At 57.0% G+C, this 57,288-nt stretch carries 50 protein-coding genes, 2 rRNA genes, 1 pseudogene and 1 riboswitch (2 of these 54 running past the window's edge); of the genes and pseudogenes, 27 read left to right on the top strand and 26 right to left on the bottom strand.

Annotated elements, in window-relative coordinates; all coding sequences use genetic code 11:
- A 23S ribosomal RNA gene (locus ACR809_RS24170) occupies window positions 1-2,197 on the top strand; it begins 706 nt to the left of the window's first position.
- Window positions 2,198-2,294: 97 nt separating this feature from the next.
- Window positions 2,295-2,410: ribosomal RNA gene (gene rrf, locus ACR809_RS24165) — 5S ribosomal RNA — on the top strand.
- Window positions 2,411-2,604: 194 nt separating this feature from the next.
- Here the strand turns inward: rrf and ACR809_RS24160 are convergent.
- Window positions 2,605-3,066, bottom strand: a complete 462-nt coding sequence (locus tag ACR809_RS24160; protein ID WP_004178258.1) for an acetyltransferase — start codon at window positions 3,064-3,066, stop codon at window positions 2,605-2,607.
- A gap of 156 nt (window positions 3,067-3,222) precedes the next feature.
- Here ACR809_RS24160 and metA point away from each other — a divergent pair, with 156 nt between their 5' ends.
- From metA to aceK, 4 genes are all read left to right on the top strand, one after another.
- Window positions 3,223-4,152: a homoserine O-acetyltransferase MetA gene (gene metA / locus ACR809_RS24155; protein ID WP_004146576.1), complete on the top strand. Its 930-nt coding sequence runs from the start codon at window positions 3,223-3,225 to the stop codon at window positions 4,150-4,152.
- A 260-nt stretch (window positions 4,153-4,412) separates the two neighbouring features.
- Window positions 4,413-6,014, top strand: a complete 1,602-nt coding sequence (gene aceB, locus ACR809_RS24150; RefSeq protein WP_002884559.1) for a malate synthase A — start codon at window positions 4,413-4,415, stop codon at window positions 6,012-6,014.
- A 79-nt stretch (window positions 6,015-6,093) separates the two neighbouring features.
- Window positions 6,094-7,398 (top strand): isocitrate lyase, encoded by a 1,305-nt coding sequence (aceA, locus tag ACR809_RS24145; protein WP_002884570.1) that lies wholly within the window; start codon window positions 6,094-6,096, stop codon window positions 7,396-7,398.
- 102 nt (window positions 7,399-7,500) lie between these two features.
- Window positions 7,501-9,285 (top strand): bifunctional isocitrate dehydrogenase kinase/phosphatase, encoded by a 1,785-nt coding sequence (aceK, locus tag ACR809_RS24140; RefSeq protein WP_122051616.1) that lies wholly within the window; start codon window positions 7,501-7,503, stop codon window positions 9,283-9,285.
- 50 nt (window positions 9,286-9,335) lie between these two features.
- On the opposite strand, the gene iclR is transcribed toward aceK, so the two are convergent.
- The gene (iclR, locus tag ACR809_RS24135) at window positions 9,336-10,166 is read right to left on the bottom strand and encodes a glyoxylate bypass operon transcriptional repressor IclR (RefSeq protein ID WP_002884578.1); all 831 of its coding nucleotides are present in this window, start codon (window positions 10,164-10,166) and stop codon (window positions 9,336-9,338) included.
- Window positions 10,167-10,360: 194 nt separating this feature from the next.
- On the opposite strand from iclR, the gene metH reads away from it, so the two are divergent.
- Complete coding sequence (gene metH, locus ACR809_RS24130) at window positions 10,361-14,044, top strand: methionine synthase (RefSeq protein WP_004151753.1); 3,684 nt, start codon at window positions 10,361-10,363, stop codon at window positions 14,042-14,044.
- Between the two features lie 129 nt (window positions 14,045-14,173).
- Window positions 14,174-15,805 (top strand): Na/Pi cotransporter family protein, encoded by a 1,632-nt coding sequence (locus ACR809_RS24125; RefSeq protein WP_004177864.1) that lies wholly within the window; start codon window positions 14,174-14,176, stop codon window positions 15,803-15,805.
- A gap of 89 nt (window positions 15,806-15,894) precedes the next feature.
- Here ACR809_RS24125 and ACR809_RS24120 read toward each other — a convergent pair whose 3' ends face one another.
- The 8 genes from ACR809_RS24120 to ACR809_RS24085 all read right to left on the bottom strand — a co-directional run bounded on the left by ACR809_RS24120 (window position 15,895) and on the right by ACR809_RS24085 (window position 22,436).
- A complete protein-coding gene (locus ACR809_RS24120) occupies window positions 15,895-16,704 on the bottom strand; it encodes a shikimate 5-dehydrogenase (RefSeq protein ID WP_122051615.1) in 810 nt (269 codons plus the stop codon).
- Window positions 16,697-17,929 carry an L-sorbose 1-phosphate reductase gene (gene sorE / locus ACR809_RS24115; RefSeq protein ID WP_008807323.1) on the bottom strand — a complete coding sequence of 411 codons (1,233 nt, stop codon included), beginning with the start codon at window positions 17,927-17,929 and terminating at the stop codon, window positions 16,697-16,699. The genes ACR809_RS24120 and sorE overlap by 8 nt, the downstream gene beginning before the upstream one ends.
- Before the next feature lie 72 nt (window positions 17,930-18,001).
- Window positions 18,002-18,826, bottom strand: a complete 825-nt coding sequence (locus ACR809_RS24110; protein WP_048994158.1) for a PTS system mannose/fructose/sorbose family transporter subunit IID — start codon at window positions 18,824-18,826, stop codon at window positions 18,002-18,004.
- A gap of 11 nt (window positions 18,827-18,837) precedes the next feature.
- Window positions 18,838-19,638, bottom strand: coding sequence for a PTS mannose/fructose/sorbose transporter subunit IIC (locus ACR809_RS24105; protein WP_002884608.1), 801 nt, complete (start codon window positions 19,636-19,638; stop codon window positions 18,838-18,840).
- 65 nt (window positions 19,639-19,703) lie between these two features.
- Complete coding sequence (locus tag ACR809_RS24100) at window positions 19,704-20,198, bottom strand: mannose/fructose/sorbose PTS transporter subunit IIB (protein WP_023287008.1); 495 nt, start codon at window positions 20,196-20,198, stop codon at window positions 19,704-19,706.
- Entirely contained in the window at window positions 20,198-20,605 is a 408-nt protein-coding gene (locus ACR809_RS24095) for a mannose/fructose/sorbose PTS transporter subunit IIA (RefSeq protein ID WP_122051614.1), read from the bottom strand. Before ACR809_RS24095 ends, ACR809_RS24100 begins: the two co-directional genes overlap by 1 nt.
- Window positions 20,606-20,614: 9 nt before the next feature.
- Window positions 20,615-21,418, bottom strand: coding sequence for an SDR family oxidoreductase (locus ACR809_RS24090; protein WP_080851926.1), 804 nt, complete (start codon window positions 21,416-21,418; stop codon window positions 20,615-20,617).
- Window positions 21,419-21,488: 70 nt separating this feature from the next.
- Window positions 21,489-22,436: a sugar-binding transcriptional regulator gene (locus ACR809_RS24085; protein ID WP_087674006.1), complete on the bottom strand. Its 948-nt coding sequence runs from the start codon at window positions 22,434-22,436 to the stop codon at window positions 21,489-21,491.
- Between the two features lie 349 nt (window positions 22,437-22,785).
- Between ACR809_RS24085 and rluF the strand changes: the two genes are divergently transcribed.
- A complete protein-coding gene (rluF, locus tag ACR809_RS24080) occupies window positions 22,786-23,661 on the top strand; it encodes a 23S rRNA pseudouridine(2604) synthase RluF (RefSeq protein ID WP_002884619.1) in 876 nt (291 codons plus the stop codon).
- On the opposite strand, the gene ACR809_RS24075 is transcribed toward rluF, so the two are convergent.
- The 3 genes from ACR809_RS24075 to lysC all read right to left on the bottom strand — a co-directional run bounded on the left by ACR809_RS24075 (window position 23,658) and on the right by lysC (window position 26,464).
- Window positions 23,658-23,930, bottom strand: a complete 273-nt coding sequence (locus ACR809_RS24075) for a DUF3811 domain-containing protein (protein WP_002884625.1) — start codon at window positions 23,928-23,930, stop codon at window positions 23,658-23,660. The two genes, rluF and ACR809_RS24075, sit on opposite strands and share 4 nt — an antisense overlap.
- Before the next feature lie 116 nt (window positions 23,931-24,046).
- Window positions 24,047-24,976, bottom strand: a complete 930-nt coding sequence (gene panS / locus ACR809_RS24070; protein ID WP_002884627.1) for a ketopantoate/pantoate/pantothenate transporter PanS — start codon at window positions 24,974-24,976, stop codon at window positions 24,047-24,049.
- 138 nt (window positions 24,977-25,114) lie between these two features.
- Window positions 25,115-26,464 carry a lysine-sensitive aspartokinase 3 gene (gene lysC, locus ACR809_RS24065; protein WP_004146591.1) on the bottom strand — a complete coding sequence of 450 codons (1,350 nt, stop codon included), beginning with the start codon at window positions 26,462-26,464 and terminating at the stop codon, window positions 25,115-25,117.
- 179 nt (window positions 26,465-26,643) lie between these two features.
- Window positions 26,644-26,879, bottom strand: a riboswitch (Lysine riboswitch).
- A 349-nt stretch (window positions 26,880-27,228) separates the two neighbouring features.
- Here lysC and pgi point away from each other — a divergent pair.
- The gene (pgi, locus tag ACR809_RS24060; protein ID WP_002884631.1) at window positions 27,229-28,878 is read left to right on the top strand and encodes a glucose-6-phosphate isomerase; all 1,650 of its coding nucleotides are present in this window, start codon (window positions 27,229-27,231) and stop codon (window positions 28,876-28,878) included.
- A 49-nt stretch (window positions 28,879-28,927) separates the two neighbouring features.
- On the opposite strand, the gene ACR809_RS24055 is transcribed toward pgi, so the two are convergent.
- From ACR809_RS24055 to ACR809_RS24030, 6 genes and pseudogenes are all read right to left on the bottom strand, one after another.
- Window positions 28,928-29,383, bottom strand: a complete 456-nt coding sequence (locus tag ACR809_RS24055) for an acyltransferase (RefSeq protein WP_004177857.1) — start codon at window positions 29,381-29,383, stop codon at window positions 28,928-28,930.
- 8 nt (window positions 29,384-29,391) lie between these two features.
- On the bottom strand, window positions 29,392-29,901 hold the full coding sequence (locus ACR809_RS24050; RefSeq protein WP_004177856.1) for a GNAT family N-acetyltransferase: 510 nt from the start codon (window positions 29,899-29,901) through the stop codon (window positions 29,392-29,394).
- Between the two features lie 107 nt (window positions 29,902-30,008).
- Entirely contained in the window at window positions 30,009-30,389 is a 381-nt protein-coding gene (locus ACR809_RS24045; RefSeq protein WP_002884637.1) for a Rid family detoxifying hydrolase, read from the bottom strand.
- Between the two features lie 20 nt (window positions 30,390-30,409).
- On the bottom strand, window positions 30,410-30,730 hold the full coding sequence (locus ACR809_RS24040; RefSeq protein WP_004177855.1) for an AzlD domain-containing protein: 321 nt from the start codon (window positions 30,728-30,730) through the stop codon (window positions 30,410-30,412).
- The gene (locus tag ACR809_RS24035; protein ID WP_004177854.1) at window positions 30,723-31,463 is read right to left on the bottom strand and encodes an AzlC family ABC transporter permease; all 741 of its coding nucleotides are present in this window, start codon (window positions 31,461-31,463) and stop codon (window positions 30,723-30,725) included. Before ACR809_RS24035 ends, ACR809_RS24040 begins: the two co-directional genes overlap by 8 nt.
- Before the next feature lie 83 nt (window positions 31,464-31,546).
- Window positions 31,547-32,823, bottom strand: a pseudogene (locus tag ACR809_RS24030) (L-cysteine desulfidase family protein).
- Between the two features lie 373 nt (window positions 32,824-33,196).
- Between ACR809_RS24030 and psiE the strand changes: the two are divergent.
- Window positions 33,197-33,607 carry a phosphate-starvation-inducible protein PsiE gene (psiE, locus tag ACR809_RS24025; protein ID WP_002884721.1) on the top strand — a complete coding sequence of 137 codons (411 nt, stop codon included), beginning with the start codon at window positions 33,197-33,199 and terminating at the stop codon, window positions 33,605-33,607.
- Window positions 33,608-33,798: 191 nt separating this feature from the next.
- On the opposite strand, the gene malG is transcribed toward psiE, so the two are convergent.
- From malG to malE, 3 genes are all read right to left on the bottom strand, one after another.
- Window positions 33,799-34,689: a maltose ABC transporter permease MalG gene (gene malG / locus ACR809_RS24020; RefSeq protein WP_002884725.1), complete on the bottom strand. Its 891-nt coding sequence runs from the start codon at window positions 34,687-34,689 to the stop codon at window positions 33,799-33,801.
- A gap of 14 nt (window positions 34,690-34,703) precedes the next feature.
- Window positions 34,704-36,248 carry a maltose ABC transporter permease MalF gene (malF, locus tag ACR809_RS24015; RefSeq protein WP_002884726.1) on the bottom strand — a complete coding sequence of 515 codons (1,545 nt, stop codon included), beginning with the start codon at window positions 36,246-36,248 and terminating at the stop codon, window positions 34,704-34,706.
- A 117-nt stretch (window positions 36,249-36,365) separates the two neighbouring features.
- Window positions 36,366-37,556, bottom strand: a complete 1,191-nt coding sequence (malE, locus tag ACR809_RS24010; protein WP_002884740.1) for a maltose/maltodextrin ABC transporter substrate-binding protein MalE — start codon at window positions 37,554-37,556, stop codon at window positions 36,366-36,368.
- Window positions 37,557-37,926: 370 nt separating this feature from the next.
- On the opposite strand from malE, the gene malK reads away from it, so the two are divergent.
- The 5 genes from malK to ubiA all read left to right on the top strand — a co-directional run bounded on the left by malK (window position 37,927) and on the right by ubiA (window position 43,011).
- Window positions 37,927-39,036, top strand: a complete 1,110-nt coding sequence (gene malK, locus ACR809_RS24005; protein ID WP_002884743.1) for a maltose/maltodextrin ABC transporter ATP-binding protein MalK — start codon at window positions 37,927-37,929, stop codon at window positions 39,034-39,036.
- A gap of 83 nt (window positions 39,037-39,119) precedes the next feature.
- The gene (locus ACR809_RS24000; protein WP_002884747.1) at window positions 39,120-40,409 is read left to right on the top strand and encodes a maltoporin; all 1,290 of its coding nucleotides are present in this window, start codon (window positions 39,120-39,122) and stop codon (window positions 40,407-40,409) included.
- A gap of 114 nt (window positions 40,410-40,523) precedes the next feature.
- Window positions 40,524-41,447: a maltose operon protein MalM gene (gene malM / locus ACR809_RS23995; RefSeq protein ID WP_004151749.1), complete on the top strand. Its 924-nt coding sequence runs from the start codon at window positions 40,524-40,526 to the stop codon at window positions 41,445-41,447.
- Between the two features lie 187 nt (window positions 41,448-41,634).
- On the top strand, window positions 41,635-42,132 hold the full coding sequence (gene ubiC, locus ACR809_RS23990) for a chorismate lyase (RefSeq protein ID WP_002884807.1): 498 nt from the start codon (window positions 41,635-41,637) through the stop codon (window positions 42,130-42,132).
- Window positions 42,133-42,144: 12 nt separating this feature from the next.
- The gene (gene ubiA / locus ACR809_RS23985; RefSeq protein WP_032415843.1) at window positions 42,145-43,011 is read left to right on the top strand and encodes a 4-hydroxybenzoate octaprenyltransferase; all 867 of its coding nucleotides are present in this window, start codon (window positions 42,145-42,147) and stop codon (window positions 43,009-43,011) included.
- Between the two features lie 48 nt (window positions 43,012-43,059).
- Here the strand turns inward: ubiA and plsB are convergent, their stop codons facing one another.
- A complete protein-coding gene (gene plsB, locus ACR809_RS23980; RefSeq protein ID WP_004178269.1) occupies window positions 43,060-45,483 on the bottom strand; it encodes a glycerol-3-phosphate 1-O-acyltransferase PlsB in 2,424 nt (807 codons plus the stop codon).
- Window positions 45,484-45,611: 128 nt separating this feature from the next.
- Between plsB and ACR809_RS23975 the strand changes: the two genes are divergently transcribed.
- From ACR809_RS23975 to dinF, 3 genes are all read left to right on the top strand, one after another.
- Window positions 45,612-45,980, top strand: coding sequence for a diacylglycerol kinase (locus tag ACR809_RS23975; RefSeq protein WP_002884819.1), 369 nt, complete (start codon window positions 45,612-45,614; stop codon window positions 45,978-45,980).
- Window positions 45,981-46,102: 122 nt separating this feature from the next.
- Window positions 46,103-46,711, top strand: coding sequence for a transcriptional repressor LexA (lexA, locus tag ACR809_RS23970; protein WP_002884822.1), 609 nt, complete (start codon window positions 46,103-46,105; stop codon window positions 46,709-46,711).
- A gap of 69 nt (window positions 46,712-46,780) precedes the next feature.
- A complete protein-coding gene (dinF, locus tag ACR809_RS23965; protein WP_004151748.1) occupies window positions 46,781-48,097 on the top strand; it encodes an MATE family efflux transporter DinF in 1,317 nt (438 codons plus the stop codon).
- Between the two features lie 19 nt (window positions 48,098-48,116).
- On the opposite strand, the gene ACR809_RS23960 is transcribed toward dinF, so the two are convergent.
- Window positions 48,117-48,266 carry a hypothetical protein gene (locus ACR809_RS23960; protein WP_004219133.1) on the bottom strand — a complete coding sequence of 50 codons (150 nt, stop codon included), beginning with the start codon at window positions 48,264-48,266 and terminating at the stop codon, window positions 48,117-48,119.
- 65 nt (window positions 48,267-48,331) lie between these two features.
- Between ACR809_RS23960 and ACR809_RS23955 the strand changes: the two genes are divergently transcribed.
- Window positions 48,332-48,541 carry a CsbD family protein gene (locus tag ACR809_RS23955; RefSeq protein WP_004151747.1) on the top strand — a complete coding sequence of 70 codons (210 nt, stop codon included), beginning with the start codon at window positions 48,332-48,334 and terminating at the stop codon, window positions 48,539-48,541.
- A gap of 95 nt (window positions 48,542-48,636) precedes the next feature.
- On the opposite strand, the gene zur is transcribed toward ACR809_RS23955, so the two are convergent.
- Window positions 48,637-49,152: a zinc uptake transcriptional repressor Zur gene (zur, locus tag ACR809_RS23950; RefSeq protein WP_002884931.1), complete on the bottom strand. Its 516-nt coding sequence runs from the start codon at window positions 49,150-49,152 to the stop codon at window positions 48,637-48,639.
- Window positions 49,153-49,401: 249 nt separating this feature from the next.
- On the opposite strand from zur, the gene ACR809_RS23945 reads away from it, so the two are divergent.
- The 3 genes from ACR809_RS23945 to pspG all read left to right on the top strand — a co-directional run bounded on the left by ACR809_RS23945 (window position 49,402) and on the right by pspG (window position 51,371).
- On the top strand, window positions 49,402-49,890 hold the full coding sequence (locus ACR809_RS23945) for a cupin domain-containing protein (protein ID WP_002884935.1): 489 nt from the start codon (window positions 49,402-49,404) through the stop codon (window positions 49,888-49,890).
- A gap of 100 nt (window positions 49,891-49,990) precedes the next feature.
- Window positions 49,991-50,989: a tRNA dihydrouridine(20/20a) synthase DusA gene (gene dusA, locus ACR809_RS23940; RefSeq protein ID WP_004214118.1), complete on the top strand. Its 999-nt coding sequence runs from the start codon at window positions 49,991-49,993 to the stop codon at window positions 50,987-50,989.
- A 139-nt stretch (window positions 50,990-51,128) separates the two neighbouring features.
- Window positions 51,129-51,371, top strand: a complete 243-nt coding sequence (gene pspG / locus ACR809_RS23935; RefSeq protein ID WP_002884940.1) for an envelope stress response protein PspG — start codon at window positions 51,129-51,131, stop codon at window positions 51,369-51,371.
- Between the two features lie 181 nt (window positions 51,372-51,552).
- Here the strand turns inward: pspG and ACR809_RS23930 are convergent, their stop codons facing one another.
- Complete coding sequence (locus tag ACR809_RS23930; RefSeq protein ID WP_004186480.1) at window positions 51,553-52,536, bottom strand: quinone oxidoreductase; 984 nt, start codon at window positions 52,534-52,536, stop codon at window positions 51,553-51,555.
- Between the two features lie 169 nt (window positions 52,537-52,705).
- On the opposite strand from ACR809_RS23930, the gene dnaB reads away from it, so the two are divergent.
- From dnaB to aphA, 4 genes are all read left to right on the top strand, one after another.
- Entirely contained in the window at window positions 52,706-54,121 is a 1,416-nt protein-coding gene (gene dnaB, locus ACR809_RS23925; protein ID WP_002884942.1) for a replicative DNA helicase, read from the top strand.
- 31 nt (window positions 54,122-54,152) lie between these two features.
- Entirely contained in the window at window positions 54,153-55,232 is a 1,080-nt protein-coding gene (alr, locus tag ACR809_RS23920) for an alanine racemase (protein ID WP_002884943.1), read from the top strand.
- Between the two features lie 176 nt (window positions 55,233-55,408).
- Complete coding sequence (gene tyrB / locus ACR809_RS23915) at window positions 55,409-56,602, top strand: aromatic amino acid transaminase (RefSeq protein ID WP_002884946.1); 1,194 nt, start codon at window positions 55,409-55,411, stop codon at window positions 56,600-56,602.
- Window positions 56,603-56,791: 189 nt separating this feature from the next.
- A protein-coding gene (aphA, locus tag ACR809_RS23910; RefSeq protein WP_004177847.1) for an acid phosphatase AphA crosses the window boundary here: on the top strand, window positions 56,792-57,288 show its 5' portion. 217 nt of this gene lie beyond the right edge of the window; only the first 497 of its 714 coding nucleotides appear in the window; its start codon is at window positions 56,792-56,794; its stop codon lies beyond the right edge, outside the window.

Genomic DNA, 57,288 nt, shown 5'->3' with positions numbered 1-57,288 from the left:
GTTGGGTAACACTAACTGGAGGACCGAACCGACTAATGTTGAAAAATTAGCGGATGACTTGTGGCTGGGGGTGAAAGGCCAATCAAACCGGGAGATAGCTGGTTCTCCCCGAAAGCTATTTAGGTAGCGCCTCGTGAACTCATCTTCGGGGGTAGAGCACTGTTTCGGCTAGGGGGTCATCCCGACTTACCAACCCGATGCAAACTACGAATACCGAAGAATGTTATCACGGGAGACACACGGCGGGTGCTAACGTCCGTCGTGAAGAGGGAAACAACCCAGACCGCCAGCTAAGGTCCCAAAGTCATGGTTAAGTGGGAAACGATGTGGGAAGGCACAGACAGCCAGGATGTTGGCTTAGAAGCAGCCATCATTTAAAGAAAGCGTAATAGCTCACTGGTCGAGTCGGCCTGCGCGGAAGATGTAACGGGGCTAAACCATGCACCGAAGCTGCGGCAGCGACACTATGTGTTGTTGGGTAGGGGAGCGTTCTGTAAGCCTGCGAAGGTGTGCTGTGAGGCATGCTGGAGGTATCAGAAGTGCGAATGCTGACATAAGTAACGATAAAGCGGGTGAAAAGCCCGCTCGCCGGAAGACCAAGGGTTCCTGTCCAACGTTAATCGGGGCAGGGTGAGTCGACCCCTAAGGCGAGGCCGAAAGGCGTAGTCGATGGGAAACAGGTTAATATTCCTGTACTTGGTGTTACTGCGAAGGGGGGACGGAGAAGGCTATGTTAGCCGGGCGACGGTTGTCCCGGTTTAAGCATGTAGGCTGATTGTCCAGGCAAATCCGGATAATCAAGGCTGAGGTGTGATGACGAGGCACTACGGTGCTGAAGTAACAAATGCCCTGCTTCCAGGAAAAGCCTCTAAGCATCAGGTAACATTAAATCGTACCCCAAACCGACACAGGTGGTCAGGTAGAGAATACCAAGGCGCTTGAGAGAACTCGGGTGAAGGAACTAGGCAAAATGGTGCCGTAACTTCGGGAGAAGGCACGCTGGTGTGTAGGTGAAGTCCCTGCGGATGGAGCTGAGACCAGTCGAAGATACCAGCTGGCTGCAACTGTTTATTAAAAACACAGCACTGTGCAAACACGAAAGTGGACGTATACGGTGTGACGCCTGCCCGGTGCCGGAAGGTTAATTGATGGGGTTATCCGTAAGGAGAAGCTCTTGATCGAAGCCCCGGTAAACGGCGGCCGTAACTATAACGGTCCTAAGGTAGCGAAATTCCTTGTCGGGTAAGTTCCGACCTGCACGAATGGCGTAATGATGGCCAGGCTGTCTCCACCCGAGACTCAGTGAAATTGAACTCGCTGTGAAGATGCAGTGTACCCGCGGCAAGACGGAAAGACCCCGTGAACCTTTACTATAGCTTGACACTGAACATTGAGCCTTGATGTGTAGGATAGGTGGGAGGCTTTGAAGCGTGGACGCCAGTCTGCGTGGAGCCAACCTTGAAATACCACCCTTTAATGTTTGATGTTCTAACGTTGGCCCCTTACCGGGGTTGCGGACAGTGTCTGGTGGGTAGTTTGACTGGGGCGGTCTCCTCCCAAAGCGTAACGGAGGAGCACGAAGGTTAGCTAATCCTGGTCGGACATCAGGAGGTTAGTGCAATGGCATAAGCTAGCTTGACTGCGAGCGTGACGGCGCGAGCAGGTGCGAAAGCAGGTCATAGTGATCCGGTGGTTCTGAATGGAAGGGCCATCGCTCAACGGATAAAAGGTACTCCGGGGATAACAGGCTGATACCGCCCAAGAGTTCATATCGACGGCGGTGTTTGGCACCTCGATGTCGGCTCATCACATCCTGGGGCTGAAGTAGGTCCCAAGGGTATGGCTGTTCGCCATTTAAAGTGGTACGCGAGCTGGGTTTAGAACGTCGTGAGACAGTTCGGTCCCTATCTGCCGTGGGCGCTGGAGAATTGAGGGGGGCTGCTCCTAGTACGAGAGGACCGGAGTGGACGCATCACTGGTGTTCGGGTTGTCATGCCAATGGCACTGCCCGGTAGCTAAATGCGGAAGAGATAAGTGCTGAAAGCATCTAAGCACGAAACTTGCCCCGAGATGAGTTCTCCCTGAGACTTTAAGTCTCCTGAAGGAACGTTAAAGACGATGACGTTGATAGGCCGGGTGTGTAAGCGCAGCGATGCGTTGAGCTAACCGGTACTAATGAACCGTGAGGCTTAACCTTACAACGCCGAAGATGTTTTGGCGGATTTGAGAGAATTTTCAGCTCTGATACAGATTAATCGATACGTTGGTGAGACGTGTTGATAAAACAGAATTTGCCTGGCGGCACTAGCGCGGTGGTCCCACCTGACCCCATGCCGAACTCAGAAGTGAAACGCCGTAGCGCCGATGGTAGTGTGGGGTCTCCCCATGTGAGAGTAGGGAACTGCCAGGCATCAAATAAAGCAGAAAGCCCGGTCGAAAGACCGGGCTTTTTGTTTTTGCGTTTAAAAAGAACCCCGTCCCGAAAGGTGCGGGTTTTTTTGCTGTGTGGGGTATATCTCCCCCGGTGGCGCTGCGCTTACCGGGGCTACAGATCCTCGGCCACCTGCTGGCCGAGGGGACATCAATGCCGCAAAGTTACCGACGTCAATCGTAGTCTGCTTCAGCCTGCTGCTCATACATCAAATTCAATAACGGATACGGTTGCCCCAGATCGTCCGTTTCAGAGCGCCCTGTCACCCTAAAACCCATCTTCTGATAAAACCCGACCGCTTGTTCATTCTGCTCATTTACATTGGTCGTCAGCTTCGGCGTTAACGACAGCGCATGCTCAATCAGCAACTTCCCCACGCCACAGCCGCGGACATCCGGATCGACGAACAGCGCATCCATATGATCTCCGGTCAGCAGCATAAAGGCGATCGGCTGGTCTTCCGTATTAACCGCCACCCACAGCGGAGCCTCCGGTAAAAATGCGCGTACCATCTCCTCCAGCTCCTTTCGATACGCTTTTGTCAGAAAATCATGCGTGGCGTCGACCGACCGACACCAGATCGCAGTCAGTTTATCCCCTTCATCAGGCCGGGAACGGCGGATGTTAATAACCATACTTTCTCCTTTTCTACATTCTTATATTCTAACTCAACAAGCGCCGTGAAATTTTCTCACCGTGAACATGCAGACTCGACATTCACCCGATTCCTGGTTATCTTCAGCTATCTGGATGTCTAAACGTTTATACGTATGCTATGAGGTAATACAGTTATGCCAATTCGGGTGCAGGACGAGCTGCCAGCCGTCAATTTCTTGCGCAATGAAAACGTCTTCGTAATGACGACAACACGTGCAACGACTCAGGAAATCCGCCCCCTGAAGGTGTTAATCCTCAACCTGATGCCGAAGAAAATCGAGACGGAAAATCAGTTCCTGCGTCTGCTATCAAACTCTCCGCTGCAGGTGGATATCCAGTTATTACGTATCGATGCGCGCGAGTCGCGTAATACCCCTGCGGAGCATCTGAATAACTTTTACTGTAATTTCGATGAGATCTGCGATCAGAACTTTGACGGCCTGATTGTTACCGGCGCTCCTTTAGGCCTGGTTGAGTTTAACGATGTTGCTTACTGGCCGCAGATCAAACAGGTGCTGGAGTGGGCCAAGGATCACGTCACTTCGACGCTGTTCGTCTGTTGGGCGGTTCAGGCCGCGCTGAACATTCTGTACGGCATTCCCAAGCAGACCCGCGCCGAAAAGATTTCCGGCGTCTATGAACACCATATTCTTCATCCGCACGCCTTACTGACCCGCGGTTTCGACGACTCTTTCCTGGCCCCGCACTCACGCTATGCTGATTTTCCGGCCGGACTTATTCGCGACTATACCGATCTCGAGATCCTCGCGGAGACGGAAGAGGGCGATGCGTATTTGTTCGCCAGCAAAGATAAGCGCATCGCCTTTGTCACCGGCCACCCGGAGTACGATGCCAATACCCTGGCAAGCGAATATTTCCGCGATGTGGAAGCCGGTTTGAACCCTGAGATACCTCATAACTATTTCCCACAAAACGACCCGCAGAACAAACCGCGCGCCACCTGGCGCAGCCACGGCAATCTGCTGTTCGCTAACTGGCTTAACTATTACGTCTACCAGATTACGCCATACGATCTGCGTCATATGAATCCGACGCTGGAATAATACTCTACGTGAGACGATCCTAAAGCGTTTCAGCATTTTGCCTCTGGCACCTTCGGGTGCCTTTTTTATTTCCGAAATTCACTTCATACGCGAGGATAACTTTAATTTCATTGTTATCAATGTGTTAATGATAAATTAAAATTAAAATGGAAATTGTTTTTGATTTTGGAAATTAATTGAGTAGTCTTAATTGTGCTGAGCGAAAACTGCACAACGATCTTTCGCTCGCTTCCAGCGGATCAACCAAGAGGAGCAGCACAATGACGCAGCAGGCGACAATCACCGATGAACTGGCCTTTAGTCAGCCCTATGGCGAGCAGGAGAAGCAGATCTTAACGCCTGAGGCGGTAGAATTTCTGACGGAACTGGTGAGCCGCTTTACGCCGGCGCGCAATAAGCTGCTGGCCGCTCGTTTGCAGCAACAGCAGGCTATTGACGACGGGCAGCTTCCGGATTTTATTTCGGAAACTGCTTCCATTAGAAATGGCGACTGGACTATTCGCGGTATCCCGGCTGATTTGCAGGATCGCCGCGTGGAAATCACCGGCCCCGTCGAGCGCAAGATGGTCATTAACGCGCTGAATGCCAACGTCAAAGTCTTTATGGCGGACTTTGAGGATTCGCTGGCGCCTGACTGGCGCAAAGTCATTGATGGTCAAATCAACCTGCGCGATGCCGTGAACGGAACCATCAGCTACACCAACGAGGCCGGCAAAATCTATCAGTTGCAGCCCAATCCCGCTGTGCTGGTATGCCGTGTGCGCGGCCTGCATCTGCCGGAAAAGCATGTGACCTGGCGTAATGAGGCCATCCCCGGCAGCCTGTTCGATTTTGCGCTCTATTTCTTTCATAACTACCAGGCGCTGCTGGCGAAAGGAAGTGGTCCCTACTTCTATCTGCCAAAAACACAGGCCTGGCAGGAGGCGGCATGGTGGAACGATGTCTTCAGTTTTACGGAAGATCGCTTTGACCTGCCGCGCGGCACCATCAAGGCCACGCTGCTGATTGAGACGCTGCCAGCGGTGTTCCAGATGGATGAGATCCTGCATGCGCTGCGCGACCATATTGTTGGCCTGAACTGCGGCCGCTGGGATTACATCTTCAGCTATATCAAGACGCTGAAAAACCATCCGGATCGCGTACTGCCGGACCGGCAGGTGGTGACGATGGATAAACCCTTCCTCAGCGCCTACTCACGCTTGTTGATTAAGACCTGCCACAAACGCGGCGCGTTTGCGATGGGCGGTATGGCGGCGTTTATCCCGAGCAAAGATACCGAACGTAACCGCCAGGTGCTGAGTAAAGTCACCGCCGATAAAGAGCTGGAGGCCAACAACGGTCACGATGGGACCTGGATCGCCCACCCGGGCCTGGCGGATACCGCCATGGCGGTGTTTGACCGCGTGTTGGGCGATAAGCCGAATCAGCTCTCGGTCACCCGGAGCGAGGATGCGCCAATTACCGCTGAACAACTGCTGGCTCCCTGCGAGGGCGAACGCACGGAAGCCGGAATGCGCGCCAACATTCGCGTGGCGGTGCAGTACATCGAAGCGTGGATCTCCGGCAACGGCTGCGTACCGATTTATGGCCTGATGGAAGACGCCGCAACGGCCGAGATCTCGCGCACCTCTATCTGGCAGTGGATCCATCATCAGAAAACCCTGAACGACGGTACCCCGGTCACTAAGGCGCTGTTCCGCCAGTGGCTGGCGGAAGAGCTGATGGTGATTCAGGAGGAGCTGGGAGAGCACCGCTTCAGCCACGGCCGCTTTGACGATGCGGCGCGACTGATGGAGCAGATCACCACCTCCGACGAGCTAATTGATTTTCTGACATTGCCGGGCTACCGCCTGCTGGCCTAATCGCCAGATGGTGTGGTTCGCCATTTAGTCCTTCACCTATGAGCCTGGGGAGCCAGGAAATTATATGGAGCATCTGCACATGAAAACCCGTACCCAACAAATCGAAGAATTAAACAAAGAATGGACGAACCCGCGCTGGGAAGGCATTACCCGTCCCTACAGCGCGGAAGAGGTGGTGAAGTTACGCGGCTCGGTGAATCCGGAATGCACGCTGGCGCAGCTTGGCGCTGCGAAACTGTGGCGTCTGCTGCACGGGGAGGCGAAAAAAGGGTACGTCAACAGTCTCGGCGCGCTGACCGGCGGCCAGGCCTTGCAGCAGGCGAAGGCGGGTATCGAAGCCATTTATCTCTCCGGCTGGCAGGTGGCGGCGGATGCTAACCTGGCGTCCAGCATGTATCCGGATCAATCGCTGTATCCGGCCAACTCGGTACCGGCGGTGGTGGATCGGATCAACAACACCTTCCGCCGCGCCGATCAGATCCAGTGGTCAGCGGGAATTGAACCGAACGATCCGCGCTTTATCGACTACTTCCTGCCGATCGTGGCGGATGCGGAGGCCGGTTTTGGCGGCGTCCTGAACGCCTTTGAGCTGATGAAATCGATGATTGAAGCCGGTGCAGCGGCTGTTCACTTCGAAGATCAGCTGGCATCGGTGAAGAAGTGCGGCCATATGGGCGGTAAAGTGCTGGTTCCGACTCAGGAAGCGATTCAGAAGCTGGTGGCGGCGCGTCTGGCGGCCGACGTGATGGGGGTCCCGACGCTGGTCATCGCCCGTACCGATGCCGACGCCGCGGATTTAATTACCTCAGACTGCGATCCGTACGATCGTGAGTTTATTACCGGGGATCGCACCAGCGAAGGGTTCTTCCGCACCCACGCCGGGATCGAGCAGGCGATCAGCCGCGGGCTGGCCTACGCGCCGTATGCGGATCTGGTGTGGTGTGAAACGTCGAAACCGGATCTCGAGCAGGCGCGCCGCTTTGCCGAGGCTATCCATGCGCGTTTCCCGGGCAAACTGCTGGCCTATAACTGCTCGCCGTCGTTTAACTGGAAGAAAAATCTTGATGATAAAACCATCGCCAGCTTCCAGCAGCAGCTGTCGGACATGGGATACAAATACCAGTTTATTACCCTCGCGGGGATCCACAGCATGTGGTTCAACATGTTCGACCTCGCCCATGCCTACGCTCAGGGTGAGGGGATGCGCCACTATGTTGAGAAAGTGCAGCAGCCGGAATTCGCCGCCGGGCCGGAAGGCTACACCTTCGTCTCGCATCAGCAGGAGGTGGGCACCGGCTACTTCGACAAGGTCACCACCATTATCCAGGGTGGCACCTCGTCGGTAACGGCGCTGACCGGCTCGACCGAAGAAGAGCAGTTTTAAGCCATGCCCGGTGGCGCGACGCTGACCGGGCCTGCAAGAGGACGCAGGCCGGATAAGCGAGCGCGCCTTCCGGCATGACGTGGCGCCGGATGGGGGAAAGCGATGACGCGTGGTCTTGAATTACTGATTGCCCAAACGATATTGCAGGGATTTGACGCGCAGTATGGGCGTTTTCTTGAAGTCACTTCCGGCGCGCAGCAGCGCTTTGAACAGGCTGACTGGCACGCCGTGCAGCAGGCGATGAAGCAGCGGATCCATCTCTACGATCACCACGTGGGTCTGGTAGTAGAGCAGCTGCGCTGCATCACCGAAGGGAAAAGCACCGACGTCGATTTTCTTCTGCGGGTGAAACAGCAGTACACCCAACTTTTACCGGATTACCCTCGCTTTGAAATTGCTGAGAGCTTTTTCAATTCGGTCTACTGCCGCCTGTTTGACCACCGCTCGCTGACCCCCGAGCGGCTCTTTATTTTCAGCTCGCAGCCCGAGCGACCCTTTCGTACCCTCCCGCGACCGCTGGCGAAAGATTTCTTTCCGGAACGCGGTTGGTCGCACCTGCTGGGTAAAGCACTGTCCGATCTGCCGCTGCGGCTACCGTGGCAAAACAAAGCGCGGGATATCGGCTATATCATTGCCAGTCTGCAGGAGGCGCTGGGGGAGGAACTGCTCGCCACCTGTCATCTGCAGGTCGCCAATGAGCTGTTCTACCGCAATAAAGCCGCCTGGCTGGTGGGCAAACTGGTCATGCCGATGGCGACGCTGCCTTTTTTGCTGCCGATCCATCGCAGCGAAGAGGGTGAGCTGTTTGTTGACACCTGCCTCACAACCCATGCCGAAGCGAGTATCGTTTTTGGCTTCGCGCGTTCCTATTTTATGATTTATGCGCCGTTGCCCGGCGCCCTGGTGGAATGGCTGCGCGAGATCTTGCCGGGTAAAACGACGGCCGAGCTGTACATGGCGATTGGCTGTCAGAAGCACGCCAAAACCGAAAGCTATCGCGAATATCTACACTACATTACTCGCTGCGATGAGCAGTTTATTGAAGCGCCGGGTATTCGCGGGATGGTGATGCTGGTGTTTACCCTGCCGGGCTTTGACCGGGTGTTTAAGGTGATCAAGGACCGCTTCGCGCCGCAGAAAGAGATGACCGCCGCCCATGTGCGGGCTTGCTATCAGCTGGTAAAGGAGCATGACCGCGTCGGGCGGATGGCGGACACCCAGGAGTTTGAAAATTTCGTGCTGGATAAACGGCAAATCGCGCCGGCGCTGCTGGCGCTGCTGCAGGCGGAAGCGGGGAACAAACTCACCGATCTCGGCGACCGCATCGTCATCAGCCATCTCTATATTGAACGGCGAATGGTGCCGCTCAACCTGTGGCTGGAGCAGGTTAACGGCCAGGCATTGCGTGATGCGGTAGAAGAGTATGGCAATGCTATCCGCCAGCTGGCCGCCGCCAACATCTTTCCCGGCGATATGTTATTTAAAAACTTCGGCGTCACCCGCCATGGCCGGGTGGTGTTCTACGACTATGATGAAATCTGCTATATGACGGAAGTGAATTTTCGCGAGATCCCGCCGCCGCGCTATCCGGAGGATGAGCTGGCCAGCGAGCCGTGGTACAGCGTTTCGCCTGGCGATGTGTTTCCGGAGGAGTTCCGCCACTGGCTGTGCGCCGACCCGCGCATTGGGCCACTGTTTGAAGAGATGCATGCCGACCTGCTGCGCGCCGACTACTGGCGCGCACTGCAGATGCGGATTAAAAACGGCCATGTGGAAGATGTCTACGCCTACCGGCGCAAGCAGCGTTTTAGCGTGCGCTATGGCGCCGACAGTAGACCGGATAAGGCGTTTACGCCGCCATCCGGCAAGGTGCGCCGATCTGCCTGATGGCGCTACGCTTATCAGGCCTACTTAAAATGCCCCTCTGGGGCATTTTTTTATTTAACCCCGCCATACGCCAGCGTCACTTCCTTCGCCGCCTTGATCACCAGCGCGCCCAGCTCAGTCACCCGATCATCGGTCATACGCGAGATGGGGCCTGAGATGGAGATTGCCGCGAACGGTTCGCGATGTTCATCGTAAATGCAGGCGGCGACGCAGCGCAGGCCGAGCGCGTGCTCCTCATCATCGAAAGAGTAGCCCCGCTTGCGGGTCTGGGCTAAATCTTCCTTCAGATGCAGCGGGGAGACCAGCGTGGCATGCGTATAGGCATGCAGCCCTTTACGGTGCAGCAGACTGGTGACCTGCTCTTCGCTCAGCTGCGCGAGAAACGCCTTCCCGGCGCCGGAAGCGTGCATCGGCAGTTTACCGCCGATTGGCGCCGACATCCGCATCAGCTGGGTGCACTGCACCTGATCGATAATGATCGCCTGGTGGTCGCTCTGGTCGAGCACCGCCAGATTCACCGTTTCACCGGAATCTTCCATCAGCTGGCGCAGGATCGGGTGGACAATGGCCAGCAGATTGCGGCTTTGTAGAAAGCTGCTGCCGACCACGAAAGCATGCGCCCCGACGGCCCAGTGACCCAGCTCGCCAACCTGGCGGACGAAGCCCAGCTGTTGCATGGTGGTTAGCAGACGGTGAGTCGTGGAGTTGGGCAGACCCGCCTGCTGCGCCAGTTCGGTCAGCGCGACGCTGCTGTGGGACTCGGCAATCCATTCGAGTAATTTCAGGCCGCGGGTCAGCGACTGAACCTGACCGCCAGCCTGCTGGGCAGTGGCAGCCGCGGGTTTTCTGCCGCGTTTCGCGGGAATGGGGGTAGTGGCCATCGCGAACTCCTTTTTCTGTATCGTGGAAATAATTTTCGTTTTATTTGGCAATAATGCAATCACAACCGGACTCATCGGAGGAGTGAAGCTGAACATGTCTCATATTGCCCGTTGTTGTCTTTTCCGCTCCGGTGGTTTATGCCAGTATGGTTTGTTGGCTATTTGGCCTGAGTCGAGCGTTGTCGGGAGCAAGTGTGAGCAGCAAAGTTGAGCAACTGCATCAGCAGTTAAAAGAACGTATTCTGGTTCTGGATGGGGGCATGGGCACCATGATCCAGGGCTATCGTCTGAGTGAGCAGGACTTTCGCGGTGAGCGCTTTGCTGACTGGCCGTGCGACCTGAAAGGCAACAACGACCTGCTGGTGCTCAGCAAACCCGAAGTGATCCGCGAGATCCACGACGCCTATTTCGAGGCCGGCGCGGATATCATTGAGACCAACACCTTTAACTCGACGACCATCGCGATGGCGGATTACCAGATGGAATCCCTGTCGGCCGAGATCAACTTTGCCGCGGCGAAGCTGGCCCGCGCCAGCGCCGACGCCTGGACGGCCCGCACGCCGGAAAAACCGCGCTATGTCGCGGGCGTGCTTGGCCCGACCAACCGCACCGCCTCTATCTCGCCTGATGTGAACGATCCGGCGTTCCGTAATATTACCTTTGACCAGCTGGTGGCCGCCTATCGCGAATCCACCCGTGCGCTGGTGGAAGGCGGCGTGGATCTGATCCTGATTGAAACGGTGTTTGATACTCTGAACGCTAAAGCGGCCATCTATGCGGTGAAAGAGGAGCTGGAGGCGTTAGGCGTTGACCTGCCGCTGATGATCTCCGGGACCATTACCGATGCCTCTGGCCGCACGCTTTCCGGACAGACCACCGAAGCCTTTTATAACTCGCTGCGTCACGCCGAAGCCTTATCGTTTGGTCTGAACTGCGCCCTCGGGCCGGACGAGCTGCGGCAGTACGTCCAGGAGCTGTCGCGCATTGCCGAATGCTACGTCACCGCGCACCCGAACGCCGGCCTGCCCAACGCCTTCGGCGAATACGATCTGGACGCCGACACCATGGCGACGCAAATTCGCGAATGGGCGGAAGCCGGTTTCCTCAATATCGTTGGCGGCTGCTGCGGTACCACCCCGGAGCATATCGCCGCCATGAGCCGGGCGGTAGCGGGCCTGCCGCCGCGTCAGTTGCCGGAAATTGCGGTGGCCTGCCGCCTCGCCGGCCTGGAGCCGTTGAATATCGGCGACGATAGCCTGTTCGTTAACGTCGGTGAACGAACTAACGTCACCGGCTCGGCGAAATTTAAGCGGCTGATTAAAGAAGAGAAGTACAGCGAAGCGCTGGACGTTGCGCGTCAGCAGGTGGAAAGCGGCGCGCAGATTATCGATATCAACATGGACGAGGGGATGCTCGACGCGGAAGCGGCGATGGTGCGTTTCCTTAACCTGATTGCCGGCGAGCCGGACATTGCCCGCGTGCCGATCATGATTGACTCCTCCAAGTGGGAAGTCATTGAAAAGGGCCTGAAATGTATTCAGGGCAAAGGCATCGTTAACTCGATTTCGATGAAAGAGGGCGTCGAATCCTTTATCCACCATGCGAAACTGGTTCGCCGCTACGGCGCCGCGGTGGTGGTGATGGCTTTCGACGAGGTTGGTCAGGCCGACACTCGCGAACGTAAAATAGAGATTTGCCGTCGCGCCTACAAAATCCTCACCGAAGAGGTCGGCTTCCCGCCGGAAGATATTATCTTCGACCCCAATATCTTTGCCGTCGCCACCGGTATCGAAGAGCATAACAACTACGCACAGGACTTTATCGGCGCCTGCGAAGACATCAAACGCGAGCTGCCGCATGCGTTAATCTCCGGCGGGGTCTCCAACGTCTCCTTCTCCTTCCGCGGTAATGACCCGGTACGTGAGGCGATCCACGCCGTATTCCTCTACTACGCGATCCGCAACGGCATGGACATGGGGATCGTCAACGCCGGTCAGCTGGCCATCTATGATGACCTCCCGGGCGAGCTGCGCGACGCGGTCGAAGACGTGATCCTCAACCGCCGCGATGACAGTACCGAACGGTTACTTGAGCTGGCGGAAAAATATCGCGGCAGCAAAGCGGACGACGGCGCGAATGCCCAGCAGGCGGAGTGGCGCACCTGGGAAGTGAAAAAACGCCTCGAATATTCGCTGGTTAAGGGCATTACCGAATTTATCGAACAGGACACCGAAGAAGCGCGTCAGCAGGCCGCCCGCCCGATTGAGGTCATTGAAGGGCCGCTGATGGACGGCATGAACGTGGTCGGCGATCTGTTCGGCGAAGGCAAAATGTTCCTGCCGCAGGTGGTGAAATCCGCCCGTGTAATGAAACAGGCGGTGGCCTACCTTGAGCCGTTTATTGAAGCCAGTAAAGAGCAGGGCTCCAGTAACGGCAAAATGGTGATTGCCACGGTAAAAGGCGACGTTCATGACATTGGCAAAAACATCGTCGGCGTGGTGCTGCAGTGCAATAACTACGAAATCATCGATCTTGGCGTGATGGTCCCGGCGGATAAAATTCTCAAAACGGCCAAAGAGGTAAACGCGGATCTAATTGGTCTTTCCGGGCTGATTACCCCATCGCTGGACGAGATGGTTAATGTGGCGAAAGAGATGGAGCGCCAGGGCTTTACCATCCCGCTGCTGATAGGCGGCGCGACCACCTCGAAAGCGCATACGGCGGTGAAAATCGAGCAGAACTACAGCGGCCCGACCGTTTACGTACAGAACGCCTCGCGCACCGTCGGCGTGGTGTCTGCGCTGCTCTCGGACACGCAGCGCGACGAGTTTGTCGCCCGCACGCGCAAAGAGTATGAAACGGTGCGTATCCAGCATGGGCGTAAAAAACCGCGTACGCCGCCGGTGACCCTTGCCGCCGCGCGGGAAAACGATCTGGCCTTTGACTGGGAGAGCTACACGCCGCCGGTGGCTCATCGTCTGGGAGTACAGACGGTGGAAGCCAGTATCGAGACTCTGCGCAACTACATCGACTGGACGCCGTTCTTCATGACCTGGTCGCTGGCGGGTAAATATCCGCGCATTCTGGAAGATGAAGTGGTAGGGGAAGAGGCGCAGCGCCTGTTCAAAGATGCTAACGAGCTGCTGGATAAGCTGAGCGCAGAGAAAACCCTGAACCCGCGCGGCGTGGTGGGTCTGTTCCCGGCCAACCGCGTGGGCGACGATATTGAAATCTATCGCGATGAAACCCGCACCCACGTGCTGACGGTGAGCCATCATCTGCGCCAGCAGACGGAGAAGGTCGGCTTCGCCAACTACTGCCTCGCCGATTTTGTCGCGCCGAAGCTGAGCGGCAAGGCGGACTACATCGGCGCCTTCGCCGTGACCGGCGGCCTGGAAGAGGACGCGCTGGCGGACGCCTATGAAGCGCAGCATGATGACTATAACAAGATCATGATCAAGGCCATCGCCGATCGCCTGGCGGAGGCCTTTGCCGAGTATCTGCATGAGAAAGTGCGCAAGGTTTACTGGGGATATGCGGCTAATGAGAACCTCAGCAATGAGGAGCTTATTCGCGAGAACTACCAGGGGATCCGACCGGCGCCGGGATATCCGGCCTGTCCGGAGCACACCGAAAAGGGGACCATCTGGCAGCTACTGGACGTCGAAGCCCATACCGGCATGAAGCTCACCGAATCGTTCGCCATGTGGCCGGGCGCATCGGTTTCCGGCTGGTACTTCAGCCATCCGGATAGCAAGTACTTCGCCGTGGCGCAGATCCAGCGCGATCAGGTCGAAGATTACGCGCTGCGCAAAGGAATGACGCCGGCGGAGGTCGAGCGCTGGTTAGCGCCTAATCTGGGCTATGATGCGGACTAGTCGTCATCTTTCCTTACAACAAACAAGGCGCTCTGTGAGCGCCTTGTCTCTTTATTGAGGTTAACCCCTTATACTGAGATAGGTTCCTGAACTTCGGAAAACCTATAACGATAAGGAGAAGCTGATTCCGTGTTAACTCTGCTACACCTGTTGTCCGCGGTTGCTCTGCTGGTGTGGGGCACGCATATCGTGCGTACCGGGGTGATGCGCGTCTATGGCGCTCGCCTGCGTACCGTTCTCAGTAGCAGCGTAGAGAAAAAGCCGCTCGCCTTCTGCGCGGGTCTTGGCGTGACTGCGCTGGTGCAAAGCAGTAACGCCACCACCATGCTGGTGACCTCATTTGTCGCCCAGGATTTAGTGGGTCTGATGCCAGCGCTGGTGATGGTGCTGGGGGCCGACGTCGGGACGGCGCTGATGGCGAGGGTGTTGACCTTCGACCTGTCGTGGCTGTCGCCGTTGTTGATATTTATCGGGGTGATTTTCTTCCTCGGCCGCAAGCAGACCCGCGCTGGGCAGCTTGGACGGGTGGGGATTGGTCTGGGGCTGATCCTGTTGGCCCTCGAGCTGATTGTCCAGGCCGTACACCCCATAACCCAGGCGAACGGCGTGCAGGTGATTTTCGCCTCGCTGACCGGGGATATCATGCTGGATGCTTTGATTGGCGCCGTATTTGCAATCATTAGCTACTCCAGCCTGGCGGCGGTGCTGTTAACGGCGACGCTGACCGCGGCGGGAGCGATCTCTTTCCCGGTGGCGCTGTGTCTGGTGATTGGCGCCAACCTGGGATCGGGGCTGCTGGCGATGCTTAACAACAGCGCGGCGAACGCGGCGGCGCGCCGGGTGGCGCTGGGCAGCCTGCTGTTTAAGCTGGTGGGGAGCCTGATTATTCTGCCGTTCGTCCATCCGCTGGCCGCGGCGATGCACAAGCTGCCGTTGGCCGAGTCCGAGCTGGTTATCTACTTCCACGTCTTTTACAACCTGCTGCGCTGCATCGCGATGGTGCCCTTTGCCGGACCGATGGCGAAGCTGTGCCAGCGTCTGATCCGCGATGAGCCCGAGCTGGATAACCATCTAAAACCCAAGCATCTCGACCCGTCGGCGCTGGACACCCCGGCGCTGGCGCTGGCCAATGCCGCGCGTGAGACGCTGCGCATTGGTGACGCGATGGAGCAGATGCTGGAGAGCCTGCACAAGGTGATGCATGGCGAACCGCGTCAGGAGAAAGAGCTGCGCCGTATGGCGGATGATATCAACGTACTTTACACCGCTATTAAGCTCTATCTGGCGCGAATGCCAAAGGATGAGCTGGCGGAAGAGGAATCCCGGCGCTGGGCGGAAATTATTGAGATGTCGTTAAACCTCGAACAGGCGTCCGATATCGTCGAGCGAATGGGCAGCGAGATCGCCGATAAATCGCTGGCTGCGCGGCGCGCCTTCTCGGTAGAAGGGTTAAAGGAGCTGGACGCCCTGTACGATCTGCTGCTCAGCAACCTGCAGCTGGCGATGTCGGTCTTCTTCTCCAGCGATGTGCCCAGCGCCCGCCGCCTGCGGCGCAGCAAACACCGGTTCCGCATTCTTAACCGCCGCTACTCGCATGCGCACGTTGACCGTCTGCATCAGCAGAACGTGCAGAGCATCGAAACCAGTACGTTGCACCTGGCGCTGCTGGGGGATATGAAGCGTCTGAACAGCCTGTTCTGCTCGGTGGCTTACAGCGTGATGGAGCAGCCGGATGAAGACGACGAACGGGATGACTACTAAGACGGGTTATTTTCCCCGTTTATGTCGCTTCTTTTGTGGCGCGATAGCCCTCCCGGGAGGTGGCTGACGCCTTTCCCGGGAGGGAGACACTAGCTTCTGGCAAACGCCGAGGCTTCTGCCACCAGCGCATTATCCGGCCGTACGCCGGTATAAAGGGCGAACTGCTCGACGGCTTGCAGGGCAATAACTTCCGCACCGCTGATGGTTTGCTTACCCCGTTGTTGCGCCAGGCGGATCAGCGGAGTTTCCGCCGGCAACGCGACCACGTCAAACACGACGCTGGCCTGGGCCACCATGGCCTCGCTGAACGCCAGCGTGTTGCTTTCCGCTCCCCCCGCCATGCCCAGCGGTGTGACATTGACCAGAATCTCGGCTGCGATCCCTTCGGGCAGGGGCTGCCACTGAAAGCCATACTGTTTTGCCAGCGCCAGGCCGCGCTGGCGATTGCGGGCCGCAATGATCACGTCGCGGAAACCGGCATCACGGAAGGCGGCAATGACGGCTTTCCCCATGCCGCCGCTACCCTGAATCATCACTCTGGCGTTGGTATCGAGCCGATGGCTGGCGATCAGACTTTTAACCGCGATGTAATCGGTGTTTAGCCCGGTTAACTTCCCGTCGTCATTGACGATGGTGTTGACGGAGTCGATGGCTTTTGCCGACGGGTCGATCGCGTCAAGAAACGGTATGCAGCTCTCTTTAAACGGCATGGAGACCGCACAGCCGCGGATACCCAATGCGCGGACCCCTTTTACCGCCGCCTCAATATCCGTTGTCGTAAAGGCTTTATAGAGATAGTTCAACCCCAGCTTGTCATACAGATAGTTATGAAAGCGGGTGCCGAAGTTGCCGGGGCGACCCGCCAGAGAGATACACAGCAGCGTATCGCGGTTAATCATGCGTAATATCCTCCGCGTGGGCCAGCAGATACGCTTCAGCCTCCTGGGACCAGATCCCATGGTGACGCGCCACAATCGCTGCCAGTTCGGGATCGGCGATCTCGCCAAGCGGCGTGAGCGGGAAGGCTTTTCCGGTATACACCAGCTTTTTCCCCCCGCCGACGGCAGGCAGATCGAGGGTGGTTTCGCCCGCGGCGTTCAGGCCGAGAATATGGGTGACCACTTTCGCCGTCTGGACCTTTTTCGCCTGCATCAGCGCCACCGCGGCGCGCATATCGTCAGTATTGCCGCCGGAGGTGCCGACGTAGTGGGTAAAGGCGTAGTGCACGTCGTAGAAGTTGATCGGGGCGCTGAATTGCTTATCCTGGGGGCCAGCAAAGAAATTCAGGCAGCCGTCCGGGGCCAGCAACGAGGAGGCCAGAGTGATCAGCTGTTCGTTTGGCACAAACACGAAGATATCGTCGAAGCCATGGCCACCGCTGAGCGCCAGCAGCGTATCGCGACTGGCCTCATGGCCGTCGAGGTAGTGGATCAGCGTCTGCGGCTCAGAGGGGTAATGACGGCGGGCGTAGCTGAGCTTCGGCTTATTGGTATCGGTCACTACCAGTAGTGAAGGGTTGATGGGGCCGTGTAGCGCATAGTCGATGGCCAGCAGCCCCATTGGCCCCGTCCCGCCCAGGATCAGGGTGCGCCCCTGAGGACGGATCCCCATCACGTGGTTGTAACTCCCCTCCTGCAGATGATAGTTGGCGTTGAAGGCGCCAATGACGCAGGAGAGCGGCTCGACCAGCGATCCTTCAAACCAGGTATCCCCCTCCCAGGTGAGCAGGCAATCCTGCGCCATCACCTCATTGGGGATCACCACATGGGTGGCTTCGCCACCGATCCATGGGAACGAGTAGCCGGGGCAGTCGGGTCGGTCGGGCAACTGCAGGTTGGCCTGGATCACGTAGCGCTGCCCTGGCTGAAACTTATGCTGCCACTTTTTACCGACGGCGAGGATTTCGCCGCAGAATTCATGGCCGATAATAATGGGCCTGGTGGCCACATCATCTGGCACCTTTTTATGATCGGCCCCCTGATTGGCCTCTTTCCATGAAGAAAGGCACAGGCTGTCAGTGACCACCCGGGCGAGGATCTCATCGTCCTGCATCGCCGGGAGGGTAAAGGTTTCCAGGCGCAGGTCTCGTTTGCCATACAGGCGCAGGGCCGTTGTTGTTTGCATAAACCACCTCATCCCCTTAATCTTTCGGGGCTATGTTGTTGACGTCACCCCGGCATCGCCGGGGCGGAATAATCAGGACAGAAAGCCGAGGGCGTTGCCGATAATGCCTAAGCCGAAAAGGGCGAAAATCAGCCAGACCGGATTCACTTTCTTGTTCAGCAGACGCACCATCAGTAGCGTCAGGCCCAGCGCCAGCAGGCCGGGGCAGAGCTGATCGAGGATGTTCTGGACGGTCATCGTGACGGTGGCGCCGTCTGCACCGGGCGTTTGGGAAACCACCAGCGGCACATTGATGGTGGTCCATTTGGTCACCAGCACCCCCATGACAAACAGGCCGAGAATGGAGGCGCCTTCGGTCAGCTTCTGCAGCAGGTTACCGCCCATATCGCTGACGATATTGACCCCTTTACGGAAGCCCAGTTGCAGGCCGTACCACTTCATTGCCAGCCGCACTGCATTGAAAATAAAGAAAAATAACAAAGGTCCCAGAATGTTGCCGGTGAAGGCCAGCGAGGCGCCAAGGGCCGCAGTAATCGGCCGCAGCGTGCCCCAGACCAGCGGGTCGCCGACGCCGGCCAGCGGGCCCATCAGACCCACTTTGATGCCGTTGATAGCGCCATCGTCAATGGCCGCGCCGTTAGCCCGGGCCTCCTCCATGGCGGCGGTGACGCCGATCACCGGGCCACACACCGCCGGCGTGGTATTAAAGAACACCAGATGACGCTTCAGCGCCGCGACCTGATCGGCTTTGAGCGGATACAGGCGTTTGATCGCCGGGATCATGTCGTAGCAAAACCCCAGGCCATGAATACGTTCGAAGTTAAAGGAGGCCTGCTGGAGGTTGGAGCGGAGAAACATGCTCACCAGGTCGCCTTGCGTGATTTTTTTCTGTTCCATTTTCGGCTCCATTAGTCGTCAAGCTGGTCAAGGGCGGGGGCAGAGGGGGCAGTGGAGGCGGCGGGTTCAGCCTTACGCCACTGTGGATTGAGCTGGATGTAGATCAGCGCGATGATGACGCCCACGCCGCCGAAGGCCAGCAGGCTGAAGTCGAGATAACCCCCGGCGAGAAAACCGAGGAAAAAGAAGGGCATCAGGTATTTCACGCCCATCATTCGCAGCACCATCGCGTAGCCCACGACGACAATGAAACCACCGGCAATCTGCAGGCCGCGGGTGACGAATTCCGGGATCGCGCTGAGCATACTGCTGACCATATCCGCGCTAACGAACAGCGAGACCACCAGCGCCGGGATTGCCACGCGCAGTGCCTGCACCCCCAGTGCGGAGACATGCAGCAGGTCGATGGTGCGAAAGCGCGCCTCCTCGGCCGCTTTGTCCGCGGCGTGCTGGAACACCACGGTAATGGTACGGGCGAAAACGGTCAGCACCTGCCCGGCGGCGGCCACCGGCAGAGCAATGGCGATACCGGTGGCAATGCTCTGGTGGCCCACAATCACCAGAATGGCGGAGATAATGCTGGCCAGCGCCGAATCTGGCGACTGCGCTGCCCCCACGTTCATCCAGCCGAGGGCGATCAGCTCCAGCGTACCGCCGAGCATAACCCCGGTTTTTAAATCGCCCAGGATGAGGCCAATCACGGTACAGGCGATAAGGGGCCGATGGGTCTGAAATTCATCCAGCACGCTGCCCATTCCGGCAATACAGGAAAAAATAAATATGGCTATTATCTGTAGGGTACTAATTTCCATAATTTATGACCTTTAAGGTGTGAGTCATCCTGCCTGCTACGGCATATCACAACAGGCGCTATTTTTTATTCGCAGAAAGCTGTTTCGTTAATTTTGTCGAGAATATTGACTAACGGATCTGATGCGACCACGCGTAAATCGAGTTTTACGCCCAGTTTATCGAGTTCACGGAATGCCTGAATATCCTGCGGATCCAAAGAAACGGCTTTGGTTAGCTGTTTTTTACCGGGTCGCCAGGCCATGCCACCAATATTTAACGTGGCGATCTGCACGCCCTGGCGCACCATCGTTAAAACATCGTGTGGATTGGTAAATAAATAAAAGACGGTCTCGTCCTGATATTGCGGGTTATGATAGACCGCAACCGCTTTTTCCAGACTGACAACGTTTACCTTCATGCCTGGCGGAGCCGCCTGGCGCAACAGGGTCCGGCGAACCTCATCGTTAAATACATCGTCATTGCAGATAATTATCCGCTGGGCGTTGGCGACTTTTGACCACACGGTGGTGACCTGGCCATGAATCAGTCGGTCATCAATACGGGCGAGGGTAATTTGCATCAGAACTCCTCCTCAACGGTTTCTGGCTGCTGCCAGACCACACAGCACTGACTGGCGATGGCCTGCAGATGCTGGCATAAGTCATCGGCGCTCAGGGTATGCTGGTTATCCACCAGCTCGAGCGCCAGCGGCAGCGACAGGCCGCTAATCACCCGGATCTGCGGGTGACGCATTGCCAGCCCGGCTGCGGCATTCCATGGGCTTCCGCACTGCAAATCTACCGCGATTACCCACTCCTCATCGGTGTGGGCGCTTACTAACTTTTCCGGGTTAATGGCGATATCCGCCGCGTTTTCGCCGGGGACAAACGCGACGGCGCTGACGTTAACCTCGCCGTAGACCATGCATACCGAATCAAGCATGGCCCCGGCCAGCTGGCCGTGGGCGCAGAAGATAGCGTGAACCATACTGCCTCCTTAACCGCGCGTTTTTCCGCCGGCAATGTTAGTGGTGACTCCGGTGATGTAGCTGGCGCGCGCTGACAAGAGATAGCAAACAAAATCAGCCACTTCCGAGAGCTTTCCTGCCCGCCCGATGGGAATGGCGTTTTTGGTATATCCCTCGCGAAGTTGCTCGACGGTGATATTGCGCGTCCAGGCCAGCGCCTCTTCATATTCCGGTGTCCGCAGACCGGTTTTTTCGAGGATCCCCGGTGCAACGCCGACCACGCGGATCCCATATTTACCCAATTCTTTGGACCAGGAGCGGGTAAAGCTGTTGAGCGCGGCCTTGGTCGCGGCGTAGCAGCTTTGACCTTCAGAGCCTTCCAGGCCGCTCTCCGAAGAGACATTGACAATCACACCGGCGCGCTGTTTGACCATTTGACGCGCCACCGCCTGCGACATGAAAAACACCCCTTTCTGGTTGATATTGACCATTTTTTCAAAAGCGGCTTCGTTTAATTCATAGCGGCCGGCCGGTGCTTTTTCGTCGACTAATAAACGCGGGAAATTCACGCCAGCGTTATTGACCAAACCATCAATACGCGACCAGCGCTGAATAATGTCATCGATAGTCTGTTGCACCTCTGTCGCGCTGGAAATATCCGTCGGCCAGAAGTGATAAGTATCGCCATTGTGATGGCGATCGCCGCCATGAATATCAATCATCTGGACATGAGCGCCTTGGGATAATAATTCATCGACAATGGCCAGCCCAATTCCCGAGGCGCCGCCGGTCACGATAATGACGTTATCTTTTAAATTTAACCAGGTATTCATTATTCACTCCCATTTCTTTAGATAAAGGGATCCCCCGCAGCGGGTGCTGCGTGAAATCATATCCTGTGTGTTATTTCAGTAATAACTCAGCCGTTTCTCTGTTTGTCACCAGACAATTAATATAGCGTCCGTGCAATGCGCCAAGAATGCCAGAGTATTTCTCTTCCCCCATGGCGATGCCGATGGAATAGCGAGCCTGGCGCAGCTTCGCCATTTCGATCGACAGGGTTTTTTCGCTCATATTGGTATCGACTAACCCGCCGTTAATATCGTAGAAACGCGAACAGATATCCCCGGCGACGTGGCGGGCGTTGAGATCGTCGCTCTCTTCGCTGCCGTAGAAGGCGTGCCAGTTTGCGCCGTCGCGAATGGCCGGTGAACCAATACCCACCAGCGCGACATCCAGGCTGTCCCAGTAGGATGAGATGGTTTTAAAGTGCTGGGACTGCATGATGCCGTTGCGGATCAGCGGGTTATCCAGCAGGGCTGGAAAATCGGCAAGGTGGGATTCCGCTTTCAGCCTGGCTGCCGCACCGTAGGTTAACGTGTTCACATGGTAGCGGCTCTCCAGTTTACCGGAAGGCCCGCCGATGATGGGGACGCAGATCACCTGGCGTGAGTGGCTGGCCTGCGGCAGGTTCTCCACCAGCGAACGCACGGCGCGGCCCCATGAAAAACCGATAATATCGCCTGGCTCCAGCAACCGATCGACAAGCAGGGCGCCATGCTGGCCCATCGCGCTCAGCTGTTCTTCTTCCAGCAGCCCATCGCTACTGGCAACCACCGCCTCTTTCAGACCAAATTTTTGCTTGAGCTGTTGCTCGAGCCACAGGTTTTCATTGTAGTCATAGTTGATGGCGATGGTGACAATGCCCTGCTCACGGCCGCGCTTCAGCAGGCGACTGATGGTGGTGCGATAGATCCCCAGCTCGCGAGCGATTTGCGCCTGGGTCATATCCTGCTCGTAATAGAGCTGGGCGATTTTGACAATCAACCGGATATCATCGCTGTTTTCCATAGTCATCTGCTGGCTCCTGCACATTTGTGCAAATCGCGGGTTTGTGCTGTTGATCTGATATAACCCTATTAGAGCCGCCGTTTGAAGCGATTTTCTTTTATTTCATCACCCTAATCTGGCGAATAATCTTGCACATTTGCGTTATCAATAGCGGGTTGTTGGCACCTTTGTGCATTGCACGCTAAATCGCTGATTCTGTGATATTTCATCATGCAAAGTTGCCAGGCGTTGAGCGGGACACTTTTGTGAAAAAAGGCGTAGTCGATCACACCTTGCGCCGGAGGGCGCAAAGGCACATCTTTTTTCTCGCCCACAAGGTAGGGTATATTTCGCTTTTACAGGAGAATCTATGCTGCCCGACTCATCAACCCGATTAAATAAATACATCAGCGAAAGCGGCATCTGCTCGCGTCGCGAAGCGGACCGCTTTATTGAACAAGGCAACGTCTTTATCAATGGCAAGCGCGCCACTATTGGCGATCAGGTGAAGCCTGGCGATTTAGTCAAAGTGAACGGACGGTTGATTGAGCCGCGCGAAGCGGATGATCTGGTACTGATTGCGCTGAATAAGCCGGTCGGCATTGTGAGCACCACCGAAGACGGCGAGCGCGACAACATTGTCGATTTCGTCAACCACAGCAAGCGTATCTTTCCTATCGGCCGTCTGGATAAAGACTCCCAGGGGCTGATCTTCCTCACCAACCATGGCGATCTGGTGAACAAGATCCTGCGCGCCGGCAACGACCATGAAAAAGAGTATCTGGTCACGGTCGATAAGCCGGTGACCGATGAGTTCATTCGCGGCATGGGCGCGGGGGTACCGATTCTCGGGACCGTGACCAAAAAATGTAAGGTAAAGAAAGAAGCGCCGTTCGTTTTCCGCATCACTCTGGTGCAGGGGCTGAATCGCCAGATCCGTCGTATGTGCGAGCACTTTGGCTATGAAGTGACGAAGCTTGAGCGTACGCGGATCATGAACGTGAGCCTGACGGGGATCCCCTTGGGTGAATGGCGTGATCTAACCGATGACGAGCTGATCGACCTGTTCAAGCTGATTGAAAACTCCTCTTCCGAAGCGAAGCCGAAAGCCAGGCCGAAGGCCAAAGCGGCGACTCCCGGCATCAAGCGCCCGGTGGTGAAGATGGAAAATAGCAACGATAAGGGCCGCCCGGCTGGCAACGGGAAACGTTTCACCCAGCCGGGACGTAAAAAGAAAGGGCGTTAACGCCTGCCGCGGGTCGGCGTATTCGCCGACCAGGAAAAGGTCGCTTCCTTATCCGTTTTATAAGCCTGCTGTTTTCTCACCTGGCGGGCTTTCTTCGCTTCCGCTTCACGCTGCGCCATCAGCTTATCGATATATTCCTTTTTCACGCTGTTCGTTTCCGCATTGCTCAGCGGGCGGCCATGCGCAATACGCGCGCGGTCAAGCAGCGTTTTCAATTCGCGCTGTTCGCGCTCGGTCATCTCTTTTTGTGTAATACGGGGGAGTGCCATGGTGGTGCCCTCAGTCAGACCAGAGCACCCAGTGTACGGCAATGAATATTTTACTGATAGCCTGTATGGCAACTAAAGCAGGCACACGCCCGGGCCTGCGCCCGGACGTATCAAACTCAGCGCTTGTCGGCTTTTTTGGCGATGGGCTTTCCTGACCAGTACCCGGCCAGCAGCGAACCGGACAGGTTATGCCAGACGGAGAACAGCGCGCCCGGCAGCGCCGCCAGCGGGCCGAAGTAAATTTTACCCAGCGCGGCCGCCAGGCCGGAGTTCTGCATCCCCACCTCGATCGCCAGCGTACGGCAGGTGGATTCATCAAAACCAAACAGACGTCCGCCCCAGTACCCGCCAAGCAGACCAATAGTGTTATGCAGGATCACCGCGATAATCACCACCAGGCCGACGGAGGCGATATGGGCGGCGGAACCCGCCACCACCGCGCTGATGATCGCCAGAATGCACACCATCGAGAAGGCGGGCAGGAACGGCTCTACCGCTTTCACCACCTTCGGCAGCAGATGATGGACAATCAGTCCCAGCGCGATGGGAATGACCACAATCTGCAGAATGCTGAGCAACATGCCCATGACGTCGACCTGAATATGCGCGTCGACGTACAGACGGGTGAGCAGCGGTGTCGCCACGACGCCGACGAGGGTGGAGACCGAGGAGATGGTCACCGACAGCGCCACATCCCCTTTGGCAAGAAAGATCATCACGTTGGAGGCGGTCCCGCTGGCGACGCTGCCGACCAGCACCATCCCGGCGGAAAGCTCCGGCGGCATATGAAACAGCAGCGCCAGCAGCCAGGCGGCGAGCGGCATCACCAGATAATGGAGAAAGATCCCCGCAGCGACCGGCGCCGGGCGCGACAGGACGCGTTTGAAATCCTCCAGCTTCAGATGCACGCCCATACCGAACATGATCAGCATCAGCAGGGTGGTGACCCATGGGCCAATTGGGGTGAAGGTGGTGGGAGTGTAATAGGCCAGAACGGAGAGCAGCAGTGCCCATAACGGGAACAGCCGCGTCAGAGTTGCGAGCATGTTGTGTTCCTTGCGATACGCGAACCGGGCCGCGCCATCCCGATGGGCGGCGAGCAGGTCAGCTGGTTGTGTTGATATTGTTATAAAAAAGCCGGGTTCGAGCCCGGCTATAGGTATTGTTTATCGTGCTAAGGAATTTTATTCAAACAAATTATGATGCAGCTTCTGCACAACCTTCTCCGCATCGTCGCCCGGCACCAGGAAGCACAGGTTGTGGCTGGAGGCGCCATAGCAGATCATGCGGATGTTAAACGGCTCGAGGACGCCAAAGACCTCTTTGCCGACGCCGCAGGCTTTCGACAGCTCATTGCCAATCAGGGCGACCAGCGCCAGATTTTCTTCCACTTCCACGCGGCACAGCGAAGAGAGCTCGGTCAGCAGCGCCTGGGTCAGCAGGGTATCGCCCGCAGAGGTCGAGCCGGTGGTGTCCATGGTCAGGGCCACGCTCACTTCGGAGGTGGTGATCAAATCAACTGAGATGTTATGGCGCGCCAGAATACCGAACACTTCGGCGAGGAAGCCGCGGGAGTGCAGCATATTCAGGCTGTGCAGCGTCAGCAGCGTTTGCCGGCGACGCAGCGCCAGCGCGCGGAACAGCGGCGGGTTCTCGGTGGTTTTACACACCAGCGTACCGCCCGCTTTAGGCTCTTTACTGGAGCCGACAAACACCGGGATATCGCTGCGCACGGCAGGCAGCAGGGTCGCCGGATGCAGCACTTTGGCGCCAAAGGTGGCCATTTCCGCTGCCTCTTCAAAGGCGATGACGTCGATGCGTTTCGCCGCCGGCGCGACGCGCGGGTCGGTAGTATAGATCCCCGGGACATCGGTCCAGATATCGACGCGGGTGGCATTCAGCGCTTCGCCGAGCAGAGCGGCGGTATAATCGCTGCCGCCGCGGCCGAGGGTGGTGGTGCGGCCTTTCGCTTCGCTGCCGATAAAGCCCTGGGTCACCACCAGGCCTTCCGCCAGGCGCGGCGCCAGCTGCTGCTGGGTCAGTTCGGCGACGGCGGCGATGTCCGGTTCGGCGCGGCCAAAGCGATCGTTAGTGCGCAGCACTTTACGGGCGTCAAACCACTGCGCCTGAATACCGCGTTCACGCAGAATTTCCACAAACAGCAGGGTAGACATCAGTTCGCCATGGCTGACCAGTTCGTCAGTCAGGGCGGTTGAGGAGGCGAGCGCGGCGGCTTCCGCCAGCGTCGTGATATTTTCCAGCAAGCGCTCAATCTCTTCGCGGATCACGTTGGGATAACGCAAACGCTCCAGAATATTGAACTGGATCTGACGCAGAGCGTCCAGCTGGGAAAAACGTTCGGTGGGTTCCAGCCCTCCCGCTAAGGCCACCAGAATGTTGGTCACGCCGGCAGAGGCGGAGAGCACAACAATACGGGTATTGGCATCGAGCAGCGCCACATCGATGCTGCGGTTCATTGCGTCAAAATCAGCAACGCTGGTGCCGCCAAATTTGGCGACGACTAGATCTGTCATAACAACCTCGTGTCAGGGGGCCTGACTTATTAAAACGATTCCTGAGCACCGATCCTGGCAGGGGCTGGACGCCGCCGGATCGCAACAAAATGTCTTAATAAGCCAGGCCAAATTATTCAGCCATGGCACAAGGGAAGAGCGATAAACAGGGTGGCGCAGAGTGATAAACAACTACGATGTCACCCAGAAGTGCTCCACCTTGTAGACCCGACTCACCGCTTTGGGCGCTGAGGTGTTCGGGTATGAAACGCCCGACTGCGAACGTTTCTGGTGACAACCCAGGGGATTCAGCCCCTGTGGCCGGCGAGGAGCGTGACCAGACGCTCTTTCACCTCGGCGTTGCTCCCCCTCACGTATCTTCCCCGGACTGGTTCCTCCAATACGGTTACCTGGGCAACGCACCTCTTCTGGCAATTACTGACGTCTTTCACCTGGCCGGGGGAACAGGGACATTATATCCCCCGCGAATACCCTTTCGCTGTAGCGTGAAATGCGCGAGCAATAGATACCTACCAATACGTAAGCACTGCGGATATATAAAGGCTTAACGCCAGCTATGTCAACGCTGCGGTTATGCGGATTTTTCATGCCTCTGCGGCTAACAGAAAAAAGCCTTATGATAGCTATACTAATGGGGCTTTTTACTCCGTTTTGACCCGATTCCTGACCGGCGTCAGGGTCAAGTCACAAAAATCATCACAATTTTCCGTCACCGGCGCTACAATCGACCGAAGTCACAATCTCAAATCAGAAGAGTATTGCTAATGAAAAACATCAACCCAACGCAGACCTCTGCCTGGCAGGCATTACAGAAACACTTCGACGAAATGAAAGATGTCACTATCAGCGAGCTTTTCGCCAAAGATAGCGACCGTTTTTCTAAATTTTCCGCGACGTTCGACGATCTGATGCTGGTGGACTTCTCCAAAAACCGCATCACTGAAGAGACGCTGGCTAAACTGCAGGATCTGGCGAAAGAGACTGACCTGGCGGGCGCTATCAAGTCGATGTTCTCAGGTGAGAAGATCAACCGCACCGAAGACCGCGCGGTACTGCACGTCGCGCTGCGTAACCGCAGCAATACGCCGATTGTGGTTGATGGCAAAGATGTGATGCCGGAAGTGAACGCTGTGCTGGAGAAGATGAAAACCTTCTCCGAAGCGATTATCTCCGGTAGCTGGAAAGGCTACACCGGCAAACCGATCACCGACGTGGTTAACATCGGTATCGGCGGCTCCGACCTCGGTCCTTTCATGGTGACCGAGGCGCTGCGTCCGTATAAAAACCACCTCAACATGCACTTTGTCTCTAACGTCGATGGCACCCATATCGCCGAAGTGCTGAAGAACGTGAATCCGGAAACGACTCTGTTCCTGGTGGCGTCCAAGACTTTCACTACCCAGGAAACCATGACCAACGCCCACAGCGCGCGCGACTGGTTCCTGGCAACCGCGGGCGACGACAAGCACGTGGCGAAACACTTCGCCGCGCTTTCCACCAACGCGAAAGCGGTTGGCGAGTTCGGCATCGACACCGCCAACATGTTCGAATTCTGGGACTGGGTTGGCGGCCGTTACTCCCTGTGGTCGGCGATTGGTCTGTCCATCATTCTCTCCGTGGGCTTCGACAACTTCGTTGAGCTGCTGTCCGGCGCGCATGCGATGGATAAGCACTTCTCCACCACTCCGGCGGAGAAAAACCTGCCGGTGCTGCTGGCGCTGATCGGCATCTGGTACAACAACTTCTTCGGTGCGGAAACCGAAGCGATTCTGCCGTACGACCAGTACATGCACCGCTTTGCCGCTTACTTCCAGCAGGGCAACATGGAGTCCAACGGTAAGTATGTTGACCGTAACGGCCACGCGGTAGACTACCAGACTGGCCCAATCATCTGGGGTGAGCCGGGCACCAACGGTCAGCACGCGTTCTACCAGCTGATCCACCAGGGCACCAAAATGGTACCGTGCGATTTCATCGCTCCGGCTATCACCCACAACCCGCTGTCTGACCACCATCAGAAACTGCTGTCTAACTTCTTCGCCCAGACCGAGGCCCTGGCCTTTGGTAAATCCCGCGAAGTGGTTGAGCAGGAATATCGCGATCAGGGTAAAGACCCGGCGACCCTGGAGCACGTGGTGCCGTTCAAAGTGTTCGAAGGTAACCGCCCGACTAACTCCATCCTGCTGCGTGAGATCACCCCGTTCAGCCTCGGGGCGCTGATTGCCCTGTACGAGCACAAAATCTTCACCCAGGGCGCGATCCTCAACATCTTCACCTTTGACCAGTGGGGCGTTGAGCTGGGCAAACAGCTGGCTAACCGCATCCTGCCGGAGCTGAAAGACGGCAGCGAAGTTAGCAGCCACGACAGCTCTACTAACGGCCTGATTAACCGTTATAAAGCCTGGCGCGCATAACGCTTGCGCAGCTAAGACGGAATGCCGACCCTTTGGTCGGCATTTTTATTTATAGCCGCCGCAGCAGCCTCGCCGGATTCCCCGCCCACACGCCTTTCTCGGTAATGGACTTCGTTACCACGCTGCCCGCGCCTATCACCACCCCATCGCAGATGCTGACGGCCAGAATCGTGGCGCCGCTGCCGATCGACACGTCATCGCCAATCTCGATCCGCCCCCAGCTGGCGCGGTCGGCGTTTGGTTTACCCTCGCGAAACAGGTCGTTGGCAAACATCACGCCGTGACCGATAAAGCAGCGCTGGCCGATGGTGACGTACTCGCAGATAAAGGTATGGGATTGAATTTTACTGTTCGCGCCGATGCGGGTATTCCCCTGGATCTCAACGAACGGCCCGACGAAGACGTTATCGCCGAGCTGGCAATCATAGAGGTTGGCGGGCTGGTAAATAACGACATTTTCCCCACAAACGACGTTACGTACGCCGGTATCACGAAGCTCAGGCATAGTTCCTCTCAAATAGGTTTGGCCAGAATATGTAAGGTGCTTTGCTGGCTGGCGGAGTGGAAAGTCGTGTCTCTGATGTGCTGCATCCCCTGGCGTTCGTAAAAACGGCGCGCGGCGGGATTCGCGGCGAGTACTTCCAGCCACAGCCAGCTTTCACCGGCCGTTTTTGCTCGCGTCTCGACGGCGTGAAAAATATGCTCGCCGTAGCGGTGGCCAGTCTTCCCCGGCATCAGGTAGAGCTTATGCAGCAGCGTACCAATCTTGCCGTCGTCAGCCATTCGCTGCTGATAGCTATATTTAGCGAAACCAACAGGAGAGGGGGCTTCGGCGATGAGCCAGTGTTGGGTCGCATCCGCAAGACTCCGACGTAGCGCATCTTCGGCATATTCTTGCTTAAGAAATAACGCCAGTTCATCGGCATCGCGCCAGAGATGAGCAAAGTGGTGATGATAGCTGGCATAGCCCATCGCGCTAAGCTGGGGCGCGTCCTCGGGACATGCCTGTCGAATAGTTAACATGCTGCGTTCCTCGCGTCGTTCTGCGGCTATATTGCCTGTAAAGTGAACAATGTGGAACGACAAAAATCGGTGGGAGAAGGCTGGAGGCGCTCCCTCCAGCCTGGGGGTTAGCGGGCGAAAGCGATCGCTTCGATTTCGACGCCGGCATCTTTCGGTAACCTTGCTACCTCCACACAGGAGCGCGCCGGAAAGGCCGCCTGGTGTTCGATAAAGAAGGCCTCGTAGGCGGCATTGATGGCGGCAAAATCCGCCAGGTCTTTGACAAACACCGTAGTTTTAACGATCTGCCCGACCGTGAGTCCGGCGGCTTCGACGATGGCTTTCACGTTCTCCAGTGATTGCCGCGCCTGTTCGGCGATATCGCCTGGCATGGTGCCGTCCAGCGGATTAATCGGCAGCTGACCGGAGGTGATGGTCATCGCGCCGAGATTGACGCCCTGCACGTACGGGCCGATAGCGGCAGGCGCGTCAGCGGTGGTAATAATCATACGGTTTATCCTTCAAACGGTTACATAAAATAATTTAACAACACCAGCGAGCCGACGCCGCTCACTACCACCCACACCAGGCCTAAACGGAAGCTGGCGAGCGTGCAGATGATGGCGGCGATCACCTTCGGATTTTTTAAGTCGAACTCCATGCTGGAATTCACGCTCAGGATCTGAATGGTGATGATGGCCGGCAGAACAGTGACCGGCACGAAGCGTAGCGTTTTGGTCACCCGCTCGGACATCTGGATCTTGCCGGCCAGGCCGATAAACGAGAAACGGATGAGAAAAGTCACCGCGGCCATGCCCAGCGTCAGGGCGATAAAATAGCTATTACTCATTTTCCATCGCCTCCACTAACGGCATATCGGATTCGGTTTTTGCCATCTGCTTGCGCTCTTCCGCCAGGTCGACGCACAGGCCGGCGAGGACGCCAAGCACTGAGGCGACGACGATACCCAGCGAATAGGGTAGGACCACTAACAGCACGCCGGAAACGGCGGCTACAACCGCGGCGACGGTGCAGGCCTGGCTTTTAATTTGCGGCACCACGATGGCGATAAAGGCGGCGACCATGGCGAAATCGAGACCGTATTTCTCAATGTGGGGAAACGAGGCGCCGACCAGCGCGCCAAGAAAATCAGCCAGCACCCAAATCGCCCAGAAGGTAATCATCGCCGAACCATAAAACAGATATTTTTCCTTTTTATTTCCTTCCATCTCTTTGACGGTGGTGGCATACACCTCGTCGGTGAGCGCATAGGACATAAAGCATTTTTTAAAGAATGAAGCTTCGCGCACGGTGCCGGAAATAGAGGCGCTATACAGCACGTGGCGAAGATTGATAATTAATGTGGTGAAAATAATCACGCCGAGCGTGGCGCCGGTTTTTAACATATTCAGTGCCAGCATTTGCGCCGAGCCGGCAATGACGATCGCCGACCACGCCGTACTCTGCCAGACGCTCATGCCCGCGCTAACGCTTAATGCGCCGACAATAAATGAAAATGGAAAGTCGCCGATGCATAGGGGCATAATAGCGCTGGCGCCGCGGAAGATGACTTTTTTATTCATCTGCTATACCTGCTAATTTATAAATAATAGTGTGGGTAGAGTACGTTAATCGGGGCCTGCTCTTTCAGGCCCGTGAAATGGTATTATTTAGCGACCATAATGCTGATAATTTCTTTATCGGTGAGAGTCATTGGTTTAATCACCAGACGGCACAGGTTATTAATAGTCTGCTCGACATCGGCGCAGACAATACCGTCATTGGCGCCAGCGCAGCTATTTTGCATTGCCATTAGTACCGCCTTAAAGGCGCTGGAGACCACTGACGAGACTTTCATCGCGCAGCTGTTGGAAGCGCCATCACAAATCATGCCGGTAATATCGCTGACCATATTAATAATTGCGGTATTAATGGTGTTGATATCGCGGGTAAACAGCCATGCCATACCGGCGGCGGCGCCCATAGCGGCGGTTGAGGCTGCGCATAGCGCAGATAAGCGCGTATAACGAGAATGAATTGAGATGGCGGTGAGATGAGAGAGAGACAAAGCGCGAGCCAGGGTCTCTTCATCGACGCCAAGATGCTCTGCAACCACCACTACCGGCATGGTTGCTGTAATGCCCTGATTGCCTGAGCCGAAGTTTGACATCGCTACCACCGGCGCGCCGCCCATGCGGGCATCTGAAGCGGCGACGGTGTTGATGATCACCTTGCTTAACAGATCGTTGCTCATCAGGCCGTTTTTCACTGCGTCAGAAAAGGTACCGTTAATGTTCAGGCCATATTTTTTGTTTTGCCTTCTGCCGCCAGCGCGGAGTTTAAGCGCGCGGCGTCGAGAATAAAGCGAATATCATTAAAGTCGACGCGATTAATAAATTCGTAAGCCTGTTGTAGCGAGAAAGTGGGCAGCGTTTCGCGCTGGGTGCGCGTATTCTGTTTTTCGCTTAATGGCTGCGGCTGGCCATTAATATAAAGTTCGACCACGTTGGTGTGGGTTCCTTTGACCACGACACGACAGCAATTCTCGCCAGCAGAGAGGGTTAAATCGAGATGGATAAAATCCGGGGTCTCTTCGACGGCAATATCAACGGCGTTATTGGCGATCAGCTTCTGCGCCATTTCAACGTGTCGCGGAGTGATATCTTCCAGCGTTTTTAATCCCTTTTGCGGGTCGCCGCCAAATGCGCCAATTGCGGCTGCCAGCGGTACACCGCAAACGGTGGTGCCGGGTATGGTGACGCCCATCGCGTTTTTATAAAGATTGGCGGAAATAAAACCGCTAATTTTAGTGCAAGGCTGATCCAGATATTGTGCGGCGTAGGCGGCCGCGAAGGAAATAGCGACGGGTTCAGTACAACCTAAAGCCGGGGCGACCTCTTGTTTGAGCCATTTTACGTACAGGGAAGCGTTATCGTTGTTCATAATGATTTAATGTCCAAAATTAAATTTTATTCAGCTGCGATAATGCTAAGACAAAAGATAAGAAAAAACTTACCCTAATAACCATAAAAAGACTGTGGTATGGAGAAAAATTTTATCTTACGGGAGGTTTTAAGATACACCTGTTTCAAAAAGTAAACTTTTTATATTTCAGTTAGTTGGGCTGATTCGTTCTAAGCGTAACGGATGATTTTGTTAATCTGCTCACAGCGTTGCTGGAAGGACAATTTTCTCTTGTTCGTACTTTTCGAATCAATAGCCCGGAGATAGCGTAAGACGAAGGAATCATAGGTAGATCTGGATCACACTTTTGCGCTATACAGATCGACAACGTTCATGCATTTGAGGTGTTACTATGCCGTCGGTATATCGTCCGCTGGTTAATTTCGTTGCGAAGGCCATGCAGGCCGTGCTGAATCTGGCACTGCTGTGCCTGGGAATTATTCTGGTGGTGTTCCTGGGAAAGGAGACCCTGCATCTGGCGCACGTACTGTTTACGCCGGAGCCGGTGAGTAAGTACAAGCTGGTCGAAGGGCTGGTGGTCTATTTTCTCTACTTTGAGTTTATCGCGCTGATTGTTAAATATTTTGAATCCGGTTTTCACTTTCCACTGCGCTATTTCGTCTATATCGGTATTACCGCAATTGTGCGGCTTATTATCGTCGATCATGAGTCGCCGCTGGCGGTGCTCATTTACTCCGCGGCGATCCTGATCCTGGTGATTACGCTCTGGCTGTGTAACTCCAATCGCCTGAAACGCGAATAAAAAAAAGCGGCCTCCAGGGCCGCTGACCAACAGTCACAAATAGAATTTATGTAGGGTCCAGTTGAGGATAGCAGTGGCATTGACCTTACTTTTTCAGCTGAGGGCGACGGCGACAATACCCGGTTGGGGTCGTGTATTGCGGCTAGACCGTCGGCCCTCCTCTGAAATTTGGGGCCGGTGTTACAAAAAAATTAACCTTTCACCCCACCCGCCGTCAGGCCATTAACCAGCCAGCGCTGCGCCAGCAGGAAGACAACCGTGATCGGAATGGCGGAGAGCACCGCCGCGGCGGCAAAGTCGCCCCACAGATAGTTCTGCGGGTTGAGATACTGTTGCATACCTACCGCCAGGGTATAGCTGTTCACATCGCGCAGCAGCAGCGAGGCGACCGGCACTTCGGTGATGGCCGCGATGAACGACAGAATAAACACGACTGCCAGAATCGGCACCGACAGCGGCAGCAGCACGAGGCGGAAAGCCTGCCATGGGGTCGCGCCATCCAGCGCCGCCGCTTCTTCCAGCGAGCCATCGATGGTTTCGAAGTAGCCTTTAATCGTCCAGACGTGCAGCGCGATACCGCCCATGTAGGCAAAGATGACGCCGCCGTGGGTGTTGAGGCCGACGAACGGGATGTACTGGCCCAGGCGGTCAAACAACGCGTACAGGGCAACCAGCGACAGCACCGCCGGGAACATCTGGAAAATCAGCATCCCTTTCAGCAGGGTCGCTTTCCCCGGGAAGCGCATACGGGCGAAAGCGTAGGCGCAGGTGGTGGAGAGAGCGACGATACCGATCGCGGTGATCCCGGCGACCTTAATCGAGTTCCACAGCCACAGCAGGACCGGGAACGGCGGCGGCGTGACGCGGCCATCGGCGTGTTCGACGCTGAAGCCTAACGCCAGACGCCAGTGCTCCCAGGAGATGGTATCCGGGATCAGGCTGCCGGTGGCGAAGTTACCCTCGCGCAGCGAGATGGCGATAACCATCAGCAGCGGAAACATAATCGCGGCGATAAAAATCAGTAGCAGGAGATGCGTGGTAAATAAACGTAGCTTCTGCGATTTGGGTTGGACCATAGCCATTATCGTTATCTCCCTTAATCAAACTTCATGCGCGTGGCTTTCAGATTCACAATCGCTAACGCGCCAACCAGCAGGAAGATAAGCGTTGCGATAGCCGCCGCCAGGCCGAAGTCCTGACCGCCGCCGCCTTCAAAGGCGATGCGATAGGTGTAGCTCACCAGCAGGTCGGTATAACCGGCCGGGGTGGTGGTGCCGAGACGGTCCGGACCGCCGTTGGTCAACAATTGAATCAGGACGAAGTTGTTAAAGTTAAAGGCGAAGCTGGCGATCATCAGCGGCGTTAGCGGCTTAATCAGCAGCGGGAAGGTAATTTTAAAGAAGTTCTGGAACGGGCCGGCGCCATCCATTGCCGACGCTTCGTACAGATCGTCCGGAATCGCCTTCAGCAGCCCCATGCACAGGATCATCATGTACGGGTAGCCCAGCCAGGTGTTGACGATGATGATCATGGTGCGCGCGGTGGTCGGGTCGCTAAACCAGGCCGGCTTAATGCCGAACAGCGTGCTGAGCATCATGTTGATTTCACCAAAGCTCTGGTTGAACAGCCCTTTGAAAATCAGAATCGAAATAAACGACGGTACGGCGTACGGCAGAATCAGCAGGACGCGATAAATCGCTTTGCCTTTCAGCGCTTCCCACTGCACCAGGCAGGCGAGGATCATCCCCACCGCGACGGTCAGCACCACGGTCAGCACCGAGAACACCACCGTCCAGACGAAGATCGCGAAGAACGGTTTCTGAATTCCTTCATCGTGGAAGACGCGGGTAAAGTTGTCCCAGCCGATAGTCACAGTGTAGCCCGGGCTCAGCTTCTCATTGCCCCAGCTGCCGTCGGCGTTAATTGACTGGTAGAAGCCGACGTCGTTGTTCGGGCGGTATTTAACGTGGGTCTGATTGTTGGTCAGTACCCCGTCTTCGCCGAGGGTATACAGAGGCTGGGTACCGGAGAACTGGCGCAGGGAGCTCATGATGACTTTGCTGTCATCCGGCAGCACAGCGGTCAGCTGGTTCAGCGCGGTGCGATTCTGGGTAATCACGCGCAGGTTGGCGCGCTCGCCTTCCGGCAGGGCGTCGGTTTCTTTTAACGCCAGCTTCTGCTCGCCGCCAAATTTAAAGGCGTCAGAAAGGTAGTTTTTACCGCTTTCGCCGTCGGTCAGCGCCAGCTTCCACTCGTCACCCGCCGGGATCAGCGTGAAATTATAGGCTTTGCCGGCCTGGAAGGAACGATCCATCAGCACCTGCTGCGCACGCTCAAAGGTCAGCTGGTTGGTGCTGCTGTAGTTGGTAAACGCGATAGCGATAGTGCAGATCAGCGGAAACAGGACAAACAGGCCCATGCCGGCGAGGCCGGGATAAACATAGCGCCAGGCATAAGCCTTGCGATTAGCGAAAATATACAGGCCAACTGAGCTTAAAATCAGCGTCATGATGGCGAACAGGTACTCCCCCTGGGCGTACATCAAAACAACAAGGTAACCCACCAGCAGGCACAGTAAGCCAATCACAGACCATGTGAGTTGCGGGCTTTGCCACCAGTGTCTCTTTTTAACGGCATCCATGGGGATCATCCTCTACAGCGGTGAAAACTGATTTGTCAGGTGGCGCTTCGCTTACCTGACCTACGGTCCGAGCCGTAGTGGTAGGGCGGGTAGGCGCACGCGCCACCCGCCGTTTTCTTACTTAGTGATACGGCTCTGTGCATCTTTCAGCGCAGCATCGACAGTCTGGCGACCGCTGGCGGCGTTGATAACCGCGGTACGAACGGCATACCAGAAGGCAGACATCTGCGGGATGTTAGGCATGATTTCGCCTTTCTGGGCGTTCGCCATGGTGGCAGCGATGCGCGGATCTTTTTCCAGTTTTTCCTGGAAGGATTTCAGCGCCACGGCACCCAGCGGTTTGTCGTTGTTAACGGCTTCCAGACCCTGATCGGTCATCAGGTAGTTTTCGAGGAACTCTTTGGCCAGCTCTTTGTTCGGGCTGGCGGCGTTGATCCCCGCGCTCAGCACGCCAACGAACGGTTTCGATGGTTTGCCTTTAAAGGTTGGCAGCAGGGTCACGCCGTAGTTAACCTTGCTCTTATCGATGTTAGACCACGCCCACGGACCGTTGATGGTCATCGCGGTTTCGCCTTTGTTGAAGGCCGCTTCCGCGATGGAGTAATCGGTATCGGCATTCATGTGCTTGTTCTTGATCAGGTCAACCAGGAAGGTCAGGCCCGCTTTCGCGCCTGCGCTGTCCACGCCGACGTCTTTCACATCGTACTTGCCGTTTTCAAACTTGAACGCGTATCCGCCGTCGGCAGCGATCAGCGGCCAGGTGAAGTACGGTTCCTGCAGGTTGAACATCAGCGCGCTCTTACCTTTCGCTTTCAGTTCTTTATCCAGCGCCGGGATCTCTTCCCAGGTCTTCGGCGGGTTCGGCACCAGGTCTTTGTTGTAAATCAGGGACAGGGCTTCGACTGCGATCGGGTAGGCGATCAGTTTGCCGTTATAGCGAACCGCATCCCAGGTGAACGGATAGAGTTTGTCCTGGAACGCTTTGTCCGGGGTGATTTCCGCCAGCAGGCCCGACTGCGCGTAGCCGCCGAAACGGTCATGCGCCCAGAAGATGATGTCCGGGCCGTCGCCGGTCGCCGCAACCTGCGGGAATTTCTCTTCCAGCTTGTCCGGGTGTTCTACGGAAACTTTAATGCCGGTGTCTTTTTCAAACTTTTTACCCACTTCAGCGAGGCCGTTGTAGCCTTTGTCGCCGTTAATCCAGATAACCAGCTTACCTTCTTCAATTTTTGCGAGGGCAGAGGCGGAAAACATCATCGTGGTCAGTGCCGACAGCGCGAGGATGCGAGCGCCAGTTTTGATTTTCATATACCCGTCCTTTTTGGTGTTGTACTCGTGGATACACTTCGGTGGCTTAACGATGATGAGTTTCCTTTTTTAACAACCCCTTTCCATCCTCCCCAGGTCTACGCCCCACCCGCTGGTTGTGTGATCTCCATTGCAAAAACGGCCGTATTGCGTCCTGGAGCACAGAAAAAAGCGCCCAATTTTGTCGCCTCCATCACGAAATCACGCTCCGCCCGCCATCCCCCGCGGCGAGAGCCAATCTCTCATCCTCCCATCTCCTCCCCCATAAAAAAGCCGGGGGGTGGAGGATTTGCCTGCGTAATGAATGCCGCATAGTCGACCCATCTTGAATGTGACTGTTAGTGACAGGTTGTAACGAAGGGAGAAGGGCATGGCGAGCGTACAGCTGCGAAATGTAACGAAAGCCTGGGGTGACGTGGTGGTATCGAAAGATATCAATCTCGATATCCACGAAGGGGAATTCGTCGTGTTTGTCGGGCCATCGGGCTGTGGCAAATCTACCCTGCTGCGTATGATTGCCGGGTTAGAAACTATTACCAGCGGGGACCTGTTTATCGGTGACACCCGCATGAACGAGATCCCACCGGCAGAACGCGGCGTTGGGATGGTATTCCAGTCTTATGCACTCTATCCCCACCTTTCCGTTGCGGAAAATATGTCGTTTGGCCTGAAGCTGGCCGGCGCGAAAAAAGATCTGATTAACCAGCGGGTGACTCAGGTTGCGGAAGTGCTGCAGCTGGCCCATCTGCTGGAGCGTAAACCGAAAGCCCTCTCCGGCGGTCAGCGCCAGCGCGTGGCGATTGGTCGTACGCTGGTGGCAGAGCCAAGCGTTTTCCTGCTGGATGAGCCGCTTTCCAACCTCGATGCCGCCCTGCGCGTCCAGATGCGTATCGAAATCTCCCGTCTGCATAAGCGACTGGGCCGCACCATGATCTATGTCACCCACGATCAGGTGGAAGCGATGACCCTCGCCGACAAGATCGTGGTCCTCGACGCCGGCCGTGTGGCGCAGGTTGGGAAACCGCTGGAGCTCTATCACTATCCGGCTGACCGCTTCGTTGCCGGCTTTATTGGTTCACCGAAGATGAACTTCCTGCCGGTCAAAGTCACCGCGACGGCTATCGATCAGGTGCAGGTTGAACTGCCGAACCGTCAGCAAATCTGGCTACCGGTGGACAGCGCCAACGTGCAGGCGGGCGCCAATATGTCCTTAGGTATTCGACCGGAGCATTTACTGCCCAGCGATATCGCCGATGTAACCCTTGAAGGCGAGGTCCAGGTCGTCGAACAGCTCGGTCACGAAACGCAAATTCATATCCAGATCCCCGCCATCCGTCAGAACCTGGTTTACCGCCAGAACGACGTGGTGTTGGTAGAAGAGGGAGCCACATTCGCTATCGGTTTGCCGCCAGAACGTTGCCATTTATTCCGTGAGGATGGCACCGCTTGTCGTCGGCTGCATAAAGAGCCGGGCGTGTAAGGCTTCCCATTAAAAAAGCGCGAACCCGGCTGGCGATATACCGGCGAAGCGTGCAAAGAAAAGCAATGATCTCAGGAGATAGAATGATGATTACTCTGCGCAAACTTCCTCTGGCGGTCGCCGTCGCAGCAGGCGTGATGTCTGCTCAGGCGCTGGCTGTCGATTTCCATGGCTACGCGCGTTCCGGCATTGGCTGGACCGGCAGCGGCGGCGAGCAACAGTGCTTCAAAGCGACCGGCGCTCAAAGTAAATACCGTCTTGGTAACGAATGTGAAACCTATGCGGAACTGAAGCTGGGCCAGGAGCTGTGGAAGGAAGGGGATAAGAGTTTTTATTTCGATACTAACGTTGCCTATTCCGTGAATCAGGAAGATGACTGGGAAAGCACCTCTCCGGCGTTCCGTGAAGCCAACATCCAGGGTAAAAACCTGATCGACTGGCTGCCGGGCTCCACGCTGTGGGCGGGTAAACGCTTCTATCAGCGTCATGACGTTCACATGATCGACTTCTACTACTGGGATATCTCCGGCCCGGGTGCAGGTCTGGAAAACGTTGACCTTGGCTTCGGTAAGCTCTCTCTGGCCGCTACCCGTAACTCAGAAAGCGGCGGCTCTTATACTTTCTCCAGCGATGACACCAAAAAATATGCTGCGAAAACTGCCAACGACGTCTTTGATATCCGTCTGGCGGGTCTGGAAACCAACCCGGGCGGCGTGCTGGAGTTAGGGGTCGATTACGGCCGTGCTAACCCGCAGGATGACTATCGCCTGGAAGACGGCGCGTCGAAAGACGGCTGGATGTGGACCGGTGAACATACTCAGTCTATCTGGGGCGGCTTCAACAAGTTTGTGGTTCAGTACGCCACTGACGCAATGACCTCCTGGAACAGCGGCCACTCTCAGGGGACCAGCATCGATAACAACGGCAGCATGATCCGCGTTCTGGATCACGGCGCGATGGACTTCAACGATGACTGGGGCCTGATGTACGTGGCAATGTACCAGGACGTGGATCTGGACAGCAAGAACGGTTCTACCTGGTACACCGTGGGTGTCCGTCCGATGTACAAATGGACGCCGATCATGAGCACCCAGCTGGAAATCGGTTACGACAACGTGAAATCCCAGCGTACCAGCGAAAACAACAACCAGTACAAAATTACTCTGGCTCAACAGTGGCAGGCAGGCAACAGCGTCTGGTCTCGTCCGGCTATCCGTATCTTCGCAACCTACGCGAAGTGGGATGAAAACTGGGGCTACAGCAACACCTCCGGTCTGCAGACGAAAGACAGCAGCGGAAGCGGCGCTTTCACCTCCAGCCGCGGTGACGACAGCGAAGTTACCTTCGGTGCCCAGATGGAAGTGTGGTGGTAATACCGTCCGCAGGACGGGTGTAACCTGGGAGGGGCGTCAGCCCCTCCTGATTATTCAGGGTTAGCGCGCTATTGCCTGGCTACCGCTAAACCGATGCTATCCAAGGTGAGAAGAATGAAAATGAAGAAAACTCTCGTCGCTCTGTGTTTATCCGCAGGGATGTTGGCATGCGTGCCGGGGATGAGCCTTGCCGATGTTAACTTTGTACCGCAGAACACCAGCGCCGCGCCGGCTATTCCAGCCAGCGCGCTGCAGCAGCTGATCTGGACGCCTGCCGATCAATCAAAGACGCAGAGCGTTGATTTAACCACCGGCGGTCAACGCCTGGATGTCCCGGGGATCGTCGGACCGGTCGCCGCCTGGAGCGTGCCGGCCAATATCGGTGAGCTGACCCTGACGCTCGACAGCGAACTGAACAAACATAAGCAGATTTTTGCGCCGAACGTGCTGATTCTCGACCAGAACATGACGCCCGCGGCGTTCTTCCCCAGCAATTACTTTACCTATCAGCAGCCGGGCGTGATGACCGCTGACCGCCTGGGCGGCGTGATGCGCCTGACCCCGGCGCTGGGCCAGCAAAAGCTCTATGTGCTGGTGTTTACCACTGAAAAAGATCTCCAGCAGACCACGACCCTGCTGGATCCGGCGAAAGCCTATGCCAAAGGCGCCGGCAATGCGGCCCCGGATATCCCGGATCCGATCGCTAAACATACCACCGATGGCGTGCTGAAGCTGAAAGTGAAAACTAATAGCACTTCCAGCGTGCTGGTAGGGCCGCTGTTCGGCTCCTCCGGCCCGGGTCCGGTAACCGTCGGCAACACCGCGGCGCCGGTAGCCGCGCCAGCCGCCGCCGCGGCGCCGGCCGCCAAAAGCGAACCGATGCTCAGCGATACCGAAACCTACTTCAACAATGGTATTAAGCAGGCGGTGAAACAAGGTGACATCGACAAAGCCCTGAAATTGATGAACGAAGCTGAGCGCCTCGGCTCGAAATCCGCTCGTTCCACCTTTATCAGCAGTGTAAAAGGCAAGGGGTAATCGTCTCCCCACAATGCTGATGTTTAGGCACAGCCTTTAGGTGCATCCTCCGGGATGCACCTTTTTTTGCACGCGCGGCAGCCTGTTGCATGGCTGTTGCGTGAATGATCGTATATTGACGTTTGCCCGCCACCAACCGCCTATTCTGCGATACAATGCTTTCACGTTATGTACCGGAGAATCAGGCATGTCCCATCCTGCGCTTACGCGACTGCGTGCGCTGCGCTATTTTGCCGTTATGCCATCCCTGCCACCGCCGCTAAGTGACTGGCTGCTGCTGGAGGACTCAATGACCCAGCGCTTTGAACAACAAGGAAAGCAGGTCACCGTGACCCTGGTTAACGAAGGGTATATCGGCCGTGACGCGCTGACTGACGAAGCGGCGCTGCTGCCCGACGAGCCGCGCTACTGGCTGCGGGAGATTATACTCAATGCCGATGGCGAGCCCTGGCTGGCCGGGCGCACGGTGGCGCCGGAGTCGACGCTGTGTGGTCCGGAGCTGGCGCTACAGCAGCTCGGGCAAACTCCGCTGGGCCGATACCTGTTTACGTCGTCGACATTAACCCGCGATTTTATTGAAATTGGTCGCGATGCAGCGCTGTGGGGGCGTCGTTCCCGCCTGCGGCTGAGCGGCAAACCCCTGCTGCTGACCGAGCTTTTTTTGCCTGCGTCGCCGTTGTACTAAGAGGAAGAAAAAATGGAGTGGAGTCTGTCGCAGAATAAGCTGTTGGCGTTTCATCGCCTGATGCGCACTGACAAACCGATCGGCGCTTTGCTGCTGCTGTGGCCGACGCTGTGGGCGCTATGGGTGGCCTCGCCGGGCGTCCCGCCGCTGTGGATCCTGGCGGTATTCGTCGCCGGCGTCTGGCTGATGCGCGCCGCCGGCTGCGTGGTGAATGACTATGCCGACCGAAAATTTGATGGTCACGTAAAGCGTACCGCCCGCCGTCCGCTGCCGAGCGGCGATGTTACCGAGAAAGAGGCGCGAACGCTGTTTATCGTGCTGGTGCTGCTCTCTTTCCTGTTGGTGCTCACCCTCAACACCATGACCATTCTGCTGTCGGTGGCGGCGCTGGCGCTGGCGTGGATCTATCCGTTTATGAAGCGCTACACTCATCTGCCGCAGGTGGTGCTGGGCGCGGCCTTTGGCTGGTCGATCCCGATGGCCTTCTCGGCCGTCAGCGAATCGCTGCCGCTGAGCTGCTGGCTGATGTTCCTCGCCAATATTCTGTGGGCGGTGGCCTACGATACCCAGTATGCGATGGTGGATCGCGATGACGACGTTAAGATCGGCATCAAGTCGACGGCGATCCTGTTTGGCGAAAACGATCGTCTGATTATCGGTATCCTGCAGGTGGCCGTGCTGGCGCTGATGGGCGCGGTGGGTTGGCTGAATGGGCTGGGCTGGGAATATTACTGGTCGCTGTTCGTGGCGGCGGGTCTGTTTGGCTGGCAGCAGAAGCTTATCTTCAATCGCGACCGCGATAGCTGCTTCAAAGCGTTTATGAACAATAACTACGTCGGGCTGGTGCTGTTCCTCGGCCTGGCGATGAGCTACCTGTAACCTCCTGTCCGCTGCCCCCCGGCATTCCGGGGGGCAGCAAACGCCGCGTTACGCGTCGTCCTGCGTGACGCTCTCAATGGTCAGTCGGACATCCGACGTAATCAAATCCGCCAGCATCCGATAAACCTTCAGGGTCTCTTCCGGCTCGGCGTCGCCGGTGTCGCTGATATAGCCTTCATCGCGCAGGGTCAACACCAGGGTGCTGAACACCGCTTTGTCGAAGAACTCCGGCGCATTGATGCCGTGTAGCACCGACAGACGCTGGGCCACGGTGCGACTCTCTTTTTCCAGCGAGCTGCGGTTGATCGCCGGGTTAGCGCTCAGCAGCCAGAAGGTGATGGCATAGCGCTGCAGCGTCTCGCGGGCGCCAGCGGCCAGCAGCTGCAGGGAGCGAGAGTGCGACGGGTTGAGGCTCATGACATCGCCATCGACGACGATCAGCTCCTGACGCAGCATCTCGGCAATCAGCGCATCCACCACTCCGGCCAGCTCCGCTTTTTCCCAGCGCAGGAACAGCTCGGCCTTGAGGAACGGATAGAGTGTTTCCACATGACGCAGCACTTCGGCGCGGCTGAGATGACGATGCTGAGTCACCAGAGCGGCTAACAGCGACGGCATCACCAGCATATGGGCGATATTGTTGCGATAGTAGGTCATCAGCACCGCCTGCTCGCGCGGCAGGATGATGATGTCGCCAATGGTGTCCTTCTCCACTTCGAACTTGTTCATCTGCAGTGCATGATCGATGAGCTCGCTGGCCGAAGCGGATGGGGCGGTCGCATCCGGAGAATAGGGCACATTGCGCAGCAGCGCGAGGTAGCACTCTAACTGCTGGGTGAGCTGCTCACGGGTCAGCGAACGCTGGCGGGAGGCCAGTAGCGCCGTACAGCACAGGTTCATGGCGTTGGCCGCGCCGGCGTTATTGATGCGCACCATCAGGTCAGCGGCGATGCTATTCACCGTCGGCGTCAGCCAGGAGGGGCGAACCGCTTCGATCGGGTCGATCGCTTCCCGCCAATCCGGCACATGCTGGTTAAGATAGGTCATCAGCGGCAGCGGTTCGCCGAAGTTAACGTAACCCTGGCCCAGGTTGCGCAGCTTGCTTAAACCGCGCACCATCTGCGGCAGACTCTCTTTCTCTTTAGTGGCGCCGCGCAGCTCTTTGGCGTAGGTTCCTACCTCCATCACGTGCTCATAGCCGATGTAAATCGGCACCAGGGTGATCGGTCGGGTTCCGCCGCGCAGCATCGCCTGGATGGTCATCGACAGCGTACCGGTCTTCGGATCGAGCAGGCGGCCGGTACGGGAGCGGCCGCCTTCGACGAAATACTCCACGGAATAGCCGCGGCTGAACAGTTCGCCAAGGTATTCGCGGAACACGGTGGAATAGAGTTTGTTGCCCTTAAAGGTGCGGCGAATAAAGAAGGCGCCGAGGCGGCGGAAGATCGGCCCGGCCGGCCAGAAGTTTAGGTTGATGCCCGCCGCGATATGCGGAGGGACCAGCCCCTGATGGTACAGGACGTAGGAGAGCAGCAGATAGTCCATGTGGCTGCGGTGGCAGGGGACATAGACAATTTCATGGCCGTCGTGCGCCAGCTGGCGTACGCGCTCGGCGTTATGCACGTTGATGCCCTGGTACAGGCGGTTCCAGGTGAAGCCGAGAATGCGGTCGGTCAGGCGGATCATCTCGTATGAGAAGTTCGCCGCAATCTCTTCCATCAGCGCGATAGCGTTCTGCTGTGCCTTCTCGTGCGAAATTTTCTTGCTGCGCGCTTCGTCTTCCACCGCGCGGGCAATCGCTTTCGAGGCCAGCAGTTTATTAAACAGATCCTGGCGGGCCGGCAGACGCGGGCCAACGGCGGCCAGCCGCTGGCGGGCAAAATGCATGCGAGCGACGCGAGCCAGCTTCTGGGCGATGATCTTATCGGTACCGTGCTCATCCGCCATGCGGCGCAGCGAAACGGACGGCGAGAAGCGCACGAAGCTGTCGCGGCCGAGCCAGGAGACGGCGAAAAATTTCTGAATGCCGTTCAGCATCCGCAGCGGCGGATTGACTTCTCCTTTCTCGCGACCCGGCGAACGGCCGAACATGACCGAAACCGGCACCATTTGCACATCGAGGTCCGGATGGTTGCGGTGCAGATCGAGGTAATCGTGGAACAGCTTGATGGACTCTTCTTTTGGCGTGTAATAAGTAAATACGCGCGGCCCACCGTGGATGAATACGTAACGCGGCAGCAGGGCGCCGTCGATTTCCAGCGGTTCAAGCGGGTCAGGTAAATCATGCGCCAGGCATTGGGCGCGCAGCGTCAGCAGGTCCGCCTTCGAATTATAGGGCAGGACGTACATGACCGGACGCGAGGTATCGAGTCCTAATTCCTGGGCAGGCTCTGCCGGAATAGACTTGCTTTTTACCAGCACCTGTAATGGTAAATTCAGTAATTTATAGTAAATTCGTTGCCAGCCGGACATAAACGATGTGAAGCCTCTGGTTAATCATGCAAATGCGCGGCAAGAATAACAGAAAGTGGGCAAAATTTCCGTTACCACGCGGCAAACGCGCACACTCATCGACGTCATTTACGTAAAAAGGTTTTGTGATGGCCAATAATACCACCGGGTTAACCCGGATCATTAAGGCGGCAGGTTACTCCTGGAAAGGATTTCGCGCGGCGTGGATCAACGAGGCTGCGTTTCGTCAGGAAGGCGTCGCCGCTATCGTGGCCGTCGCGGTAGCCTGCTGGCTGGACGTCGACGCCATCACCCGCGTATTGCTGATTGGCTCGGTCCTGCTAGTGATGATAGTCGAAATTCTCAACAGCGCGATTGAAGCGGTTGTGGACCGTATCGGCTCGGATTTTCACGAGCTTTCAGGGCGCGCCAAAGATATGGGGTCGGCGGCGGTTCTGCTGGCGATTATCATCGCGCTGATCACCTGGGGAACGCTGCTGTGGAGCCATTATCACTAACGTTCTTCGCTAACCCTCGCAAAATATGAACAATCCGCCGATTTTTGTGTGCCATGTGGTTCCAAAATCACCGTTAGCTGTATATACTCACAGCATAACTGTATATACACCCAGGGGGCGGAATGAAAGCGTTAACGACCAGGCAGCAAGAGGTGTTTGATCTCATTAGGGATCATATCAGCCAGACGGGCATGCCGCCGACGCGTGCGGAAATTGCTCAGCGCTTGGGGTTCCGTTCCCCAAACGCGGCGGAAGAACACCTGAAAGCGCTGGCGCGTAAAGGCGCGATCGAGATCGTCTCCGGCGCTTCTCGCGGTATTCGCCTGCTGACGGAAGAAGAGCAAGGCCTGCCGCTGATCGGCCGCGTCGCCGCCGGTGAGCCGCTGCTGGCGCAGCAGCATATTGAAGGCCACTATCAGGTCGACCCGTCGATGTTTAAGCCCAACGCCGATTTCCTGCTGCGCGTCAGTGGGATGTCGATGAAAGACATCGGTATTCTGGATGGCGATTTGCTGGCGGTCCACAAAACCCAGGATGTGCGTAACGGCCAGGTGGTTGTCGCGCGTATCGATGAAGAAGTGACGGTGAAGCGTCTGAAAAAGCAGGGCAATGTCGTTGAACTGTTGCCGGAAAACAGCGAGTTTTCCCCGATCGTCGTCGATCTGCGCCAGCAGAGTTTTACCATTGAGGGTCTGGCCGTTGGCGTGATCCGTAATGGAGAATGGCTGTAGCGCCTGCCTCTGCGCAGCGTCATCTGTTGCGTGACGCTGCGACGTTTTTCCTCAATCAGGTCCTCAAACATGCTGCTCAACGCTGCCGATAAAGCGCTGTGGCGTCTTGCCCTCCCTATGATTTTCTCCAACATCACCGTCCCGCTGCTGGGGCTGGTGGATACGGCGGTGATCGGCCACCTGGACAGCCCGGTATACCTCGGCGGCGTAGCGGTCGGGGCGACGGCCACCAGTTTCCTCTTCATGCTGCTGCTGTTCCTGCGCATGAGCACCACCGGGCTCACCGCTCAGGCCTGGGGCGCTAAAGATCCGCAGCGCCTGGCGCGGGCGCTGGTGCAGCCGCTGGCCCTGGCGCTGGGCGCCGGGGTGCTGATTATCCTGCTTCGCCTGCCGCTAATTGACCTCGCTCTGCATATTGTCGGCGGCAGCGAGGCGGTGCTTGAGCAGGCGAGACGGTTTCTCGAAATTCGCTGGCTCAGCGCCCCCGCCTCGCTGGCCAACCTGGTGCTGCTCGGCTGGCTGCTGGGCGTCCAGTACGCCCGGGCGCCGGTTATTCTGCTGGTGGTGGGTAATCTGTTGAATATTGTGCTCGATCTGTGGCTGGTGATGGGCCTGCGGATGAACGTCCAGGGAGCGGCGCTGGCCACGGTCACCGCGGAGTACGCCACCCTCATTATTGGCCTGCTGATGGCGAAGCGGGTGCTGACGCTGCGCGGCGTGTCGCTGGCGATGCTGAAAAACGCCTGGCGCGGGGATCTGCGCCGTTTATTGGCGTTGAATCGGGACATCATGCTGCGCTCTCTGCTGCTGCAGCTGTGCTTTGGCGCGCTGACCGTATTCGGCGCCCGTCTGGGCAGCGACATCGTGGCGGTTAACGCCGTACTGATGACCATGCTGACCTTTACCGCCTACGCGCTGGATGGCTTTGCCTATGCCGTGGAGGCTCACTCCGGCCAGGCTTACGGCGCGCGCGACGGTAGCCAGTTGCTGGAGGTGTGGCGGGCGGCCTGCCGGCAGTCCGGCATGGTGGCGCTGGCGTTTGCCCTGATTTACAGCCTGGCGGGGCAGTACATTATCGCGTTGTTAACCTCACTGCCTTCCCTGCAGCAGCTGGCCGATCGCTATCTGATCTGGCAGACGATCCTGCCGGTGGTCGGCGTCTGGTGCTATCTGCTGGACGGCATGTTTATCGGCGCGACGCGCGGCGCTGAGATGAGGAACAGTATGGCGGTCGCCGCGGCGGGGTTTGCCGTGACGCTGCTTACGCTACCGGTGCTTGGCAACCATGGTCTGTGGCTGGCGCTGGCGGTGTTCCTCGCCCTGCGCGGCCTGTCGCTGGCGCTGATCTGGCGTCGTCACTGGCGACGCGGCACATGGTTTAGTTAGTCATCTCCCGTCATTGCCGCTAGCCGTGACCTTCCCCGGTCGCGCTACGTTTACAGGGCGATTCAATAGCCCGGCTCAGCGTGGCGCAGGCCGGGAACATCCTCTTCGCGTTATCCCGCGGTGCGATGGTTAAAAATTCCGAATAACGAATCGACGCCAGCATTCTCATCTATAGTTAATACCATGTCCGGCACAAAACGGGCTGTAAACCCACCGAATGATGAGGACGTTATTATGAATAAAGACGAAATCGGCGGTAACTGGAAACAGTTTAAAGGTAAAGCCAAGGAACAGTGGGGCAAACTTACCGATGATGATATGACCGTAATCGAAGGGAAGCGCGACCAGCTGGTCGGCAAAATTCAGGAGCGTTACGGTTATGAGAAAGATCAGGCTGAGAAAGAAGTCTCAGACTGGGAGCATAAGAACGACTATCGCTGGTAGCGTTCCTTGATCCGAAGAATGAAGCATTTGTGTTAGTGCCTGTCTGAATGGCGCAGGGACGCGCCGTTAACCCTTTTTCCCGCTGCGGCAGCCGCTCAGCGGGCTTTCTTTTTGAGCTGAATAGTATGATCGTGCTGGCAATGTCCCGGGGTGCTGCAGGCTTCGACTTCCACGCAGCCCGCGCAAAGCCCGTGAGCTTCTATCACATTGTGGCGCAGGGCAAACCCCATGCGGGCCGCCAGCGTATGCATGATATCTTCCACCCCTTCCGCCGCTTCTTCTTTTACCACGCCGCAGCGGTCGCAGATAAACATGGCCGAGCTATGGGTCGGCTGGTCGAACAGATGGCACAGCACATAGCTATTGGTTGACTCTACCTTATGGACAAAACCCTGCTCGAGTAAAAACTCCAGCGCACGGTAAACCGTCGGCGGCTTCGCCTGCGGCTCTTTCTCACGTAGCAAGTCCAGCAGATCGTAGGCGCTGATTGCCCCTTGCTGCAGGCTCATCAGGCGCAACACTTCCAGACGCTGTGGAGTCAGGCGTACGCCGCGCTGTGCGCAAAGCTTTTCAGCATGCGCTAACATCTCTTGCGAAGGGGTCTTATCCATGAGCATCCTCGGATTGCGTGAATTTGAATCTGTTACTTTATCACGTTCCTCAGAAAACACCGAGAGCCGGCAGGTGATACGGGTCATACTTCAGGTTGTCGGCACCGGCGCCCGTCCCGAGCGCTGGCCGCTTATTCTCGAGCAGACTACGCCTTAGCCGCTCGCTAAAACCACCATGTCCGATTTAATCACAACACGCCCGACCCTGGGTATGCTATATCTGAAGTGTCTCATTTTCGGGAGAAAACGATGAAACGACCTGATTGCATTCGCCACTGGCGCGAACTGGAAGGGCCCGACGATGCTACTTATCCCGACAGCCCGGAGCGTTTTTCAATCGGCGCGCCGCTGGGGCGAGGTTTACGTCTCAACCGGCTGGGGATCCACCACGAGCGGCTGCCGCCCGGGCGGCGCACCTCTTATCCACACGCGGAGAGCGATGAGGAAGAGTTCATCTACGTGCTGGAGGGCTATCCGGAAGTGTGGATAAACGGCTATCTCTGGAAGCTGGAGCCCGGCGACAGCGTGGGTTTTCCCGCTGGTACCGGCATCTGCCACACCTTTCTCAATAACACCGAGCAGGAAGTTCGTCTGCTGGTGGTGGGCGAGGCCAACAAGAAGTACAACCGCATTTATTACCCGCTCAATCCCGGCTATGCCGCGACGCGCCAGGATCGTTGGGTTGACCATCCGCCGCAGTTCTTCGGTCCACACGACGGCAAGCCGCGGAAAAAGTAATCATTTCAGGTGAGGGGCGAAGCGCGGCGCACTATGCGCCTGTGGTGTATCTTTATGCTATAGTAGCGCCCCTTTTTACCCGGATGCTTATTTATTCGCCATGATGCCTGAATCAACGTCACCTGTTTTCCCTGCTCACCGCTTCTCCATCGCGCCGATGCTCGACTGGACCGACCGACACTGCCGCTACTTCCTGCGGCTGCTGTCGCGGCATACGCTGCTGTATACCGAAATGGTGACCACCGGGGCGATTATTCACGGCAAAGGGGACTATCTGGCCTATAGCGAAGAAGAGCACCCGGTTGCTCTGCAGCTCGGCGGCAGCGATCCCCAGGCCCTGGCGCAGTGCGCAAAGCTGGCCGAGGCGCGCGGCTATGATGAGATCAACCTCAACGTCGGCTGCCCCTCCGACCGCGTGCAGAACGGGATGTTTGGCGCTTGCCTGATGGGCAATGCGCAGCTGGTGGCCGACTGTATCAAGGCGATGCGCGATGTGGTGTCGATTCCGGTCACGGTAAAAACCCGTATCGGTATCGACGACCAGGATAGCTATGAGTTTCTGTGCGATTTCATTGAGACGGTCTCCGGCAAGGGCGAGTGTGAGATGTTTATTATTCACGCCCGCAAAGCCTGGCTCTCCGGGCTGAGCCCGAAAGAGAACCGCGAGATCCCGCCGCTGGATTACCCCCGCGTCTGGCAGCTGAAGCGCGATTTCCCCCACCTTACGATGGCGATCAACGGCGGCATCAAATCGCTGGACGAAGCCAGAGTACAGCTTGAGCATATGGATGGGGTGATGGTCGGGCGTGAGGCCTATCAGAACCCGGGCATTCTGGCCTCGGTCGACCGCGAAATTTTCGGCGTCGCCGGCGCGGATGCCGATCCGGTAGCGGTGGTGCGAGCCATGTACCCCTATATTGAGCGCGAGCTCAGCAAGGGCACCTATCTGGGCCATATTACCCGCCATATGCTGGGGCTGTTTCAGGGGATCCCTGGCGCTCGCCAGTGGCGTCGCTACCTGAGCGAAAATGCGCATAAAGCCGGCGCCGATATTGCGGTGCTGGAGCATGCGCTGAAGCTGGTGGCCGATAAACGTTAATTTCTGACCAAAACCTGGTGAAATTGACCACGCCTCGCGCACTGACGCGGGGCGTTTTGTTTTAAAGTCAAGTGCTTATGTTTGGCATGCTTTTTGTAATACCTGCAGAGTGAAGTATTCATTTTTTGGGGAGAGAACCATGCTGGAACTGCTATTTGTCATTGGATTTTTTGTCATGCTGCTGGTCACCGGCGTATCGCTGCTGGGGATTATCGCGGCAATCGTGGTGGCGACGGCGCTGATGTTCGTCGGCGGGTTGTTCGCCTTGATGATCAAATTACTGCCGTGGCTGCTGCTGGCGGTGGCGGTGGTGTGGGTTATTCGGGCGCTGAAATCCCCGAACGGAAATGCTTTTCGCGACAATAACCGTTGGCGTTACTAAGGTATTGAGGGGTGCGTCACAACCTGAACAATTTTGCAGACAACCGCGTAGGCATTGCTGCGCAAATCTGTCACTATTAGCGCGTTAACGAATTCATCGCGCTGTACCCTACATACAGCCGAACTAAAAAAAGTAAGGGCTTCCCAGGTGGAAGCCCTAAACTTTTGCCCCTTCTGCCAACTTATGGCAGCAGCAAACTCGAACCCTGCGTCACCCGGCTCTCCAGAACTTCATGCGCCCGCCGCGCTTCGCTCAGCGGATAGATCTGACTTTCAGCCACGTCCACTTTAATCACCCCGCTGGCGATCAGCGAAAACAATTCACTGCAGGCTTCCTCCAGTTCTTCCCGGTTGGTGATATAGCCCTGCAGCGATGGGCGAGTGACGTACAGGGAGCCTTTTTGATTCAGGATCCCCAGATTAACGCCGGTCACCGGACCGGAGGAGTTACCAAAGCTGACCATCAGGCCGCGGCGCTGCAGGCAGTCCAGAGAGGCCTCCCAGGTATCTTTCCCCACCGAGTCGTAGACGACGGCCACTTTCTTACCGTCGGTGAGCGCCTTGAGCCGCTCCACGATAGACTCCTCGCGATAGTTAATCACCTGCCAGGCGCCCGCCTCTTTGGCGCGCTGCGCTTTCTGCGAGCTGCCGACGGTACCGATAAGTTTCGCCCCCAGCGCTTTCGCCCACTGACAGGCTATCAGCCCCACGCCGCCAGCGGCCGCGTGAAACAGGAACATCTCATCAGGCTTAATTTCATAGGTTTTGCGCAGCAGATACCAGACCGTTAATCCTTTGAGGAACGACGCGGCGGCCTGTTCGAAAGAGATAGCGTCCGGCAGGACCGCCGCTTTGTCGGCCAGCACATTGTGTACCGTGCTGTAGGCGCCGAGCGCCGACTGGGCGTACACCACCCGATCGCCTACCTTAATATGCGTGACCCCATGGCCAACTTTACTGACGATGCCGGCCGCCTCGGTGCCCAGGCCGCTCGGCAGCGACGGCGGCGGATAGAGGCCGCTGCGAACATAGGTGTCGATATAGTTGATGCCGATGGCTTTGTTTTCGACCTGAATCTCATGTTCTGCGGGATCGCGTGGCGTGAACTCAACCGCCTGAAGCACCTCCGGTCCCCCGTGTTTCGAAAATTCGATGCGTGTTGCCATGTTCGCTCCTGTGTTGTTCCGAGATTATTCAGTAAGCTTAACAGCCTGCGCCGGCGGCGACGGATTTTCTTACCCGCCTCAGGCCTGCCACGCTTAATGGGTTCTTTAGCGGCAATGGCTTTCTCGCTATACTGTCACGCTCTTTTCCGGATCGGTGAAATGTTAGGCTATGGCAGGAAATAAACCCTTCAACAAACCACAGACAGAAACCCGCGAACGCGATCCGCAGCTCGCCGGGCTGAAAGTCCCGCCGCACTCGATTGAAGCGGAGCAGTCGGTGTTGGGCGGTTTAATGCTGGATAACGAGCGCTGGGACGACGTCGCCGAACGCGTCGTTGCCGACGACTTTTATACCCGTCCGCACCGTCATATTTTTACCGAGATGGCGCGCCTGCAGGAGTCCGGCAGCCCGATTGACCTGATTACGCTCGCCGAGTCGCTGGAGCGTCAGGGGCAGCTGGACAGCGTGGGCGGCTTCGCCTATCTGGCCGAACTGTCCAAAAACACGCCCAGCGCGGCTAACATCAGCGCCTATGCCGACATCGTGCGCGAACGCGCGGTGGTGCGCGAAATGATTTCGGTGGCCAACGAGATCGCCGAAGCCGGCTTCGACCCACAGGGGCGAACCAGCGAAGATCTGCTCGACCTCGCCGAATCCCGGGTTTTCAAAATCGCCGAAAGCCGGGCCAACAAAGACGAAGGGCCGAAGAACATCGCCGATGTCCTCGATGCCACTGTCGCCCGTATCGAACAGCTGTTCCAGCAGCCCCATGACGGCGTCACCGGGGTCAATACCGGCTACGACGACCTCAACAAAAAGACCGCCGGCCTGCAGCCGTCGGATCTGATTATCGTCGCCGCCCGTCCATCGATGGGTAAAACGACCTTCGCGATGAACCTCGTGGAAAACGCGGCGATGCTGCAGGACAAACCGGTATTAATCTTCAGTCTCGAGATGCCCTCGGAACAGATCATGATGCGTTCTCTGGCCTCGCTGTCGCGCGTCGATCAGACCCGCATTCGTACCGGTCAACTGGACGACGAAGACTGGGCGCGGATCTCCGGCACCATGGGCATCCTGCTGGAAAAGCGCAATATCTATATCGATGACTCCTCCGGCCTGACGCCGACGGAGGTGCGCTCCCGCGCGCGGCGTATCGCCCGCGAGCACGGCGGCATCGGACTGATTATGATCGACTACCTGCAGCTGATGCGCGTGCCGTCGCTCTCCGACAACCGTACCCTTGAGATTGCCGAAATCTCCCGCTCGCTGAAGGCGCTGGCGAAAGAGCTGCAGGTGCCGGTGGTGGCGCTGTCGCAGCTTAACCGCTCGCTGGAGCAGCGCGCCGATAAGCGCCCGGTCAACTCCGACCTGCGTGAGTCCGGCTCTATCGAACAGGATGCCGACTTAATCATGTTCATTTACCGTGATGAGGTCTATCACGAGAACAGCGATCTTAAAGGCATCGCGGAAATTATCATTGGTAAACAACGTAACGGCCCGATCGGCACCGTGCGACTGACCTTTAACGGCCAGTGGTCGCGTTTCGATAATTATGCCGGTCCTCAGTATGATGATGAGTAATCCTTCCGCCTTCTTTTATTAAGGAATTCAAATGCAAGCGGCAACTGTAGTTATCAACCGCCGCGCTCTGCGACACAACCTGCAACGTCTGCGTGAACTGGCGCCCGCCAGCAAACTGGTTGCGGTAGTGAAAGCGAACGCCTACGGACACGGTCTTCTCGAGACCGCGCGAACGCTGACCGACGCCGACGCCTTTGGCGTCGCCCGCCTGGAAGAGGCGCTGCGCCTGCGAGCGGGGGGCATCGCCCAGCCGATCCTCCTGCTGGAAGGCTTTTTTGCTGCGGAAGACCTGGCGGTGATCGCCGCCCAGCGCCTGCATACGGCGGTGCATAGCCCCGAACAGCTGGCGGCGCTGGAGCAAGCCGATCTCCCCGAGCCGGTGACCGTGTGGATGAAGCTGGATACCGGCATGCATCGCTTAGGGGTGCGCCCGGAGGAAGCCGAGGCGTTTTATCAGCGTCTGAGCCAGTGTAAAAACGTCCGCCAGCCGGTGAACGTGGTGAGCCACTTCGCGCGCGCCGATGAGCCGACCTGCGGCGCCACCGAACGCCAGCTGGACATCTTCACCACCTTTACCGAAGGCAAGCCGGGCTTGCGCTCTATCGCCGCCTCGGGCGGCATTCTGCTGTGGCCGCAATCGCATTACGACTGGGTGCGCCCCGGAATTATCCTGTATGGCGTGTCGCCGCTGGACGATCGCTCCACCGGGAAAGATTTCGGCTGCCAGCCGGTGATGACCCTGACGTCCAGCCTGATTGCGGTGCGCGAGCATAAAGCAGGGGAGCCCGTCGGGTACGGCGGCACCTGGATCAGCGAACGCGATACCCGTCTCGGCGTGGTGGCGATGGGCTATGGCGACGGTTATCCGCGTGCGGCACCGTCGGGCACGCCGGTACTGGTCAATGGCCGGGAAGTGCCGATTGTCGGCCGGGTGGCGATGGATATGATCTGCGTTGACCTCGGACCGCAGGCCCAGGATAAGGCCGGCGACGCGGTAGTGCTGTGGGGAGAGGGGCTCCCGGTAGAGCGCATCGCCGAGATAACGAAAGTGAGTGCTTACGAACTTATTACGCGACTGACCTCCCGCGTCGCCATGAAATACCTCGACTAAGCCTCTGGCGTACCGGATAGTACAGAGGCTGATCCGGTACGCACCAGGCCTGCGGCGCTCAAAAAAGCGGTTTATACCGCTGCGCGGTCACTTTCCCCTCAACATCCTCTCGACCTGCCGTCATATCCGGTTTATTGTGTAAGAACCTGCCCCATGTAAACCTGGAGATACATCGCGTGTTTCAAAAAGTTGACGCCTACGCCGGCGACCCTATTCTTTCTCTGATGGAACGCTTCAAAGAAGACCCGCGAAGCGACAAAGTCAACCTGAGTATCGGGCTGTACTACAACGATGACGGCATTATCCCGCAGCTGCAGGCGGTGGCGGAAGCGGAAGCACGCCTGAACGCCGAGCCGCATGGCGCCTCGCTGTATCTGCCAATGGAAGGGTTGAGCGGCTACCGTCAGGCGATTGCGCCGCTGCTGTTTGGCGCAGAGCATACCGCGCTTAAGCAAAATCGCATTGCCTCTATTCAGACGGTCGGCGGTTCGGGCGCGCTGAAGGTCGGGGCCGACTTCCTCAAACGTTACTTTCCTGAGTCTCATGTCTGGGTCAGCGATCCGACCTGGGAAAACCACATCGCCATTTTTGAAGGGGCTGGCTTCGAAGTAAGTACTTACCCCTGGTTTGATAAAGCCACCAACGGCGTGCGCTTTGAGGACCTGCTGGCGACGCTGCAAACGCTGCCGGCCCGCGATATTGTGCTGCTGCACCCTTGCTGCCACAACCCGACCGGCGCCGACCTGACGCCAGCCCAGTGGGACCGCGTGGTTGAGGTATTGAAAGCGCGTCAGCTGATCCCCTTCCTCGACATCGCCTACCAGGGCTTTGGCGGGGGGCTGGAAGAGGATGCCTACGCTATTCGCGCCATCGCCAGCGCCGGGATGCCGATGCTGGTCAGCAACTCGTTCTCCAAAATTTTCTCGCTGTACGGGGAGCGCGTCGGCGGTCTGTCCGTGGTCTGTGAAGACAGCGAAACCGCGGGCCGCGTGCTGGGTCAGCTGAAGGCCACCGTGCGCCGCAACTACTCCAGCCCGCCAAGCTTTGGCGCGCAGGTGGTGGCGACGGTGCTGAACGATGCAGCTCTGAAAGCCACCTGGCAGGCGGAAGTGGACGCCATGCGCGCGCACATCCTGACCATGCGCCAGGCGCTGGTCGACGCGCTGCAGCAGGTTGCCCCGGGCAGCAAAGTGGATTACCTGCTCAAGCAGCGCGGGATGTTCAGCTATACCGGATTTAGCGCGGCGCAGGTGGATCGTCTGCGCGATGAGTTTGGCGTCTACCTGATTGCCAGCGGACGCATGTGCGTGGCGGGGTTAAACTCACGTAATGTTCAGCAGGTAGCGAAAGCTTTTGCCGCGGTAATGTAAGCCGCTCTCCAGCAGGTTGTCTCTGCCGGTCAACGGGCAGGGGCAACCCCTCGGATGTGATCATCCTCTTTTTCTATGACATCTGCGCGAAAAAGGCTTTTCATCCATGCCGCCGGCGGGTAAGGTCGGGACGTTGATAAGCATGCACATTATTGAAAACAATAATGATTGATAGATTTAGGGATAAATATGCGCAAACTTACTCTCGCCCTTGCGGCGGCTTCTCTCCTGTTCACGCTGAACAGCGCCGTTGTGGCGCGCGCCTCCACGCCGCAGCCGCTGTGGGTCGGCACCAACGTGGCCCAGCTGGCCGAGCAGGCGCCGATCCACTGGGTTTCGGTGGCGCAAATTGAGAACAGCCTGCTGGGGCGGCCGCCGATGGCCGTCGGCTTTGATATCGATGACACCGTCCTCTTCTCCAGTCCGGGTTTCTGGCGCGGGCAAAAATCCTTCTCTCCCGGCAGCGAGGATTACCTGAAAAACCCGCAGTTCTGGGAAAAAATGAACAATGGCTGGGATGAATTCAGCATGCCGAAAGAGGTGGCGCGCCAGCTGATTGCGATGCATGTGAAGCGCGGGGACAGCATCTGGTTCGTCACCGGCCGCAGCCAGACCAAAACCGAAACCGTTTCTAAAACCCTGCAGGATGATTTTCTCATCCCGGCCGCCAATATGAATCCGGTGAT

This window comes from Klebsiella sp. CD33 (genome assembly GCF_051992865.1).
Taxonomy (GTDB): domain Bacteria; phylum Pseudomonadota; class Gammaproteobacteria; order Enterobacterales; family Enterobacteriaceae; genus Klebsiella; species Klebsiella pneumoniae.
This window is presented reverse-complemented; position numbering and strand designations above follow the sequence as displayed.

Coding starts and splice junctions, on each gene's coding strand:
- ACR809_RS24160 (WP_004178258.1), bottom strand. CDS start 3,066: ATGGTTATTAACATCCGCCGTTCCCGGCCTGATGAAGGGGATAAACTG.
- ACR809_RS24100 (WP_023287008.1), bottom strand. CDS start 20,198: ATGCAAATTACCCTCGCCCGTATTGATGACCGACTGATTCATGGCCAG.
- ubiA (WP_032415843.1), top strand. CDS start 42,145: ATGGAGTGGAGTCTGTCGCAGAATAAGCTGTTGGCGTTTCATCGCCTG.
- aceB (WP_002884559.1), top strand. CDS start 4,413: ATGACGCAGCAGGCGACAATCACCGATGAACTGGCCTTTAGTCAGCCC.
- ACR809_RS23975 (WP_002884819.1), top strand. CDS start 45,612: ATGGCCAATAATACCACCGGGTTAACCCGGATCATTAAGGCGGCAGGT.
- pspG (WP_002884940.1), top strand. CDS start 51,129: ATGCTGGAACTGCTATTTGTCATTGGATTTTTTGTCATGCTGCTGGTC.
- psiE (WP_002884721.1), top strand. CDS start 33,197: ATGCCGTCGGTATATCGTCCGCTGGTTAATTTCGTTGCGAAGGCCATG.
- plsB (WP_004178269.1), bottom strand. CDS start 45,483: ATGTCCGGCTGGCAACGAATTTACTATAAATTACTGAATTTACCATTA.
- ACR809_RS24085 (WP_087674006.1), bottom strand. CDS start 22,436: ATGGAAAACAGCGATGATATCCGGTTGATTGTCAAAATCGCCCAGCTC.
- rluF (WP_002884619.1), top strand. CDS start 22,786: ATGCTGCCCGACTCATCAACCCGATTAAATAAATACATCAGCGAAAGC.
- zur (WP_002884931.1), bottom strand. CDS start 49,152: ATGGATAAGACCCCTTCGCAAGAGATGTTAGCGCATGCTGAAAAGCTT.
- ACR809_RS24090 (WP_080851926.1), bottom strand. CDS start 21,418: ATGAATACCTGGTTAAATTTAAAAGATAACGTCATTATCGTGACCGGC.
- ACR809_RS24105 (WP_002884608.1), bottom strand. CDS start 19,638: ATGGAAATTAGTACCCTACAGATAATAGCCATATTTATTTTTTCCTGT.
- ACR809_RS23955 (WP_004151747.1), top strand. CDS start 48,332: ATGAATAAAGACGAAATCGGCGGTAACTGGAAACAGTTTAAAGGTAAA.
- malF (WP_002884726.1), bottom strand. CDS start 36,248: ATGGATGCCGTTAAAAAGAGACACTGGTGGCAAAGCCCGCAACTCACA.
- lysC (WP_004146591.1), bottom strand. CDS start 26,464: ATGACAGATCTAGTCGTCGCCAAATTTGGCGGCACCAGCGTTGCTGAT.
- ACR809_RS24040 (WP_004177855.1), bottom strand. CDS start 30,730: ATGAGTAATAGCTATTTTATCGCCCTGACGCTGGGCATGGCCGCGGTG.
- metA (WP_004146576.1), top strand. CDS start 3,223: ATGCCAATTCGGGTGCAGGACGAGCTGCCAGCCGTCAATTTCTTGCGC.
- ACR809_RS24075 (WP_002884625.1), bottom strand. CDS start 23,930: ATGGCACTCCCCCGTATTACACAAAAAGAGATGACCGAGCGCGAACAG.
- dnaB (WP_002884942.1), top strand. CDS start 52,706: ATGGCAGGAAATAAACCCTTCAACAAACCACAGACAGAAACCCGCGAA.
- dinF (WP_004151748.1), top strand. CDS start 46,781: ATGCTGCTCAACGCTGCCGATAAAGCGCTGTGGCGTCTTGCCCTCCCT.
- ubiC (WP_002884807.1), top strand. CDS start 41,635: ATGTCCCATCCTGCGCTTACGCGACTGCGTGCGCTGCGCTATTTTGCC.
- ACR809_RS24000 (WP_002884747.1), top strand. CDS start 39,120: ATGATGATTACTCTGCGCAAACTTCCTCTGGCGGTCGCCGTCGCAGCA.
- alr (WP_002884943.1), top strand. CDS start 54,153: ATGCAAGCGGCAACTGTAGTTATCAACCGCCGCGCTCTGCGACACAAC.
- ACR809_RS23960 (WP_004219133.1), bottom strand. CDS start 48,266: ATGAGAATGCTGGCGTCGATTCGTTATTCGGAATTTTTAACCATCGCA.
- malM (WP_004151749.1), top strand. CDS start 40,524: ATGAAAATGAAGAAAACTCTCGTCGCTCTGTGTTTATCCGCAGGGATG.
- ACR809_RS23930 (WP_004186480.1), bottom strand. CDS start 52,536: ATGGCAACACGCATCGAATTTTCGAAACACGGGGGACCGGAGGTGCTT.
- malK (WP_002884743.1), top strand. CDS start 37,927: ATGGCGAGCGTACAGCTGCGAAATGTAACGAAAGCCTGGGGTGACGTG.
- aceK (WP_122051616.1), top strand. CDS start 7,501: ATGACGCGTGGTCTTGAATTACTGATTGCCCAAACGATATTGCAGGGA.
- ACR809_RS24120 (WP_122051615.1), bottom strand. CDS start 16,704: ATGATTAACCGCGATACGCTGCTGTGTATCTCTCTGGCGGGTCGCCCC.
- pgi (WP_002884631.1), top strand. CDS start 27,229: ATGAAAAACATCAACCCAACGCAGACCTCTGCCTGGCAGGCATTACAG.
- ACR809_RS24110 (WP_048994158.1), bottom strand. CDS start 18,826: ATGGAACAGAAAAAAATCACGCAAGGCGACCTGGTGAGCATGTTTCTC.
- malE (WP_002884740.1), bottom strand. CDS start 37,556: ATGAAAATCAAAACTGGCGCTCGCATCCTCGCGCTGTCGGCACTGACC.
- panS (WP_002884627.1), bottom strand. CDS start 24,976: ATGCTCGCAACTCTGACGCGGCTGTTCCCGTTATGGGCACTGCTGCTC.
- lexA (WP_002884822.1), top strand. CDS start 46,103: ATGAAAGCGTTAACGACCAGGCAGCAAGAGGTGTTTGATCTCATTAGG.
- ACR809_RS23945 (WP_002884935.1), top strand. CDS start 49,402: ATGAAACGACCTGATTGCATTCGCCACTGGCGCGAACTGGAAGGGCCC.
- sorE (WP_008807323.1), bottom strand. CDS start 17,929: ATGCAAACAACAACGGCCCTGCGCCTGTATGGCAAACGAGACCTGCGC.
- malG (WP_002884725.1), bottom strand. CDS start 34,689: ATGGCTATGGTCCAACCCAAATCGCAGAAGCTACGTTTATTTACCACG.
- ACR809_RS24055 (WP_004177857.1), bottom strand. CDS start 29,383: ATGCCTGAGCTTCGTGATACCGGCGTACGTAACGTCGTTTGTGGGGAA.
- ACR809_RS24045 (WP_002884637.1), bottom strand. CDS start 30,389: ATGATTATTACCACCGCTGACGCGCCTGCCGCTATCGGCCCGTACGTG.
- ACR809_RS24095 (WP_122051614.1), bottom strand. CDS start 20,605: ATGGTTCACGCTATCTTCTGCGCCCACGGCCAGCTGGCCGGGGCCATG.
- aceA (WP_002884570.1), top strand. CDS start 6,094: ATGAAAACCCGTACCCAACAAATCGAAGAATTAAACAAAGAATGGACG.
- ACR809_RS24050 (WP_004177856.1), bottom strand. CDS start 29,901: ATGTTAACTATTCGACAGGCATGTCCCGAGGACGCGCCCCAGCTTAGC.
- iclR (WP_002884578.1), bottom strand. CDS start 10,166: ATGGCCACTACCCCCATTCCCGCGAAACGCGGCAGAAAACCCGCGGCT.
- ACR809_RS24035 (WP_004177854.1), bottom strand. CDS start 31,463: ATGAATAAAAAAGTCATCTTCCGCGGCGCCAGCGCTATTATGCCCCTA.
- dusA (WP_004214118.1), top strand. CDS start 49,991: ATGATGCCTGAATCAACGTCACCTGTTTTCCCTGCTCACCGCTTCTCC.